This window comes from Pseudomonas sp. xss_4 (genome assembly GCF_043104125.1).
In the GTDB taxonomy this organism is placed as follows: domain Bacteria; phylum Pseudomonadota; class Gammaproteobacteria; order Pseudomonadales; family Pseudomonadaceae; genus Aquipseudomonas; species Aquipseudomonas parafulva_B.
Genome location: NZ_JBICKJ010000028.1, coordinates 1 through 56977, shown reverse-complemented (window position 1 = coordinate 56977; position 56977 = coordinate 1). Strand labels below are relative to the sequence as shown.

Annotated in this window: 52 protein-coding genes (1 of these 52 cut by a window edge); 24 read left to right on the top strand and 28 right to left on the bottom strand. The window is 60.6% G+C overall.

Translation table 11 applies throughout. The features are described 5' to 3' along the window. The 5 genes from ACF8GB_RS06545 to ACF8GB_RS06525 form a co-directional block, all read left to right on the top strand. A protein-coding gene (locus ACF8GB_RS06545; RefSeq protein WP_392526725.1) for a PA0069 family radical SAM protein crosses the window boundary here: on the top strand, nt 1–969 show its 3' portion. 90 nt of this gene lie to the left of the window's left edge; 969 of the gene's 1059 nt are visible here — the last part of the coding sequence; its start codon lies beyond the left edge, outside the window; the stop codon is at nt 967–969. A gap of 474 nt (nt 970–1443) precedes the next feature. Continuing rightward, entirely contained in the window at nt 1444–2100 is a 657-nt protein-coding gene (locus ACF8GB_RS06540; RefSeq protein WP_182138458.1) for a hypothetical protein, read from the top strand. Nucleotides 2101–2303: 203 nt separating this feature from the next. Continuing rightward, nucleotides 2304–2762 (top strand): hypothetical protein, encoded by a 459-nt coding sequence (locus tag ACF8GB_RS06535; protein WP_182138457.1) that lies wholly within the window; start codon nt 2304–2306, stop codon nt 2760–2762. A 393-nt stretch (nt 2763–3155) separates the two neighbouring features. Next, nucleotides 3156–3875 (top strand): carbonic anhydrase, encoded by a 720-nt coding sequence (locus tag ACF8GB_RS06530; protein ID WP_058603673.1) that lies wholly within the window; start codon nt 3156–3158, stop codon nt 3873–3875. Between the two features lie 190 nt (nt 3876–4065). Next, nucleotides 4066–5598 (top strand): SulP family inorganic anion transporter, encoded by a 1533-nt coding sequence (locus ACF8GB_RS06525; protein WP_392475040.1) that lies wholly within the window; start codon nt 4066–4068, stop codon nt 5596–5598. Between the two features lie 53 nt (nt 5599–5651). Here ACF8GB_RS06525 and ACF8GB_RS06520 read toward each other — a convergent pair whose 3' ends face one another. Beyond that, nucleotides 5652–6293 carry a hypothetical protein gene (locus ACF8GB_RS06520; RefSeq protein WP_058638719.1) on the bottom strand — a complete coding sequence of 214 codons (642 nt, stop codon included), beginning with the start codon at nt 6291–6293 and terminating at the stop codon, nt 5652–5654. Between the two features lie 355 nt (nt 6294–6648). Here ACF8GB_RS06520 and ACF8GB_RS06515 point away from each other — a divergent pair, with 355 nt between their 5' ends. Then, entirely contained in the window at nt 6649–7281 is a 633-nt protein-coding gene (locus tag ACF8GB_RS06515; RefSeq protein ID WP_058638718.1) for an SCO family protein, read from the top strand. Nucleotides 7282–7408: 127 nt separating this feature from the next. Here the strand turns inward: ACF8GB_RS06515 and ACF8GB_RS06510 are convergent, their stop codons facing one another. The 3 genes from ACF8GB_RS06510 to ACF8GB_RS06500 all read right to left on the bottom strand — a co-directional run bounded on the left by ACF8GB_RS06510 (nt 7409) and on the right by ACF8GB_RS06500 (nt 9922). After that, nucleotides 7409–8179 carry a MetQ/NlpA family ABC transporter substrate-binding protein gene (locus ACF8GB_RS06510; RefSeq protein WP_058638717.1) on the bottom strand — a complete coding sequence of 257 codons (771 nt, stop codon included), beginning with the start codon at nt 8177–8179 and terminating at the stop codon, nt 7409–7411. A 64-nt stretch (nt 8180–8243) separates the two neighbouring features. Beyond that, entirely contained in the window at nt 8244–8915 is a 672-nt protein-coding gene (locus tag ACF8GB_RS06505; protein ID WP_058603678.1) for a methionine ABC transporter permease, read from the bottom strand. Then, entirely contained in the window at nt 8915–9922 is a 1008-nt protein-coding gene (locus tag ACF8GB_RS06500) for a methionine ABC transporter ATP-binding protein (RefSeq protein ID WP_392526723.1), read from the bottom strand. Before ACF8GB_RS06500 ends, ACF8GB_RS06505 begins: the two co-directional genes overlap by 1 nt. Nucleotides 9923–10144: 222 nt before the next feature. Here ACF8GB_RS06500 and katE point away from each other — a divergent pair, with 222 nt between their 5' ends. After that, nucleotides 10145–12280: a catalase HPII gene (gene katE / locus ACF8GB_RS06495; protein WP_058638715.1), complete on the top strand. Its 2136-nt coding sequence runs from the start codon at nt 10145–10147 to the stop codon at nt 12278–12280. A gap of 44 nt (nt 12281–12324) precedes the next feature. Here katE and ACF8GB_RS06490 read toward each other — a convergent pair whose 3' ends face one another. The 4 genes from ACF8GB_RS06490 to zur all read right to left on the bottom strand — a co-directional run bounded on the left by ACF8GB_RS06490 (nt 12325) and on the right by zur (nt 15188). Beyond that, entirely contained in the window at nt 12325–13032 is a 708-nt protein-coding gene (locus tag ACF8GB_RS06490; RefSeq protein WP_392526722.1) for a PA5502 family lipoprotein, read from the bottom strand. Between the two features lie 125 nt (nt 13033–13157). Further along, nucleotides 13158–13940, bottom strand: a complete 783-nt coding sequence (gene znuB, locus ACF8GB_RS06485; protein WP_027913242.1) for a zinc ABC transporter permease subunit ZnuB — start codon at nt 13938–13940, stop codon at nt 13158–13160. Beyond that, on the bottom strand, nt 13933–14706 hold the full coding sequence (gene znuC, locus ACF8GB_RS06480; RefSeq protein ID WP_058603683.1) for a zinc ABC transporter ATP-binding protein ZnuC: 774 nt from the start codon (nt 14704–14706) through the stop codon (nt 13933–13935). Before znuC ends, znuB begins: the two co-directional genes overlap by 8 nt. Beyond that, nucleotides 14703–15188, bottom strand: coding sequence for a zinc uptake transcriptional repressor Zur (zur, locus tag ACF8GB_RS06475; protein WP_058603684.1), 486 nt, complete (start codon nt 15186–15188; stop codon nt 14703–14705). The genes znuC and zur overlap by 4 nt, the downstream gene beginning before the upstream one ends. Nucleotides 15189–15206: 18 nt before the next feature. Between zur and ACF8GB_RS06470 the strand changes: the two genes are divergently transcribed. Continuing rightward, the gene (locus tag ACF8GB_RS06470) at nt 15207–16160 is read left to right on the top strand and encodes a zinc ABC transporter substrate-binding protein (RefSeq protein ID WP_392526720.1); all 954 of its coding nucleotides are present in this window, start codon (nt 15207–15209) and stop codon (nt 16158–16160) included. Nucleotides 16161–16252: 92 nt separating this feature from the next. On the opposite strand, the gene ACF8GB_RS06465 is transcribed toward ACF8GB_RS06470, so the two are convergent. Together ACF8GB_RS06465 and ACF8GB_RS06460 are read right to left on the bottom strand one after the other, a co-directional pair. Further along, a complete protein-coding gene (locus ACF8GB_RS06465) occupies nt 16253–17203 on the bottom strand; it encodes a homoserine kinase (protein WP_196185291.1) in 951 nt (316 codons plus the stop codon). 68 nt (nt 17204–17271) lie between these two features. Next, nucleotides 17272–17559 carry a DUF2782 domain-containing protein gene (locus ACF8GB_RS06460; RefSeq protein ID WP_027913237.1) on the bottom strand — a complete coding sequence of 96 codons (288 nt, stop codon included), beginning with the start codon at nt 17557–17559 and terminating at the stop codon, nt 17272–17274. A 75-nt stretch (nt 17560–17634) separates the two neighbouring features. Here ACF8GB_RS06460 and polA point away from each other — a divergent pair, with 75 nt between their 5' ends. Continuing rightward, on the top strand, nt 17635–20382 hold the full coding sequence (gene polA / locus ACF8GB_RS06455; protein ID WP_078477784.1) for a DNA polymerase I: 2748 nt from the start codon (nt 17635–17637) through the stop codon (nt 20380–20382). A gap of 299 nt (nt 20383–20681) precedes the next feature. Here the strand turns inward: polA and yihA are convergent, their stop codons facing one another. Continuing rightward, a complete protein-coding gene (gene yihA, locus ACF8GB_RS06450; RefSeq protein ID WP_058638709.1) occupies nt 20682–21314 on the bottom strand; it encodes a ribosome biogenesis GTP-binding protein YihA/YsxC in 633 nt (210 codons plus the stop codon). 233 nt (nt 21315–21547) lie between these two features. Here yihA and ACF8GB_RS06445 point away from each other — a divergent pair, with 233 nt between their 5' ends. The 7 genes from ACF8GB_RS06445 to ACF8GB_RS06415 all read left to right on the top strand — a co-directional run bounded on the left by ACF8GB_RS06445 (nt 21548) and on the right by ACF8GB_RS06415 (nt 28657). After that, a complete protein-coding gene (locus ACF8GB_RS06445; protein WP_232105823.1) occupies nt 21548–21814 on the top strand; it encodes a cytochrome c5 family protein in 267 nt (88 codons plus the stop codon). Between the two features lie 31 nt (nt 21815–21845). Further along, complete coding sequence (locus tag ACF8GB_RS06440) at nt 21846–22463, top strand: cytochrome c (protein WP_023532830.1); 618 nt, start codon at nt 21846–21848, stop codon at nt 22461–22463. 151 nt (nt 22464–22614) lie between these two features. Next, nucleotides 22615–23247, top strand: a complete 633-nt coding sequence (gene dsbA, locus ACF8GB_RS06435; RefSeq protein WP_058638708.1) for a thiol:disulfide interchange protein DsbA — start codon at nt 22615–22617, stop codon at nt 23245–23247. A gap of 11 nt (nt 23248–23258) precedes the next feature. Then, a complete protein-coding gene (locus ACF8GB_RS06430; RefSeq protein ID WP_023532864.1) occupies nt 23259–24113 on the top strand; it encodes an endonuclease/exonuclease/phosphatase family protein in 855 nt (284 codons plus the stop codon). A gap of 95 nt (nt 24114–24208) precedes the next feature. Then, complete coding sequence (locus ACF8GB_RS06425) at nt 24209–26083, top strand: GGDEF domain-containing protein (RefSeq protein WP_058638707.1); 1875 nt, start codon at nt 24209–24211, stop codon at nt 26081–26083. Nucleotides 26084–26158: 75 nt separating this feature from the next. Further along, nucleotides 26159–26947 carry an N-acetylmuramoyl-L-alanine amidase gene (locus ACF8GB_RS06420; RefSeq protein ID WP_058638706.1) on the top strand — a complete coding sequence of 263 codons (789 nt, stop codon included), beginning with the start codon at nt 26159–26161 and terminating at the stop codon, nt 26945–26947. A 105-nt stretch (nt 26948–27052) separates the two neighbouring features. Then, a complete protein-coding gene (locus ACF8GB_RS06415; protein WP_058603692.1) occupies nt 27053–28657 on the top strand; it encodes an EAL domain-containing protein in 1605 nt (534 codons plus the stop codon). A 15-nt stretch (nt 28658–28672) separates the two neighbouring features. Here the strand turns inward: ACF8GB_RS06415 and ACF8GB_RS06410 are convergent, their stop codons facing one another. Both ACF8GB_RS06410 and algB read right to left on the bottom strand, forming a co-directional pair. Next, complete coding sequence (locus ACF8GB_RS06410) at nt 28673–30439, bottom strand: KinB sensor domain-containing domain (protein WP_058638795.1); 1767 nt, start codon at nt 30437–30439, stop codon at nt 28673–28675. 11 nt (nt 30440–30450) lie between these two features. Next, nucleotides 30451–31797, bottom strand: coding sequence for a sigma-54-dependent response regulator transcription factor AlgB (gene algB, locus ACF8GB_RS06405; protein ID WP_392526719.1), 1347 nt, complete (start codon nt 31795–31797; stop codon nt 30451–30453). Between the two features lie 211 nt (nt 31798–32008). Between algB and ACF8GB_RS06400 the strand changes: the two genes are divergently transcribed. The 6 genes from ACF8GB_RS06400 to ACF8GB_RS06375 all read left to right on the top strand — a co-directional run bounded on the left by ACF8GB_RS06400 (nt 32009) and on the right by ACF8GB_RS06375 (nt 37378). Beyond that, the gene (locus ACF8GB_RS06400) at nt 32009–32830 is read left to right on the top strand and encodes a BON domain-containing protein (RefSeq protein ID WP_392526718.1); all 822 of its coding nucleotides are present in this window, start codon (nt 32009–32011) and stop codon (nt 32828–32830) included. 173 nt (nt 32831–33003) lie between these two features. Then, complete coding sequence (locus ACF8GB_RS06395; protein ID WP_058603694.1) at nt 33004–33294, top strand: hypothetical protein; 291 nt, start codon at nt 33004–33006, stop codon at nt 33292–33294. A gap of 33 nt (nt 33295–33327) precedes the next feature. After that, nucleotides 33328–33489, top strand: a complete 162-nt coding sequence (locus ACF8GB_RS06390) for a DUF1328 domain-containing protein (protein ID WP_023532363.1) — start codon at nt 33328–33330, stop codon at nt 33487–33489. After that, nucleotides 33486–33956: an inhibitor of vertebrate lysozyme family protein gene (locus tag ACF8GB_RS06385; RefSeq protein ID WP_326384174.1), complete on the top strand. Its 471-nt coding sequence runs from the start codon at nt 33486–33488 to the stop codon at nt 33954–33956. Before ACF8GB_RS06390 ends, ACF8GB_RS06385 begins: the two co-directional genes overlap by 4 nt. Nucleotides 33957–34685: 729 nt before the next feature. Continuing rightward, the gene (gltP, locus tag ACF8GB_RS06380) at nt 34686–36014 is read left to right on the top strand and encodes a glutamate/aspartate:proton symporter GltP (protein WP_058603696.1); all 1329 of its coding nucleotides are present in this window, start codon (nt 34686–34688) and stop codon (nt 36012–36014) included. Between the two features lie 134 nt (nt 36015–36148). Then, nucleotides 36149–37378, top strand: a complete 1230-nt coding sequence (locus tag ACF8GB_RS06375; RefSeq protein ID WP_023532681.1) for a nucleoside recognition domain-containing protein — start codon at nt 36149–36151, stop codon at nt 37376–37378. Nucleotides 37379–37409: 31 nt separating this feature from the next. On the opposite strand, the gene ACF8GB_RS06370 is transcribed toward ACF8GB_RS06375, so the two are convergent. The 15 genes from ACF8GB_RS06370 to ACF8GB_RS06300 form a co-directional block, all read right to left on the bottom strand. Continuing rightward, a complete protein-coding gene (locus ACF8GB_RS06370; RefSeq protein ID WP_058638702.1) occupies nt 37410–38432 on the bottom strand; it encodes a DUF5924 family protein in 1023 nt (340 codons plus the stop codon). A gap of 76 nt (nt 38433–38508) precedes the next feature. Beyond that, the gene (locus ACF8GB_RS06365; protein ID WP_392526717.1) at nt 38509–39915 is read right to left on the bottom strand and encodes a M16 family metallopeptidase; all 1407 of its coding nucleotides are present in this window, start codon (nt 39913–39915) and stop codon (nt 38509–38511) included. 30 nt (nt 39916–39945) lie between these two features. Then, entirely contained in the window at nt 39946–41604 is a 1659-nt protein-coding gene (locus ACF8GB_RS06360; protein ID WP_058638700.1) for a Na/Pi cotransporter family protein, read from the bottom strand. 208 nt (nt 41605–41812) lie between these two features. After that, nucleotides 41813–42583 (bottom strand): TerC family protein, encoded by a 771-nt coding sequence (locus ACF8GB_RS06355; RefSeq protein ID WP_027913220.1) that lies wholly within the window; start codon nt 42581–42583, stop codon nt 41813–41815. Nucleotides 42584–42653: 70 nt separating this feature from the next. Then, nucleotides 42654–43961, bottom strand: a complete 1308-nt coding sequence (locus ACF8GB_RS06350; protein ID WP_197843937.1) for a CitMHS family transporter — start codon at nt 43959–43961, stop codon at nt 42654–42656. 290 nt (nt 43962–44251) lie between these two features. Further along, a complete protein-coding gene (locus ACF8GB_RS06345) occupies nt 44252–46198 on the bottom strand; it encodes a DUF4105 domain-containing protein (RefSeq protein WP_392526727.1) in 1947 nt (648 codons plus the stop codon). 5 nt (nt 46199–46203) lie between these two features. Beyond that, nucleotides 46204–46524 carry a DUF2388 domain-containing protein gene (locus tag ACF8GB_RS06340; RefSeq protein WP_058603703.1) on the bottom strand — a complete coding sequence of 107 codons (321 nt, stop codon included), beginning with the start codon at nt 46522–46524 and terminating at the stop codon, nt 46204–46206. Nucleotides 46525–46560: 36 nt separating this feature from the next. Further along, nucleotides 46561–46854 (bottom strand): DUF2388 domain-containing protein, encoded by a 294-nt coding sequence (locus ACF8GB_RS06335; protein ID WP_058638696.1) that lies wholly within the window; start codon nt 46852–46854, stop codon nt 46561–46563. Nucleotides 46855–46883: 29 nt separating this feature from the next. Then, nucleotides 46884–47201: a DUF2388 domain-containing protein gene (locus ACF8GB_RS06330; protein ID WP_058638695.1), complete on the bottom strand. Its 318-nt coding sequence runs from the start codon at nt 47199–47201 to the stop codon at nt 46884–46886. A gap of 284 nt (nt 47202–47485) precedes the next feature. Then, nucleotides 47486–47701 (bottom strand): DUF1127 domain-containing protein, encoded by a 216-nt coding sequence (locus ACF8GB_RS06325; RefSeq protein WP_027913215.1) that lies wholly within the window; start codon nt 47699–47701, stop codon nt 47486–47488. Nucleotides 47702–48038: 337 nt separating this feature from the next. Next, the gene (locus ACF8GB_RS06320) at nt 48039–49532 is read right to left on the bottom strand and encodes an acetyl-CoA hydrolase/transferase family protein (RefSeq protein WP_058603706.1); all 1494 of its coding nucleotides are present in this window, start codon (nt 49530–49532) and stop codon (nt 48039–48041) included. 184 nt (nt 49533–49716) lie between these two features. After that, nucleotides 49717–51153 carry an NAD(P)(+) transhydrogenase (Re/Si-specific) subunit beta gene (locus ACF8GB_RS06315; RefSeq protein ID WP_027913213.1) on the bottom strand — a complete coding sequence of 479 codons (1437 nt, stop codon included), beginning with the start codon at nt 51151–51153 and terminating at the stop codon, nt 49717–49719. Beyond that, complete coding sequence (locus ACF8GB_RS06310) at nt 51150–51470, bottom strand: NAD(P) transhydrogenase subunit alpha (RefSeq protein ID WP_023532697.1); 321 nt, start codon at nt 51468–51470, stop codon at nt 51150–51152. The genes ACF8GB_RS06315 and ACF8GB_RS06310 overlap by 4 nt, the downstream gene beginning before the upstream one ends. A 12-nt stretch (nt 51471–51482) precedes the next feature. Continuing rightward, nucleotides 51483–52604 (bottom strand): Re/Si-specific NAD(P)(+) transhydrogenase subunit alpha, encoded by a 1122-nt coding sequence (locus tag ACF8GB_RS06305; protein ID WP_392526715.1) that lies wholly within the window; start codon nt 52602–52604, stop codon nt 51483–51485. Between the two features lie 415 nt (nt 52605–53019). Beyond that, entirely contained in the window at nt 53020–53925 is a 906-nt protein-coding gene (locus ACF8GB_RS06300) for a LysR family transcriptional regulator (RefSeq protein ID WP_078477795.1), read from the bottom strand. 156 nt (nt 53926–54081) lie between these two features. Here ACF8GB_RS06300 and ACF8GB_RS06295 point away from each other — a divergent pair, with 156 nt between their 5' ends. Next, entirely contained in the window at nt 54082–55263 is a 1182-nt protein-coding gene (locus ACF8GB_RS06295; RefSeq protein WP_058603709.1) for an acyl-CoA dehydrogenase, read from the top strand. A gap of 13 nt (nt 55264–55276) precedes the next feature. Continuing rightward, nucleotides 55277–56497 carry a CaiB/BaiF CoA transferase family protein gene (locus ACF8GB_RS06290; protein ID WP_392526714.1) on the top strand — a complete coding sequence of 407 codons (1221 nt, stop codon included), beginning with the start codon at nt 55277–55279 and terminating at the stop codon, nt 56495–56497. Nucleotides 56498–56977: the final 480 nt, after the last annotated feature.

Sequence of the window (56977 nt, the reverse complement as noted above, 5' to 3'; positions counted from 1 at the left end):
GGCTGGTACCAAGATGTGCCGATCACGCAAGGGACCGAAGTGCGGATCGAGACGGCCAAGACCGTGATCAGCCGCAATACCTCGCCCGACCTGCCCTTCGACCGGTCGATAAACCCTTATCGCGGTTGCGAGCACGGATGCATCTATTGCTATGCGCGCCCTTCCCACGCCTATTGGGACCTGTCGCCGGGTCTGGATTTCGAAACCAAGCTGATCGCCAAGACCAATGCGGCCGATGTGCTGGCGCAGCAGCTGAGCAAACCTGGGTACGTGTGTGCGCCGATCAACCTGGGGGCCAACACCGACCCTTATCAGCCGATAGAACGCGAACACTTGCTGACTCGGCGTTTGCTGGAGGTGCTGCTGATGTTTCGACACCCAGTGACCATCGTCACCAAGGGCGCTTTGATTCTGCGTGACCTTGACCTGTTGACCGAAATGGCCAGCTTGCGCCTTGTGCGCGTGATGATCAGCCATACCACCCTTGATGCTGGCCTTAAGCGTGTGCTGGAGCCCCGTGCCGCTTCGCCTGCTGCGCGCTTGCGGGCCATACGCCTGCTGCGCGATGCGGGCGTACCCGTGGGCGTGCTGTGTTCGCCGATCATTCCCATGATCAACGACTGTGAACTGGAGCAGTTGCTGGAGTCGGCGCATGAGGCCGGGGCGCAAAGCGCGGCCTACATGATGCTTCGCTTACCGCTGGAGGTGGCCCCTCTGTTCGAGCAGTGGTTGCACGATCACTATCCGCAGCGCGCAGCCCATGTGATGAGCCTGATTCGGCAAAGCCGGGGCGGAGCGCTTTATGACAGCCGCTTCGGTGCTCGTATGCGGGGTGAAGGTGTTTTTGCCCAGTTGTTGGCGCAGCGTTTCGACAAGAGTGTCCGCAAATTAGGATTCCAGGAACGTGACGCCTTGCAACTGGACTGTTCGCAGTTTAATCCGCCTGGCGCCCAGCTTCAGTTGTTTTGAACCATGGAGCATGGCTCCTCAGATCCTGCGGTAGCGCTGTGCCTGCTTGGAGAAAATGCGCTGCCGCATTGAAACCCTAAAAGGCGCTCATCAGTGATTGTGAATGGACGTTGATTTATTGTTTGGAGCGAGCACGTCATTGAAGAGGATAACGCGTTCAGCGAAGTAACCCGGTAATCGACAAAGCCACGATTGGCGAGGCTTTGAGGCCGCATTATCTTTTTGGGCAGAATAACGCGGGTGTCACTTGTGTAAGAAAATGCTTACAGGTATGTAAGCATATTGCAATTCCGCGGTCATGTAGTGCTCAGTTAACCTCGGACCTCACTCTGAACAGCGCTGAGTACACGGTTGAAGTTGAAAAGCTAGCTCATCAAAAGAGCCCTTCAGAAATAAGCCGACCTCCAACGCTCTGCTGACCGCCACAACATTGGCGACGGAGATAACAAGGTTTGGCCAGCCAGCAGGCTTTACATGACCATCAGGGAAGATATGCATAATACCGACGATTTGGATGCAGCCACCGGACCTGCAGCGTTTCAGTCTCCCTACCTCTGCCGATCTCATTGGCGGCCTTGCTTACTGGCCCTGCTTGCCTATGGCGCATTTACCGTCGTGTCGGCCATGTCATCAACCGCTCAAGCTACGGAGCTTGCCATGCAAGATAATCCAAACCACTACCAATCCTATCAACCAGGTATGAAACTTCCGGAGGGTGTGTTCCCACCCATGCCGGGTTACACCCACGAGGACTTGATCGGCGCTGCTACAACGCGTGCCCAAGCAGTGTTGAGCAACAGGGGTATCGAGCCAGCGCTTGTCCGTGAATCGTTGATTGGTCTGGCCGACCAGCTTAACCGGGTGTTTGAAGCCCAAAATGTCGAGTATCAGATATCGACGTGGTACCAGAAGCCCTATGCGAACAGCGCGGACCGTGGCAAGAGCGTTGCCGACATGGCCGAGCATTTCGGTGCGCTTGCTGTTCGCGCTGCTACCGAGTCCCTTAGAGGCTCGCCGCTATTGGACAAAGACCGTGACCTACTCGGCGACTACATTGAAAGCGCAGGAAATGGTGTGCACGATCTGATAGCTGGATTGGAAAAGTCGGGCAGTGATTCAGTGGGCAAATGACCCAGTGCCTACTAGTGCTTCAAATAATCTCTGCCGCATGTCGTGCGAATAATGAAAGTCTGGCCAAGATGCGAATGCTACGACCTCGTCTTCGATCAAGGACACACCATAGGCACGCTTATTCCGGGCGCTTGGGCCTAGCCTTGGCTGCCAGCCTACTAGCGGTACTCGCCAACTCCCCTGTTTACGCCAAGGAGTCAAACATGGCTGACAAAAATTACACCTATCACTCGTACACGCCTGGTATGAAGCTCCCCGAAGGTGTTTTTCCACCCATGCAGGGATACACCCATGGTGCCTTGATAACGGCGGCTCAGGCGCGCGTTGAGACTTACCTGAAAGCCCATAACATCGACCCCGTCGTGATTCAAAGGTCACTGGATGCGCTGGCAACGAGCATGCGTGAAAAATTCGAGCGCGAGGGCGCTGAATACCAAGTATCCAGTTGGTATCAGAAGTCGTATGACGATCCGGCGGCGCGTGCCCGGAGTGTGGCAGCGATGAGTGAAGAGTACGGCTCGGCAACAGTTGAAGCGGCTGCTGAGTCCTTGGAAGGCTCCCCATTGCTGCACCAAGGCAGGGATTTCTACAAAGGCTACATCGCAGCTGCGGGCGAGGCCGTTCGTGATTTGATTCTGACATTGAACGACCGGAAGGCTTGATCGGGCATCGAGGCGTGGTCCCCTTCGAGCACCCAGTGCACTACAGCTGTGCGAAATGCAACCCGGAAGGCGCACTGCCTCCCGCCTCGACAGCCTACGTTTTGCCACGCGCTGGGGGACTACCCCCAGCCTCACTAATCCGAGCAAATAATTGCAGTCATGGTACTTGGCAATTGATGCTTTTTTGCTACTATTGAAGCACCCTCCTGATCATCTGGAACGCCCGTTCTAGAGCCTCCGAATTAAGTTTCAGTTAAGTTTTCCCGGCTAGCGTAGGAAATCAGTCCACACCGACTGTGATTTATGCTCAATGCCTGTCATCTAAATCCCAGCATTGCCAGAATCTTTCACCGGTAAAATGGATTTGCCTACTCACCGTCAAGAGGATGAATCATGCCCGTAAAGGACCCATCCAAGGTCGTGCCGCAGGTCCCTGCGGAAAGCGCCGACGCCGCCCTGAAGCACATTGTCGACGGCTTCCTGCGCTTTCATCATGACGTTTTTCCTGAGCAGCAAGAGCTGTTCAAGAAGCTCGCCACGGCGCAAACGCCGCGCGCCATGTTCATTACCTGCGCCGACTCGCGCATCGTGCCGGAGCTGATCACGCAAAGCTCGCCGGGCGATCTGTTCGTCACCCGCAACGTCGGTAACGTGGTCCCCCCTTATGGACAGATGAACGGCGGCGTTTCCAGCGCCATCGAGTACGCCGTCATGGCGTTGAAAGTGCATCACATCATTGTTTGTGGCCACTCCGACTGCGGCGCCATGCGCGCCGTGCTCAACCCGCAGTCGCTGGCCAAGATGCCGACCGTCAGCGCATGGCTGCGTCATGCCGAAGTCGCCCGCACCGTGGTAGAGAACAACTGCTCGTGCGAAACCGAGCATGAAAACATGCAGGTGCTGACCAAGGAAAACGTCATCGCCCAGTTGCATCACCTGCGTACGCACCCCTCCGTCGCCTCGCGTCTTGCCGCCGGCGAGCTGTATATCCATGGCTGGGTGTACGACATCGAGACCAGCAAGATTGAAGCCTACGACGCCTTGAGCGACAGCTTCCTGCCGTTGTCGGCAGACCAGCCAGTGCCCTGTGCCACGCCGAGAGGCCGCTACTAAGCGACCCGACCACCGCTGAACCTTGATGGCCGGCTACACCCTGCTGGGGTGTGGCGTGGCCGTCTGCTGCCCTGAATTCCCTGACTGGTGTGCCGGCTGCTGCGCTGGCGGCCTGCTGCTGCGCGCCTGTCGGGGCTAAACGTGCCCACGGCCAGAGGAATGGCCGTGCGATAGAGAAAGGAGTAATACGGTGAACATTACACAGCTGAAAGCGGCCCTGCCGCGTGAGTTGCTGGCCTCGGTAGTGGTCTTTCTGGTGGCCCTGCCCTTGTGCATGGGCATTGCGATCGCCTCCGGTATGCCGCCTGCCAAGGGGTTGATCACCGGTATCATCGGCGGCATTGTCGTCGGTTTCCTCGCCGGCTCCCCGTTGCAGGTCAGCGGACCGGCAGCTGGGCTGGCGGTGCTGGTCTTCGAACTGGTGCGCCAGCACGGCATGGCCATGCTCGGGCCGATTCTGCTTCTGGCAGGGTTGCTGCAGTTGCTGGCCGGGCGCCTGCGCCTGGGCTGCTGGTTCCGAGTGACGGCGCCGGCGGTGGTGTACGGCATGCTGGCGGGTATCGGGGTACTGATCGTGCTGTCGCAAGTCCATGTGATGTTCGACACCGCGCCTCAACCGTCGGGCATGCAGAACCTGCTGGCGTTCCCGGCAACCGTCGCTGGGGCGTTGCCGCTGGAAAGCGCAGGCATGGGTTGGCAGGCCGGTGCATTGGGGTTGGGCACCATGCTCATCATGTGGGGCTGGGAGCGATTGCGGCCACAACGCTTGCGCTTCATTCCGGGAGCATTGCTGGGCGTGACAGCCATGACTGCCATCAGCCTGTGGCTGGCGCTGCCGGTGAACCGCGTAGAGGTACCGGCGGACTTGTCCGAGGCCATCGACTGGATTCGCTTCGATGACCTGATGAAACTGACTGACCCTGGCCTGCTGGTGGCGGCCTTTGCACTGGCATTCATCGCCAGCGCCGAAACCTTGTTGTCTGCCGCAGCGGTGGACCGCATGCACAGTGGCCAGCGTTCGGATTACGACCGGGAACTGTCGGCCCAAGGCATCGGCAACATGCTGTGCGGGATACTGGGCGCGCTGCCCATGACCGGCGTGATCGTGCGTAGCTCGGCCAACGTCCAGGCCGGCGCACAAACCCGGGCTTCGGCGATTCTGCATGGCGTGTGGCTGCTGGCGTTCGTGGTGGTGCTCAGCAGCATTCTGCAGCAGATTCCGATTGCAAGCCTGGCCGGGGTGCTGGTGTTTACCGGGATAAAACTGGTCGACCTCAAAGCCTTCCGGGGCCTTGGGCGCTATGGCCGGATGCCGATGTTCACCTATGCGGCTACCGCCCTGGCGATCATCTTCACCGACCTGCTCACGGGCGTCTTGTTGGGCTTTGCCCTGACGTTGCTCAAGCTCGCCTTCAAGGCCGCACGCCTCAAGATCAACCTAGTGGACCTGCCCAAGGCCGGGCACATGGAACTTCGCCTGAGCGGCGCGGCAACCTTTCTCAAGGTGCCGGCGCTGACCAAGGTGCTCGACGGCGTACCCGCCGGCACCACGCTGCATGTGCCGCTGGGCAACCTCAGCTACATCGACCACGCCTGCCTGGAATTGCTCGAAGACTGGAGCCGCAGCAATGCGGCCAGTGGTTCCAAGCTTCGAGTCGAGCACAAGCGCTTGAAACGACGGGTGGAAGGACGGCTACGCACCACGTCCGGCGTGGGTGCCTGACCTCGGGCTGTGGCCCAGGCTGGCCATCGCAACGTCGGCCAGCCCAGCCATGCTCAAGCCGGCTGGCCGAGCTCCACGCCCAGCTGACGTGACAGGCAGGGCCAACGCTTCCAGGCAGCGCCGGTTTCGGGGCTGCTCAGTTTTTCACGGTAGGCTTCCACAGATTCTGCGGCGAAGCTCTCGTCGTCGAGCATTTCATCGACCGAGTGGTGCACCACTTCATCGAGCTGATTGGCAAACGCCTCGCCGATCAGCTGGTGAGCGATCAGGTTGGCAACGGTGGTATCGACGGGGATGAGTGGCTGCTGGAAGTGCCGGATATACAGGTCGTTGACCTCCTCCACCAGGCGATGGGCCAGGTAGGCCTCGTCCAGCAGGCAGTCCAGGCCGACATGCCCTTGCATAACGCTAGGCGGCTGCAGGAAGTAGGCCTCGGCAATCTTCAGTACGGGCTTGATCTGCGACTCGATACCGGCTTCACGCGCCACCTCGTGGGCCGCTTCAAGCAGTTCCGGCACTTGATCGATGTAGGCACCCACAAAGCGCGCCAACGTGTCCTGAGCACCCTGCTCCGGCAATTGGATGGAAGGGTGCAGGTGCGGCAGTTGCAGCGCGAGGCGTTTTTTCAGCTGGCCGGTCTGGCCTTCATGTTGGTGGGCTTGATTCACCTGCTCGCGTACAGCAGCGATGTTCATGACAACTCCAAGGACAAATCGTTTCAAACGGAAGACACTAACTTAGCTGGATATTCAATTAAGTTAAGATCCATTTGTTATAAACGGATCCGATGCCTGTCGTATCCAGCATATATGGCGCTTCCTGCGTGACTGTTCCCCTTCAATTACACCGATTTAGAGCCATTGGGCTGTTGATGAAGTTCATTTCATGAAAACCGGGTGCACTATGCTAATCGTCCCGCACAGCCCATTAAGACCAATGCAAACCGTGGCGCCGCGCCGCATGCGTAGCACGCCGGCATGGCGTACCCTAGCGCCTACCTTGTGCGCTGTTCATTGCAGTTATCGTCGACCTCAACCTGTTATCGAGCCCATGACCCGAACCCAGAAAGCCGTCTTCCTCATCGCTGCCCTGATCGTCGTGATCATGGGCCTGATCCTCAACAATGTGCTCAACGCCAAGCGCCCACCGAGCGCTACCGAGCTCATCGATGCCGGCATCATCCTGCTGCCGCAAAGCCGGACGGTGGCTGACGTGACCATGACCAACCAGAACGGCCAGCCGGTGCAGCTGGATGAGTTGAAAGGCAAGTGGTCGCTGTTGTTCTTTGGCTATACCTACTGCCCAGATATCTGCCCCACCACGTTGGCGCAGCTGCGACAGGTAAAGAGTGAACTGCCCAAGCAGGCGCTGGACCGCTTGCAGGTGGTATTGGTGAGCGTGGACCCCAACCGCGACACGCCGAACCAGCTCAAGCAATACCTGGGTTACTTCGACAAGGACTTCGTGGGGTTGGCCGGTTCCGTGGAAGATACCCAGAAGCTGGCCAATGCGCTTAGCATCCCCTTCATCCCTGCCGACACCAGCAAGCCCGGTTACACCGTGGACCACAGTGGCAACCTGGCAATCGTCGGCCCGGACGGCCGTCAGCGTGGCTTCATTCGTGCGCCGTTCGACAGCAAGAAGTTGGTGGCCCGCCTGCCCGGTCTGGTCCGGGGCGACTGAGCATCTGTCAGGGCCCTGCGCGGGACCTGGCCTCTGGAGCGACAGCACAGGCGCATGACCACCGTGCTTGCGTCACGCTCCAAATGGCAACCTCACCCTGGGCCGCTTGGCGACCCAGGGTGCAGGCTCAGAACGCGGGTACTACAGCGCCTTTGTATTTCTCGGTGATGAACTGCTTCACCTCGGGCGAATGCAGGGCGGCTGCCAGCTTCTTCATGTCTTCACTGTCCTTGTTGTCCGGACGCGCGACGAGGATATTCACGTAAGGCGAATCGCTGCCCTCAATGGCCAGCGCATCCTTTTCCGGGTTCAACTTGGCTTCCAGCGCATAGTTGGTGTTGATCAGGGCGGCATCGACCTGGGTCAGCACGCGCGGGATGGTGGCCGCTTCTAGTTCGCGGAACTTGATGTTCTTCGGGTTCTCGGCAACGTCTTTCACGGTGGAGAGGATGTTGCTGTTGTCCTTGAGCTTGATGACGCCAGCCTTGTCCAGCAGCAGCAGGGCACGGCCACCGTTGGTGGCATCGTTGGGGATGACCACGGTAGCGCCGGATGGGAGTTCGTCGAGCTTCTTGATCTTTGTGGAATAAACGCCCAGCGGTTCGATGTGCACGCCAGTCACGTTCACCAGATCGGTACCCTTGGCCTTGTTGAACTCATCGAGGTAAGGCTGGTGCTGGAAGAAGTTGGCGTCGAGGCGCTTTTCCGCCACCTGCACGTTTGGCTGGATGTAGTCGGTGAATTCCTTCACCTTCAGCTCTACCCCTTCCTTGGCCAGCAGCGGCTTGACCACGTTGAGGATCTCGGCGTGGGGTACCGGCGTAGCAGCGACGGTCAGGGTATCGGCCTGGGCCGAGAAGGCCGCGATGGCGGCAGCGACAGCAAGCAGCTTCTTCATTGATCACTCCTTGTGAGGGCCGCGACGGCCCCCGAACGGGTCGGCCGAGCCGACCCCATTGGGGTTACTTACGGGAAAAATGCACAACCAGCCGGTCGCCGACACTTTGCAGGACCTGCACCAGCACCAGCAACAGCACCACGGTCACGACCATGACGTCAGTCTGGAAACGCTGGTAGCCGAAACGAATCGCCAGGTCCCCCAGACCACCCGCACCCACGACACCGGCCATCGCGGTATAGGAAACCAGCGTGATGGCCGTGACGGTGATCGCGGCGAAGATCCCTGGCCGGGCCTCGGGCAACAGGGCGCTGGTGATGATCTGGCGCGTGGTGGCACCCATGGACTGTGTGGCTTCGATGATGCCGCGATCCACTTCGCGCAGAGCGGTTTCGACCAGGCGGGCGAAGAATGGCGTGGCACCCACTACCAAGGGCGGAATCGCACCCGCCACGCCCAGCGACGTGCCGGTGATCAGCACGGTGATGGGGATCATCACGATCAACAGGATGATGAACGGCAGCGAACGCAGCACGTTGACCACTAGCGACAGCAAGGCGTACACGCCCTTTTGTTCGAACATCTGGCGCGGACCGCACAGAAACAGCAGCACGCCCAGCGGTAGGCCCAGCAGCACGGTGAAGAACAGCGAGCCGAACAGCATGATCAGGGTATCGACGGTTGCCAGCCAGATTTCGGCCCAGTCGACGTTGGCAAAGAAACTCAAGGCGTCCATCAACGCAGTACCTCCATATGAACATCCGCGGCCTTGAAGCGGGCAAAGGCCGCTTGCATGTCGCCGCCAATCAGGGCGAGCGTGAGCTGACCGTAGGGGACGTCCTTGATGCGATCGATACGCCCGGCAAGGATGCTGTAGTCCACGCCGGTCTCACGGGCAACGGTACCCAGCAGCGGCGCGTAGGTGGCTTCGCCCTGGAAGGTCAGGCGTACGATGCGGCCTGGCACATGGGCGAAGTCGTCGCGCTGTTCGCCTTCATCGACGTGATCGTCTTCCTGCACGAAGCGCTTGGTGGTGGGGTGCTGCGGGTGCAGGAACACATCCGCCACCGAGCCTTGCTCGACGATCTGACCGGCGTCCATCACTGCTACCCGGTCGCAGACGCGGCGGATCACGTCCATTTCGTGGGTAATCAGCACGATGGTGAGTTTCAGCTCCCGGTTGATCTCGGCCAGTAGCTGCAGTACCGAGGCGGTGGTCTGCGGGTCCAGGGCGCTGGTCGCCTCATCACACAACAGGATCTTCGGGTTGGTCGACAAGGCACGGGCAATGCCGACGCGCTGCTTCTGACCGCCCGACAACTGTGCAGGGTACTTGCGAGCATGCTCCGACAGACCGACCCGGGCCAGAAGCTCGACCACGCGTTTGTCAATCTCGGCGCGCGACAATTGGCCAGCAAGGGTGAGCGGCAGAGCGACGTTGTCTGCAACGGTCTTGGAAGCCAGCAGGTTGAAATGCTGGAAAATCATGCCGACCTGTTGGCGAAAGCCGCGCAATTGGGTGGCATTGAATGCGGTCACTTCTTCACCGTCGACAATGATCTTGCCGCCGGAAGGCTCTTCCAGGCGATTGATCAGGCGCAGCATGGTGCTCTTGCCGGCCCCGGAATGGCCGATCAGGCCGAACACCTGGCCATCCTCGATCGTCAGGGTCGTGGGATTCAGTGCGGGAATTTCTCTACCGGCAACGCGGTAAGTCTTGTGTACCTGTTGGAACTCGATCACGTAGCGAACCTTGTGGGGCGCATGGAAATTGATTCAGCGGTGGGCTGGGGGCCGCATTTTAGCCTTTTATAACCGCTGTTCTTAGCATTTATTTTGCCTCTGACCAATCTGAACGCTATATGGCGACAGCTGGTCATCCCGATGGAACGCTCGCGCCTCTGGCCGAGTCACTAGCTGGACAAGCCCGATCGGGCACCTTAAGACTGATGAGGAAAGCCAACCATGCCCAGCAAGAACAAGGATGCGCCGAAGCACAGCGAGGCCGCAGGTACCCAGACCCCGGATCGGGCCAATACCAATGCCAAGCTGCAGAGCCTGGAAGCAGACCGCAGCGATGCCACCGGGCAGGCGCTGCGCACCAACCAGGGTGTGCGCATCTCGGACAACCAGAACACCTTGAAGGCCGGCGACCGCGGCCCCTCGCTGCTTGAAGACTTCATCATGCGCGAGAAGATCACCCATTTTGACCATGAGCGCATCCCGGAGCGTATCGTCCACGCACGAGGCACCGGTGCCCACGGTTATTTCCAGAGCTATGGCTGCCACGCCGAACTGACCAAGGCCGGGTTCCTGCAAGACCCGGAAAAGATCACCCCGGTATTCGTACGCTTCTCCACCGTACAGGGGCCGCGTGGCTCCGGTGACACGGTACGTGACGTGCGCGGCTTTGCCGTGAAGTTCTACACCGATGAAGGCAACTTCGACCTGGTCGGCAACAACATGCCGGTGTTCTTCATCCAGGACGCGATCAAGTTCCCGGACTTCGTACACGCCGTCAAGCCCGAGCCGCACAATGAGATCCCTACCGGCGGTTCGGCTCACGACACCTTCTGGGACTTCGTCTCGCTGGTGCCTGAATCGGCGCACATGGTCGTCTGGGCCATGTCCGACCGTGCCATTCCGCGCAGCCTGCGCATGATGGAAGGCTTCGGCGTGCACACCTTCCGCCTGGTCAACGCCGAAGGCGTGGCCCACTTCGTCAAGTTCCACTGGAAGCCCAGCGAGGGCGTGCACTCCGTACTGTGGGACGAGGCGCAGAAACTGGCGGGCAAGGACACCGACTATCACCGCCGTGACCTATGGGAAGCCATCGAAACCGGCGACTACCCGGAATGGGAGCTGGGCGTGCAGATCGTGCCTGAGGCCGACGAGCACAAGTTCGACTTCGACCTGCTGGACCCGACCAAGATCATCCCCGAAGAGCTGGTACCGGTCACGCCACTGGGCAAGATGGTGCTCAACCGCAACCCGGACAACTTCTTCTCCGAGGTCGAGCAGATTGCATTCTGCCCAGGCCACATCGTGCCGGGCATCGACTTTACCAATGACCCGTTGCTGCAAGGTCGCCTGTTCTCCTATACCGATACCCAGATCAGCCGCCTGGGTGGCCCGAACTTCCACCAGATCCCGATCAATCGCCCGGTTGCACCGAACCACAACAACCAGCGCGACGCGATGCACCAGCATATCGTGCACAAGGGCCGCGCCGCCTACGAGCCCAACTCCATCGATGGTGGCTGGCCGAAGGAAACCCCGCCCGGCCCCCGCGATGGTGGTTTCGAGACCTATCAGGAACGCGTCGATGCGCACAAGATTCGCCAGCGCAGCGATTCGTTCGGTGACCACTTCTCCCAGGCGCGCCTGTTCTTCCAGAGCATGAGCCCGACCGAACAGCAGCACATCATCAAGGCCTACAGCTTCGAATTGGGCAAGGTCGAGCGTGAGCACATCCGCGCCCGCCAGGTGAATGAAATTCTCGCCAACATCGACCTGAAGCTGGCAGCCGCCGTGGCCGAAAACCTAGGCCTGCCAGCCCCTAAAGCCGGTACCGTCAAGGTCAAGGGCAGCCAGCTGGCCAAATCGCCAGCCTTAAGCCAGATGAACCACCCGGGCAAGGTTGGGATCAAGGGTCGCAAGATCGCTGTACTGATCGCCAACGGCGTAGATGCTGCCAGTGTCGACAAGATGGTCAAGGCTCTGGAAGCGCAGAGTGCTCGCCCCATGCTGCTGGGCCCGACCTCCGCGCCTGTGAAGGCCGCCGACGGTACGCAACTGCCGGTGGATGCATCGATGGAAGGTATGCCGTCGATCATGTTCGATGGCATCGTCGTACCCGCTGGCAAGGCATCCACCGATGCCATGGCGGCCAGTGGCCTGGCCAAGCACTTCCTGCTTGAGGGCTACAAGCACCTCAAGGCGATGGTGCTGACTCAGGAACTGCTGGCAACGTTGGGTCTGAAGGAAGACAAAGGTCTGCTGACCGGCGACGACCAGAAGGCCATGGACGCGTTCGTCAAGGCAGTGGAAGGGCATCGCGTGTGGGAGCGTGAAGCGGCTGCCGAAGCGGTTCCTGCTTAAATCCTGGTGTATCAGGGGCTGCCTCGCAGCCCCTGTTCACTGGCTTAGCGCTGGTGGGGAACCAGCACCACCTGAGCAGGCAGCGCGCGCTGGATATCGTGCTTCTGTTTCAGCTCGAAGGTGCTGTCGATCTTGCGAACACGCTTGGCCAATAATGTCTTCAGCCACGGCGCATCCGCGCTGCGTGGTACCTGGAACACCACATCGCAACCATAGTTGACCACGTCGGCGGCAATGTCATCGAGTTGCTGGCGCATGGCTTGGATGTTGGTGGTTTCCAACGCAATGACCGTGCTGGGCGCACTGGGGTCGATCACCCGAGCCCTGGGCTTGGCTTCGGCAGCCTTGAGTGCGGCTTCGGCCTTGGCCAGCTCGGCCTTGCGCGCTTGTGAAACGGCATCACCGCCAGTAACCGCCGGAGCCTGTGGCATGAGTGCGCGCGCGCGCGCCAAGGCTGTGACCGCCGCGTTCACGTCACCCTTCTGCAGCATGATCTGACTGCGTTGCAGGTAAGCTTCGGCCAGCTCGCGCCGGTATTGTTCGATGCGGCCGTCGCCAGGCGACTGCGCTTGCAGGGAGACCAGTTGGTCCTCTGCGGTGGCCAGCTCGTTGCTGGCGATATTTTGTTGCAATTGCTGCCATGCATCAGGCTGGGCAGGCGTGCTGGCCTGTTCGACCGGTGCTTGGGAGCACGCGGCGAGGAACAGGGAAAATACGCCAACAAGCAGACAACGGGAGGCAAACGGCTTCATTCCTGCGGCTCTCTATTTGCGCAAAAAGCGAGCAAGTCTACACCCAGGTGCGCACGCTCGAAAACTGGTCTTACAGACCCTTAACGGCGCCGAAGGTTGCAAGGCAGGCCTTGTAAGCCTTTCGCTCACCGTTTGGGCAGGGCCAGACTCAGCAAGAATAGCACCGCAGCGCACACCACAATGGATGGGCCGGCAGGGGTGTCCTTGAACCATGACAAGGCCAGCCCGCCGCAGACCGCGACTACGCCTATGACGCTGGCGCCTACAGCCATCTGCTCCGGAGAGCGCGCATGCCGTTGTGCAGCTGCCGCCGGAATGATCAATAAAGAAGTGATCAGCAAGACGCCGACGATCTTCATGGCCACCGCAATGACCACGGCAATGAGCAGCATCAGCGCCATGCGCAAGGCCGCAACCGGTAGCCCTTCGACCGTTGCCAGTTCTTCGTGGACGGTGACGGCGAGCAAAGGGCGCCACAAGACGGCGATCAGTACGAGTACCAGGGCGCTGCCGCCCAAGATCCAGGCAAGATCGGTCGGGCTGATGGCCAGCAGATCCCCGAACAGGTAAGCCATCAGGTCGATGCGCACGTCGTGCATGAAGCTCAGCACCACCAGGCCCAGGGACAAGGTACTGGGTGCCAGGATACCCAGCAGTGTGTCGGATGCCAGAGGCTGACGTTGCTGCAAGGTCACCAGCAAAATCGCCAGCAACAGGCAGCCCACGGTGACGGCCAACGTGGGGCTGACATCCAGCACGAAGCCCAGGGCCACGCCCAGCAAGGCGGCATGGGACAGGGTGTCGCCAAAATAGGCCATGCGCCGCCAGACGACGAACGAGCCAAGAGGGCCAGCTACCAGCGCGAGGGACAGACCAGCGAGCAGGGCGTAGAGAAGAAAATCAGCCATGCTTGCAGTGCGCTCCGTGAACATGGGGGGCTGGGGCGACCACCGAACCGTGCAGGTCGTGGCTGTGGTCATGATGATGGTGATAAATGGCCAGGCTCGGTGCGGTCTGGCCGAACAGTTCGACGAATGCCGGGTCACCGCTGACCTGCTCGGGATGACCGGAGCAGCACACATGGCGGTTCAGGCACACCACCTGGTCGGTCGCACTCATGACCAGGTGCAGGTCGTGGGAAACCATCAACACGCCGCAACCCAGGCGGTCACGCAGTCGGGTGATGAGGTTGTACAGCTCGGTCTGCCCTACCACGTCAACGCCTTGGACCGGCTCGTCCAGCACCAGCAACTGCGGCTCTCGCAGCAGTGCACGGGCCAGCAGCACGCGCTGCATTTCACCTCCAGACACAGTCTGGATCGGGCTGTCGATCACGTGCTCGGCGCCGACCTGCTGAAGCGCTGACAAGGCCGCCACGCGATCTACGCCGGGCACCAGGCGCAGAAAGCGCAGCACCGACAATGGCAGCGTGGCGTCGACCTGGATTTTTTGCGGCATGTAGCCAATGCGCAGCCGGGGTTTGCGCCATACCGAGCCGCGGTGTGGCTTGAGCAGCCCCAGCACGGCGCGGACCAACGTGGTCTTGCCCGCCCCATTGGGCCCGATCAGGGTGACGATCTGGCCGGGCGCGACTGCCAGGTCAATGCTGTCGAGCACGGCCTCGCCGCCATAGGTGACGCCGACCTGCTCCAGGCGGATCAGCGCGTCGCTCATGCCGCATCCTTGCAGTTGCTGCACACGCCCACGACTTCGACGGTCTGGTTCTCGACCGTGAAACCCACATGCCTGGCGCTGCCGACGATGGCATCGCTGATACTCGCCTGCTCCAGTTCAATGGCGATGTGGCACAGTCGGCAAATCAGAAACTGCCCCTGGTGCGAATGCTCGGGATGGCTACAACCGATGAAGGCGTTCAGCGAGGCGATGCGGTGCACGAGGCCGTTTTCCAGAAGGAAGTCCAGCGCGCGGTACACCGTGGGCGGCGCCGCGCGACGACCATCCTGTTCGCTGAGCACCGCCAGGATGTCGTAGGCGCCCAGCGGTTTGTGGCTCTGCCACACCAACTCCAGTACCCGGCGACGCAGCGCCGTCAGGCGCAGCCCCTGACGGGCGCACAGGGCGTCGGCTTCAGCCAGGGCGCTGTGCACGCAATGGGAATGGTCATGGGGACGGTTGGCCAGCGGCGTAATGGACATGGGCAGCGACGATTCTGGATGGAGACGTTATTATGTTACCTGTTTCTGACGATTCGAGTACCTACCGTGGCCCGATTCCTTACCCTGTTTGTCGCTTTCATCGCATTTTCCGCCCACGCCGACGTGCGTGTGCTGACCAGCATCAAGCCACTGCAACAGATCGCCGCTGCTGTGCAGGACGGTGTCGGCAGCCCTGAAGTGCTGTTGCCGCCAGGCGCCTCGCCTCACCATTACGCATTGCGTCCCTCGGACGTGCGCAGGGTCGCGGATGCGGATTTGCTGTACTGGATCGGCCCGGACATGGAAGGCTTCCTGCCAAGGGTGCTGGGTAACCGCAGCAAGCCGACCATCGCGGTACAGTCGCTGCCGGGCCTGAAGCTGCGTCACTTCGGCGAAGACAGCCATTCCCATGACGAAGACCATGACGACCATGACCATGATCACCGCCCGGGCAGCCTCGATGCGCACTTGTGGTTGTCTTCGGTGAACGCCCGGGTGATCGCTGGAAAGATGGCCGCCGATCTCGCCAGCGCGGACCCTGCCAATGCCGACCGCTACAAGCGTAACCTGGCGGCGTTCACCCAACGCCTGGACGCGCTCGACGCCCGTATCAAGGCACGGGTAGCGGGCGTGGCCGGCAAGCCGTACTTCGTGTTCCACGAGGCCTTTGATTATTTCGAAGCTGAATATGGCCTCAAGCACACCGGCGTGTTCAGTGTGGCTTCTGAAGTGCAGCCCGGCGCTCAACACGTGGCCGCCATGCGCAAGCGGCTGCAGGAAGTGGGCAAGACGTGCGTCTTCAGCGAGCCGCCCTTGCGCCCTCGACTGGCCGAAACCCTGACAGCCGGTTTGCCGGTGCGCCTGGCCGAGCTCGATGCGCTTGGCGGCACCGATCCGGTAAATGCGCAAGGCTACGAGCGCTTGCTCGACAAGCTAGGAAGCGACCTGGCGAGCTGCCTGGAGCAGTTGTAATGGTATGAGGTGGCGGCATGCCTGGGTTGAGCGCCGCCTGGGCAGCGCCTGATTCCCATGGGCAGACGCAGGGCCTGCCGACAGGGTTCGGGTCAGAGGGCGAACGGCAGCTTCACGGCCACCTGCTGGCGCTGCGCCAGGCGCACTTCGAATTCGCTTGGGTCGTGGATCATCACGTCCATGCCGGCGAAGGACTCTGCCGCGATCAGGCGAGACAGCCAGAACCGCACGCAGGCAACGCGCAACATCTGCGGCCAGAGTTCAGCTTCGGCTGCCGTGAATGGCCGCAATGCGGCGTAGGCGGCAAGCAAAGCCTGGGCGCGGGGTACATCGATGCCGGCCTGTGCATCCAGGCACCAGTCGTTCAGGGTAATGGCAATGTCGTACAGCATCGGCCCCGAGCAGGCATTGTAGAAGTCGATGACCCCAGACAAGTGGGTGCCTTCGAACATCACGTTGTCGCGGAACAGGTCGGCATGCAGGTTGGCCCGGGGCAATGCCAGGATCTGCGCCTGGTAGGCGGCGATTTCATCCAGCGCCGGTTGCAGCAGGCTGGCCTGCTCGGCGTTCAGGCGCGGCAGCAGTTCGGCCCCGGCGGCCAGCATCCACTCAAGGCCTCGGTCCGTGCGGCGCTCGATGATGTGTTCGTGGGTGGCCAGGTGAATGTGTGCCAGCAGTTCACCGACCTGGGCACAATGCTGGGCATTGGGCGCCTTGATATGTTTGCCCGAGAGCCTGGGTTGCAGCAGCGCCGGCTTGCCGCACAGTTCGCGCAGGCCATGGCCGTTACGGTCACGAATGGCGTAGGGCACTGGCATCCGGGCCGTGTGCAGGGTATCGAGCAACTCGATGAAGAACGGCATGTCCTCGCTGGGCCCACGCTCGATCAGCGTCAGCACGAACTCCCCCTGTTCGAGGCTGACGAAGAAATTGCTGTTCTCGGTGCCGGCGGCGATACCCTGGAAATCGAGCAGACGACCCAGCTCGTAAGGTGCCAGAAAGGTTTCCAGCTCAGGCCGGGTCACGGGGGTGAAGACTGACATGATGAAAGATTGCCCATGCGGGCACTTCTGGCCGAAGTGCCGGGTTGATGTGAACGGTGCGCGTCAGATTACCACTCGAAGATCTTCCAGGACGGAATCAGCATGTCCGGCTGGTCGGAACGAATGAAATTGCCATCGGAGCCATCGGCGCGTACCAGAAAGTAAGGCTTGCCATGTTTGGGCGTGATCTTGATCGCATACAGGAAGCCGTTTTGGCGATATTCCTGGATGGTCTTGTCGCCTTCCGTGCGAATGGTCACCTCGGGATCGGCCGAGGGCGCGTCATCCGCCGCCAAGGTGACGACGGGCAGACCTGCCATTAGGCAGAGCAGTAACAGGCGATTGAGTGTACGCATGATAACCTAGTCCCTTTGTCGTCAATGATTCTGGCTATTCTAGCGCCGGACCCGTCGAAAAGGTTGATTCTGCTCATGAGCCAAGCGCCCCTCGTCCTCGTGGACGGTTCCTCCTACCTTTATCGCGCCTTCCATGCCCTGCCCCCGCTGACCACGTCCAAGGGTATGCCGACCGGTGCGGTGAAGGGTGTGCTCAACATGCTCAAGAGCCTGCGCAGGCAGTACCCGGACAGCTTGTTCGCCGTGGTGTTCGACGCCAAGGGCGGCACGTTCCGCGACACCCTGTTCGCCGACTACAAGGCCAACCGCCCCAGCATGCCGGACGATCTGCGGGTGCAGATCGAGCCGCTGCATGCCAGCGTCAAGGCCATGGGCTACCCACTGTTGTGCGTCGAAGGCGTCGAGGCTGACGATGTCATCGGTACCTTGGCCCGTAGCAGCGCGGCGCTGAACCGCCCGGTCATCATTTCTACCGGCGACAAGGACATGGCGCAGCTGGTCGACGGGCACATTACCCTGGTCAATACCATGACCGGTAGCGTGCTGGACGTGGCTGGCGTGCACGAGAAATTTGGGGTCGGCCCCGAGCACATCATCGACTTCCTGGCGCTGATGGGCGACAAGGTCGATAACATCCCAGGTGTGCCAGGCGTGGGCGAAAAGACTGCCGTCGGGCTGTTGACCGGGATCGGCGGGGGGCTCAGCGACCTGTACGCGAACCTGGACAAGGTGCCTGCGCTGCCTATCCGTGGCGCCAAGAGCCTGCCCGCCAAGCTTGAAGAGCACCGGGATGCGGCTTTCATGTCCTACGAGCTGGCTACCATCAAGATCGACGTGCCGCTGGACATCGAAGTCGATGCACTGGTGTGCGGCGAACCGGACCGCGAGGCGCTGCTGGCGCTGTACACCGAAATGGAGTTCAAGAGCTGGATTGCCGACCTGCAGCGCGATGCGGCTCGGGAGGGGGACCAACTGCCCCCGGTGGAGGCCCCGGCGGCCATGGTCGAAGCCCGCTATGAAACCATCCTTGATCAAGAACGCTTCGACGCCTGGCTCGAGAAGCTGCGCCAGGCACCGCTGTTCGCGTTCGATACCGAAACCACCGGCCTTGATGCCCAGCGCGCCCAGCTGGTAGGGATTTCCTTTGCCGTCGAGCCCCATGAAGCGGCCTACGTCCCTTTGATGCACGACTACGAAGGCGCCCCTGTCCAGTTGGATCGTGAGGCCGTCCTGCTTGCGCTCAAGCCCCTGCTGGAGGATCCGGCAAAAGCCAAGGTGGGCCAGAACGCCAAGTACGACATCAACATCCTTGCCAACGGTTCGCCCGCGATCCAGGTGCGGGGTGTGGCCTATGACACCATGCTCGAATCGTACGTGTTCAACTCGACGGGCACGCGGCACGACATGGACAGCCTGGCGCAAAAGTACCTTGGGCACACCACCATCGCTTTCGAGGACATTGCGGGCAAAGGTGCCAAGCAGCTGACCTTCAACCAGATTCATCTGGACAAGGCCGGCCCCTATGCGGCCGAAGATGCCGACATCACCCTGCGCTTGCACCAGGCGTTGCAGGCGCATATGGCCAAGACGCCCAGTGTGCAGCCGGTGCTAATGGACATCGAAATGCCGCTGGTACCGGTGCTGGCCAAGATCGAGCGCCAGGGCGCGTTGGTCGATGCGGCGCTGTTGCACGTCCAGAGCGGCGAGCTGGGTGTGAAGATGGCCGAGCTGGAGCAGCGGGCCTTCGAACTGGCGGGGGAGGAATTCAACCTGGGTTCGCCCAAGCAGCTGGGCGCGATCCTGTACGACAAGCTGGGCATGCCGGTGATCAGTAAGACGGCCAAGGGTCAACCATCGACGGCAGAAGCCGTGCTGGACGAGCTGGCCGAACAAGGGTATCCACTGCCTGAAGTGCTGATGCAGTACCGCAGCCTGAGCAAGCTCAAGAGCACCTACACCGACAAGTTGCCGGGGCAGATCAACCCGCGCACGGGTCGAATCCACACGTCGTACCAGCAGGCGGTGGCGGCCACGGGCCGTCTTTCGTCCAGTGACCCGAACCTGCAGAACATTCCGATCCGTACGGCCGAAGGCCGGCGAATCCGCCAGGCCTTCATCGCAAGCCCTGGCTACAAGCTGCTGGCCGCCGACTACTCCCAGATCGAGCTGCGCATCATGGCGCACCTGGCCAAGGACGAAGGCTTGCTGCACGCCTTCCAAAACGATCTGGACGTGCACCGTGCGACGGCAGCGGAAGTATTCGGCGTCGCGCTCGAACAGGTTACCCATGACCAGCGGCGCAGCGCCAAGGCGATCAACTTCGGGCTTATCTACGGCATGAGCGCTTTTGGCCTGGCCAAGCAGATCGGGGTGGACCGCAAGCAGTCCCAGGACTACATCGATCGTTACTTCACCCGCTATCCAGGGGTGCTGGCCTACATGGAGCGTACCCGTGCCCAGGCCGCAGAGCAGGGGTTCGTGGAAACCTTGTTCGGTCGCAGGCTCTACCTGCCTGATATCAACGCCAAGAACCCAGCCTTGCGCCGGGGAGCCGAGCGCACGGCGATCAACGCGCCGATGCAAGGCACGGCCGCCGATATCATCAAGCGCGCCATGGTCAACGTGGACAACTGGCTGACCGAAAGCGCACTGGATGCGCGGGTGATCCTGCAGGTGCACGACGAACTTGTTCTCGAGGTGCGCGAAGACCTCGTGGACCTGGTGAAAGATGAAATTCGAAAGCATATGAGCCAGGCGGCGCAGCTGGATGTGCCGCTGCTGGTCGAGGCCGGTGTAGGCGCGAACTGGGACGAAGCCCACTGATTGCACGGGGCAAAGGGGCGTTGTGTGGCGATTTGTCGTTACAGGCGCCCCGGCCTGTGTCCAGCTGTTTCATGAAACTGCGGCAAATAGTTCCAGGCCCCAGGAACTAAAGCAGTGAACTGCAACTCAGAGTACCTGAATGGCTGGTGAAGCCGTTCGATGCTCCTATGTTGTGTTAAGTGTTGGCAGATATCCGGACCCCGCCCTAGCGGTCCGGGCTTGGACCCCGAACTTCCCCCTCCCCATACGAAGTCCGGGGTTTTTTTTGCCTGAAATTTGCCTAATGCGGGCCTTCGCCCTCAGGCGGCAGGCTTGTCTTCGAGCTCCATCCAGTCGGCCAGCACGCGGTAGGCGTCTTCAAGGCCCAGGCGCTTGGGGGCCGAGAACAGTTGGATGGTCACGCCTTCGCCCCAGCCTTTCCTGATCTCCGATTGCACCTTGAGCAAGGTGTTCTTGGCGGCGCCGTGGGTGAGCTTGTCGGCCTTGGTCAGCAGGATGTGCATGGGCATGCCGCTGGCCTTGGCCCAATCGAGCATCATTTTGTCGAAGTCCGTCATCGGGTGGCGGACATCCATCATCAAGATCACGCCACGCAGGCATTCGCGGCTACCCAGGTAAGCTTCCAGGTGGCGCTGCCAGTGCTGCTTGAGGGGGATGGGCACCTTGGCGTAGCCGTAGCCTGGCAGGTCGACCAGGCGGCGTTCGTCATCCAGGCTGAAGAAGTTCAGCAACTGGGTACGGCCGGGTGTTTTCGAGGTACGGGCCAGGCTGGCATGGGTCAGCGTGTTCAGTGCGCTGGATTTGCCGGCGTTGGAGCGGCCGGCGAAGGCCACCTCGTAACCCTGATCGTCCGGGCATTGTTCGACCTTGGCAGCGCTGAGGGCGAATTTGGCTTTCTGGCACAGACCGAGGATGGGGTTCTTGACTTGCATGGGATATCCGATGTGGTGATGCCAGCCCCTGTCGAGCGGGGCCTGGCAAGCGGTGTCGTTTCCGTTTGGGTGGCGGAAGTATATAATGCCCCAGTTTTTGTGTGCTCATTCTCCCGGCTTTGGGGGGCGAGCATGGGGCGTCGAACATGAGCTTGCGCATTAGAACGCAGCGCGGCCCCCAACCCTGAACGTCATGGCGCAATACGCAATGGCCGCTTGCTGTCGGTCTGTTCCTGCCGGTTTTCAGCGCACAGGCTACACAGGATTCCGAGGTGTTGTACAACCGCGTGTGTGCGGGGGGTACATCGAACGCCTGCTCCATGAGCCCAGATGGGCGATCGGGCAACCCGAATCCTGATCTGGCGCAATGCATGAATAGCTCGGCACGGCACAATGCTCAGGGTTTCAAGGCTATGCCGCCGCGTGGATTGTGCATGGACTGCAGTGCCGAGGACTACCGTCTGGTCATCCTTTGGATGAATGGCAGTCCCGATACATAACATTTCACCCCTAGCCGTGTTGGATTAGCTGATGAACAAACTAGTCGTGAGTCTGCTGTTGAGCCTGGGTGTCGCAGGTGCGGCCACTGCTGCGCAGCCCGTCAAAGGCGATGCCGCCGCAGGTCAGGCCAAGACGGCCGTCTGCGGGGCCTGCCACAACCCAGATGGCAATAGCCTGGCACCGAACTTCCCCAAACTGGCAGGTCAAGGCCAGCGCTACCTCGAAAAACAAATGCACGACATCAAGTCTGGCAAACGCGTCGTGCTGGAGATGACCGGCATGCTGGCCGGCTTCAACGACCAGGACCTGGCCGACATCGCGGCGTATTTCGCCAGCCAGAAAGGCAGCGTGGGTGCAGCCGACCCTGCGCTGGTCGAGCGTGGGCGTGCGCTGTTCAACGGTGGCGACCTGGACAAGGGCATGCCGGCCTGCACGGGCTGCCACTCGCCTGACGGGGCAGGTATCGCACTGGCCGGGTTCCCTCACCTGAGTGGGCAGCATGCCCAGTACGTGAGCAAGCAGCTCACCGACTTCCGTGAAGGCAACCGCACCAATGATGGGGATGCCATGACCATGCGCACCATCGCCGGGAAGCTCAGTAACCATGACATCGAGGCCTTGGCCAGCTACATCCAGGGCCTGCATTAATGCCGGGTTAATGTTGCAAGCCAAAGATGAAAGGGCGGCGCGGCTGCCCTTTTTTTTGCCCGCAGCCGTTACACTACAGAACTAGAGCCCTCCCCGGCCTGTCTCAATCCAGGTCGTGCCGTGGCGACCCATGACTGCTCAGGAGTAAAGCATGCGTAAACTGATTCTCAGCGCTGCGCTGGTCGCTGCCAGCGTACTTGGTATGACTTCCGTCCAGGCCGCAGAGCCTGTAGCCGGCAAGGAATATGTCGAGCTGAGCAACCCGGTTCCGGTTTCCGTGCCTGGCAAGATCGAAGTGGTCGAGTTGTTCTGGTATGGCTGCCCGCATTGCTATCACTTCGAGCCTGTCATCAACCCTTGGGTCGACAAGCTGCCCAAGGATGTCAACTTCAAGCGTGTGCCGGCCATGTTCGGTGGCCCTTGGGATGCCCATGGCCAGATGTTCCTGACCCTGGAAGCGATGGGCGTCGAGCACAAGGTGCACGCGGCGGTATTCGACGCCATTCAAAACCAGCGCAAGCGTCTGACAAGCCCAAAAGACATGGCCGATTTCCTGGCAACGCAAGGTGTGGACAAGGCCAAGTTCCTGGCTACCTACAACTCCTTCGCCATCAAGGGACAGGTCAACCAGGCGAAAGAACTGGCCAAGAAATATGAAATCACTGGCGTTCCCAGCATGGTGGTTAACGGTAAGTACCGCTTCGACCTGGGCACCGCTGGTGGGCCAGAGGGTGTCCTCAACGTGGCCGACCAGTTGATCGACAAGGAGCGCGCTGCCAAGTAGGCAGCGCACCCATGCCTCGCCTACGGGCCACGCGCGGCGTTGCCCTGCCCCAGCCGCAGGTCAACGAGCATCACCTGCAAGCCCCCGGTTTGCCGGAAGATGGTCGTCTGCGGCTGCTTAGCTTCAATATCCAGGTAGGCATCAGTACCGAGCGTTATCGGCATTACCTGACGCGCAGCTGGCAGCACCTGTTGCCGCACACTGGCCGAGCCAGCAACTTGCAGAAAATCGGTAAGTTGCTTGGGGACTTCGACCTAGTGGCCCTGCAAGAGGCGGATGGGGGCAGCATGCGCTCGGGCTATGTCAACCAGGTCGAGCATCTGGCCCAACTGGGTGCCTTCCCCTACTGGTACCAACAGCTCAATCGCAACCTTGGGCGCTTCGCCCAGCACAGCAATGGCGTACTTAGCCGTCTGAAGCCTCATCAGCTCGAAGATCACCCACTGCCTGGCCCAGCAGGGCGCGGGGCTATCCTGGTGCGCTTCGGCGAGGGTGAGGACGCGCTGATCGTGGTCATGATGCACCTGGCATTGGGCGCCAAGACCCGCGCACTGCAGCTGGCCTACATACGCGAACTGATCGGCGGGTACCGCCATCAGGTGTTGATGGGGGACATGAACACCCATGCCACCGACCTGCTCGAGCACTCACCCTTGCGCGACCTTGGCCTGATCGCGCCCCAGGTGGAGGCCACCTTCCCCAGTTGGCGACCACAGCGCTGCCTGGACCACATCCTGCTCAGCCCGAGCCTTACCCTGGAAAGGGTCGAGGTGCTGGCCCAGCCGATTTCCGATCATCTTCCCGTGGCCGTCGAGATCCGATTGCCTGATGCATTGACTGTGGATACGCTGCCGGCCTTGAGCTGAATCAACTGACGCCTCGCTTGCCTTCAAGTGTCCCGGGCGCGCGCCGACAGTGTGTATCAGACAGCCCCAGTTGTATCACCCGTGCGGACACAGGCATGACCGAAGAAGCCGAGCGCTGGAAAGAAAAATACCTGATAAGCATTGAGCAACAGGAGAAGCTCGAACGTCGCTGGGAAGCGCGCCTGGACTTGCTGCGTCGAGGCCTGGTTCGCAGTACGTTGGCCGCCGAGGGCAGCGACAAGGTCGTCGACCAGTGCATGAAGGAAATGCGCGAGGTCATTCGCAGTGACAATATGGATGCCGGGCTTGCCGGCCTGATCCCCCGTCTTGAAAAAGCCGTACTGGAGTCTGAGCAGCGCCGCGAAACCCGCATGCACCAAGTGGGCGATGCGCTGACGGCGCTCGTCGATCAGTTGCAAGGCCTGCCGTTGAGCAGCGATGTCTCAAGGCCCTTGAAGAAGCTTGCCAAGCGGCTGGAGGCCGGCGTTACCCAGTCTCGTGATCTGCCGCCACTGCTGGGGGAACTCAGTGGTCTGCAAGGGCGTGCGCTGGCCGCGCTGGACAGGCCCGAAGGCGGATCGCGGGGCGGCTTTCTGCAGCGATTGTTCAAAGGCCGCGATGAACCGGCGCCTGTCGAGGCCGCCAGCGAGCAGGTGACGGGCCCCGCCCCTGTTGCCGCGCAACCCCTGGTACAGGAAGTATCTCTTCTGTCTCACCACGATGGGCATGAAGGCAACGATGCGTCCCCGTCGCTGATCGAGTCTGAACACGTGCCGGGTGTCGAGCCGCCACCCATTCCCCCGGCACCTCCCATGGCAATGGATACGCCATTGCGAACTGAAGCGGATGATGGCCCGCCCCCTCTGACTGATGTGCCGCTGTCTGATCAAGACGCCTATGCGCTGCCCTACGCAGTCGAGCCGCCCTACAGTCAGGTTGCCGCCCATATCGAGCAGACGCTGCTCGGTCTATTGGATGACCTGAGCCTGCCAGATCGCCACAAGGCGCAGGCGCAGGCGATGCGCGAACGGGTGGCGCGCGGTATGAACTGGTACGAGTTGATTCCTGTACTGGATGATCTTGCCGTGTTGCTGCTGGCGATCACCGACAGTGGCCAGCATGAGTTCGAAACCTATCTGCAATTGCTCAATGAACGGCTCGAAGGTTTCCACGGCCACTTGCAGGCCGCCAGTGCCGGTCACGCCGACAACAGCAGTGCAGCACGCCAGCTGGACACGCAATTGCGTGAACAGGTGGACGGGCTGCAAACCGACATGCAGGGCGCCGCAGACGTATCGAGCTTGAAGCACCTGCTCGAAAGCCGGCTCGAGGGCTTGCTGATGACAATGGACCAGCACCAGCACGAGCGCGACCGCCGCGAGCAGGCGCTGGCTGGGCGCCTGCAGGGCCTGTCCGAGCGCGTGGCCAGCATGGAGCAGGAAGCGTTGGGTTATCGTGAGCACCTGGAGGAGCAGCGGCAAAAGGCATTGCTCGACCCACTGACCGGCCTGCCCAATCGCGCGGCCTGGAGCGAGCAGGTAGAGCGCGAAATGCAGCGCTGGCAGGAAAACGGCGGCGACCTGGCCATGGCGATTCTGGACCTGGATCATTTCAAGCAGATCAACGATGGCTACGGGCATCTGGCCGGCGACAAGGTATTGAAGATCGTGGCCGATCAGTTGCGCAAACGGCTGCGGGGCCAGGATTTCATTGCCCGCTTCGGGGGCGAGGAGTTCGTGTTGCTGCTGCCCGACACCTCGCCGGCGGACGCATTACAGGTCGTCGAAACAATGCGCCTTGCCGTAGAGGCCTGCCCGTTTCACTTCAAGGGAGAGCGGGTGGTAGTGTCCACGTCCATCGGCCTGAGCGCCTTCAGGCCCGGCGAGGTGGCCGATCAGGTGCTCAAGCGTGCCGACGCAGCGCTTTACCGTGCCAAGCAACGGGGGCGCAATTGCGTGGAGCAGAACTGACCGGGGCCTGGCAAGGGCGAGCGCAGATGCGGGGAGACCGTTATACTGTAGCGCTCATTCGCTGAGGCCACTGCCGTGCTTTCCACGCTGAAAAAAACACTGATCACCTTACTGCTGCTGACTGTCGCTGGTTGTTCGACGGGCTTGCGCATTGACCGCAGCCACCCGTCAGCCAACCACGACAACCGCATTCAGTTCGTGGTGCTGCACTATACCAATGCTTCGCTGGAGCGCTCGTTGGCGTTGCTGACCCACGGCGAGGTCAGCAGCCACTACCTGATCGGTGATGGCCCCGCCACTGTCTACCAGTTGGTGGATGAAAGCAGGCGAGCCTGGCACGCTGGCGATAGCCAGTGGCAGGGCAGAACCTGGTTGAACTCATCGTCCATCGGCATCGAGATCGTCAATGCTGGCTTTACCGATACGCCTGCCGGGCGGGTATGGCACCCCTACAGCGAAGCGCAGATCCAGTCGCTGATCGCGCTGCTCAAGGACATCGTCAAGCGTAACGGCATCGAACCACGGCACATTATTGGCCACAGCGACATCGCGCCACTGCGCAAGCAGGACCCCGGCCCGCTGTTCCCGTGGAAACGCCTGGCCGACGCCGGCCTGGGCGTTTGGCCTGACGCCTCTGCCGTGGCTCGCCAGCAGGCCTATTTTGAGGTCAATCCCCCTACTATTGGGTGGTACCAGCAGGCCCTCGCCCGGTTTGGCTATGCCGTCGAGCAGACGGGCGTGCCCGATGTCCAGACGCGGCACGTGATCGCGGCGTTCCAGATGCGCTTTCGACCTCAACGCTTCGACGGCCAGCCCGATGCGCAGACGGCCGCCATGCTCGAGGTGCTCAACCGCATGCCGTAAAGCGTTGACGGCTGGCAGTTTGGTCCTCGCCCAAGCGAAGCGCTAAACGGCAAAGGTAATTGTCCATTGAGTTGCTATACCTTGGTAATCAACTGGATGCCTTCGATGCCTGATCGCCTGACGGCCTTGCGCCAATTTTTCTACCGTCCCTGGATGCTTGCCGCTTTGGCGGCAATCGCCAGTGCCGCCTTGTTGCTGACCGCCAGCATCGCCATTGCGTTGCAGCAGATGAAACAAAGTGAAAGCGAACAGATGAATGCTCAGGGCGAGCGTTTTCTGGAGCGACTCGAGCAGGTGTTCGGGCAGTTGCGCGAAGGCGTGGACTTGTTGGAGACGCAGCCTTTGCGTGGCTGCGGCCCCGCCATGCTGACGGCCTTGCAGCAGATCGGGTTGAGTTCACGGTTCATCTACGAGGCGGCCTATGTCGACGGTGATGTCGCGTGTTCGAACCGAGGTGACGAGCGGGCTTTCGTGCCGCTCCGCCCGCCAGATATCAAGGGGCCGGTCTACAGCTATTGGCTCAATACCACCACCGAGCCCGACGAAAACCTTGCCGCGCTGATGCTGGGGCGTGGCCGGTTTCTGGTGTCAACCTCCCGCGGGCACCTGACCGATGTGGTGGATTTGCCCCCGGGCGGCAGCTTGTTGGTCGTGCTGGATAACGGTGCCCGGGCGATCCCGGTACTGGGCCCGCCCCAAGTGTGGCCACCGCCTTCTGTGTGGTCGACCAGCCACAAAACGCTGCTGGAGTTCAGCGACCGTCTGATCTATCGCATGCCCACCAAGTCTCCTGATTACCAGTTGGTTCTGATCGCACCACGCGCAAGTCTCCCCCTGCGCATGAATGGCGCCCTGTGGCTGCTGTTTCCAGGCAGCGTACTGGGTGCTTGTTGCATCGGCTGGCTGGTCTTGCAGTTGGCGCAACAGCGACGCTCCATGAGCTCGGAGCTACAGCAGGCGCTGAGTCGTGGCCAGTTGCAAGTGCTTTACCAGCCGATTTTCGAGCTCGACAGCAGGCGCTGTGTGGGTGCCGAGGCATTGGTGCGTTGGCGTCGGCCCGATGGCAGCTTGACCAGCCCTGAGCTGTTCATCCCGCTGGCCGAAAATACCGGGCAGATCCGTGAGATCACCGACTTCGTCCTGCGACGCGTCCTCGAACAACTCGGCCCGCTGTTGCGCTCACGGCCCATGCTGTACATCTCGGTGAACCTGGCGGCGTGCGACGTGATGGTTCCGCGTGTTGGGGAAGTGGCGGCGCGCTTGCTGGCGCTGCACCGGGTGGCCCCTAGGCAGATCGCCTTCGAGGTGACCGAGCGCGGCCTGATCGATGTGGTGGTGGCGCGCGAAAACCTGCAAGCACTGCGCGCCCAGGGCCATCAGGTGCTGATCGACGATTTCGGTACGGGCTACTGCAGCCTGGCCTATCTCCAGACCTTGCCCGTGGATTGCCTGAAAATCGACAAGGCATTCATCGATGCGCTGGGCCACGATGCCGCCAGCAGCGGCGTGGCACCGCATATCATCCGCATGGCCCACGACCTGCATCTGCGGGTGATCGCCGAAGGTATCGAGCGTGAAGACCAGGCACTGCTGCTGCTTGGGGAGGGCGTGAAGTACGGCCAGGGCTGGCTGTTCGCCAAGGCCCTGACGGCCCGTCAGTTCGCCGAGCTGGTCACGCGGGATAAATTGCCACGGGGCAGACAGGCCTGACGCGCTTTGCGAGCATCAGACCGGCAGGGCCAGGTAGAACTGGGTACCTTCACCCGGTCGCGAGAAGACGCCCATGCGCCCACCGTGCAACTGCACGATTTCCTTGCACAAGGCCAGTCCCAGGCCGGCTCCACCTTTCTTGCGCCCTACTTGCACGAACGGCTCGAAGATACGGGCCTGCTGGCCATAGGCGATACCCTCGCCCGTGTCCTCGACACTGATGATCACGCGTTCGGCATGGCGCCGCGCATGCAGGCGGATGCGCCCGCCCTGTGGGGTATGCCTGACCGCGTTGTGCAGCAGGTTGTCCAACACACGGTCGAGCTGGGCAACGTCAGCCTGAATGCGTGGCAATGGCGGTTCCAGGGCCAGGACCAGTTCGATCTGCTTCTGGCCCGCCTGGTCGGCGAAGCGTAATTGCGCCCGCTCCAGCAGTTCATCGACGGCGCAGGGCGCCAGGTCGAGCTTTTGCAGGCCGCTTTGATAGCGGCTGAAGTTGAGCAGGTCATTGATCAACTGGGTCAGGCGCTGCATTTCTTCGCCGATGGTTTCCAGCAGATCGTACTCACGCGCTTCTTCGGGAAACTTGACCCGTTCGCGCAGCAGGCCGAACGCCATGTGCATACCGGTGACAGGCGTGCGCAGCTCGTGGGAGGCGCGGAGCACGAACTCGCTGCGCACCCGCTCGAAGGCACGCTGTTCTGTCACGTCGTGAAGCACCATCACAGCGCCCAGGATCGGGCCCTGGGGATGGCTGACGGGCGTCAGGCTATAGGTCAGCAGACGCGTTTCCTCGTCAACATCAATGTGAAGGTCGTCCGGTTGCCGGTCCAGACTGCCGCCGCGCAGCACCTGGCACAGTTGCTGTTCCAGCTCAGGTCGTTCCAGGGCTTCGGCCAGGCTGCTGCCAACACGGCTGTCGTTCCAGCCCAGTTGGCGTTGAGCAACCGGGTTCAAGTGCTCAAGCAAGCCCTGTCGATCGATGATCAGCAGGCCATCATCGATACTGTCGAGCACGGCTTGCAGCCGCTGCTGCCCGGCGAGCAATTCGTCGACATTGGTGGCCTGGTGCTTGCGCAGGGCGTCGGCCATGATCCCGAAGCGACGCGTGAGCTGGTTCAGCTCGCTAGCTTGAGTGATCGGGAGCGTGACATCGAAATTGCCCTTGCCGAGCTGATCGGCTGCCTTGGCCAGGGCCTCGATGGGCTGCCCGAATCGGCGGGCAATGTTGTGGGCAGTGATAAAGCCCAGAACCAGGACCACCAGGCCCATCAGGCCCAGCACGCCGCCGACCAGCAAGGCGCGGGCACGGCTTTGTTCTTCGCTGCGAGCGATGTTGGCCAGCGCTTGTTTGTGGGAATCGATCAGGTCGGTGCGCACTTGATTGAATGCGGCGCCCAGTGGCTGGTCCACGGCGAGGCTGCGCGAAGGCGCCGGGGTTGCGTGGTAAGCCTCCAGAAATGCCTGGTAGTGGTCGCGGGCTTCGCTGAACCCAGGCCGCTGGCCACCGTCGGCCAGGCTTTGGTCGAGCAGGTGTTGGAAATTGTCTTGCAGTGCTTGCAACTGATCTGGAGCCGTGTCCGTATCCAGCAGCAGAATGAGCTGCTCACCGAGGTTCTGGCGTAGCTTCAACCCCACGTCCAGCGAGTGATTGGTGTCGCGAACCAGCGCCTGTTGAGCCGAAGCCATTTGCAGGACGCTTACCAAGCCAAGCAGCAGCCCCAAAAGGGCGACCGTGACCAGCGCCGAGATGCTGAGAAAGAGCCGCGTGCGCAGCTTCATGGTCGGCCACTTCACAGGTTGTACTGCTTACGCTTGCGATACAGAGTTGACGCGTCGATCCCGAGGGTCTTGGCAGCTTGGTCGAGCGTGTCGCTGGCAGCCAGCACGGCGCCGATATGCGCGCGCTCAAGCTCATCCAGGCTCAAGGCGGCCCCTATACGCGGCGCGTTGCTTGCCGGTTGCTCGCCCATGCCCAGATGGCTGATCTCGACCTTTTCCTGGGGACAGATGATGCTGGCCCGCTCGATCACGTTACGCAATTCGCGAATGTTGCCCGGCCAGCGGTAATTGAGCAGCGCTGCGCGTGCCTCGTCGCTGAAGCCGCGTGCTGGCCTTGAGTATTCCTTGACGAAGCGGGCCAGGAAGCGGTCGGCGAGCGTGAGGATGTCTTCACTGCGCTCGCGCAGGGGCGGCAGGTGCAAGGTGATGACGTTCAGGCGGTAGAGCAAGTCTTCGCGGAAACGGCCCTCGCGCACCATTTCCTCAAGGTTGAGGTTGGTGGCGGCGAGGATGCGCACATCGGCCCGGCGGGTGACGGGGTCGCCAACACGCTCATATTCCTTGTCCTGGATGAAGCGCAGCAACTTGGGTTGCAGGGTCAGGGGGAAGTCACCGATTTCATCGAGGAACAACGTACCGCCGTCCGCCTGGTTGACGCGGCCAAGGGTGCTCTCGCTGGCGCCGGTAAAGGCCCCTCGCGTGTGGCCGAACAGTTCGCTTTCCATCAGCTCGGCATTGAGCGACGGGCAGTTGATGGTCACGCAGGCCTTGCGCGCACGCTTGCTCCAGCCGTGGATGGCGCGGGCCAGCTCACCTTTACCGGTCCCGGACTCGCCCAGGATCAGGATGTTGGCATCTGTGGTTGCTACCTGGCGGGCTGTTTCCAGCACGACCATCATGGCCGGGCTGTGGGAGTCCAGGCCATCCTTGGGCTTGCGCACTTCGCCTTCCAGGGCTTCCAGGCGGGCGGAAAGCTGGCGTACCTCCAGTTGCTTGGCTGTGGCCAGGCGCAACTGGTCAGGACTGCAAGGCTTGACCAGGTAGTCGGCGGCACCGGCTTGAATGGCATCGACCGCCGTGTCGATAGCGGAGTGGGCGGTCACGATGACCACGCGCATCCACGGTGCCTGAACACGCATCTGGGCCAGCACGTCCAGGCCATTGTCCTCGCCCAGACGCAGGTCGAGGAAGCACAGGTCGAACACCTGGCGCTGCAGCAGGCTCTCCGCCTGGGTGGCGCTGTTGGCGGTCGCCACGCTGTAGCCCTCGTCTTCCAGGCAGTAGCGGAAGGTGCGCAGGATCGCGGACTCGTCATCCACCAGCAGAATGCGGCCTTGCTTGTCCTGGGCTGATTCCATGTACCTGCGCTCCTTTGGGAAATATCTTTGTTTAGTGTGGGAAAAATCGGGCAAGTTGCATGGTCAATTCTGAAGGATTCTGCCCTTTGCACGCCAGCGGGTCGACCAAGAAGCTTGAATGCCCCGCGGGGCCGGCAATTTGCTTAGAGAGAGTGGTTGGCACATTGGTTGCGAAGAGTTTCAGATTTTGCCTACAGAAGGAGACTACGACATGCCTTTCGCCTTTCGCGCGCTTGCGCTAGCGGTCAGTTTGCTGCCCTTCGTCGCTATGGCCAGTGACGATCCTGTCCACGATGCTCGCCTGGAAGGTTCGCTGCAGACGGCGGTGTCCTTGAATCGGCTCCTCAATCCTTATCGAATCACCGTTAAGGTCGATGGGGCGTCGGCGCGTTTGGCTGGGGAGGTCGAGAATGAGGTTGAGCGACGTTTGGTCGAGGAAGTGGCTTTGGCGACTTCTGGTATCGAGAAGGTCGACAATCAGGTGCAGGTCAATCCTGAGCTGGTCGAGCGTCCACTGGCGTTGCGCGCTTATGCCCAGCGCACGAAAGACGTGACGCTTACGGCAGTCATACGGTCACGGCTGTTGTGGAGCCGCCTGACTGAGAAGGCACCCATACAGGTACAAAGTGACAGCGGTGTCGTCACGCTCCGGGGGCGGGTAGACAACCCCGAGGCAAAGGAGCTTGCGGGCGTCGTGGCGCGTACGACCGAGGGGGTGTACCTGGTCAACAACCTGATCAGCCTGGACACCGCAGCCATGATCAAAGCTAAAGACCAGCCTGTGGATGCCCCGACCGGACCGCAGCCAAGCGATGCCTGGATCGTCGATAAGGTCCAAAGCAGTTACAGCTTCAGCCGCAACCTTGACGGGCTGAATCTGAAGGTGGTGAGCCAGGATGGCCTGGTCAGACTCTCCGGCGAAGTCGTCAGCCCGGAGCAGAAGAATATCGCGACGGACATCGCCAGACAGATCATTGGTGTGCGTGGGGTCGATGCCGACATGCTCAAGGTGGCAACCAAGGTTGAAGGGTGATCGTGCATTTCGCACGGCCCCCCAGGGGGCATCGTGCAGGATACGTGGTAGGTCCTAATGGTTCAATCTTTTAACTCTTTGAAAAATAAGGATATTTTCTAATTTCAAAGCTGGCACGCAGGCTGCAATTACTTGTTCAAGTCTGGACAAAAATCACAGCAGGAGAAGCCGGTATGAACCGCCCATCTGTCAACCGTTTGCACGTTACCGCCCTGCCACTGCGTCAGATCATGTCGCTTGGCATCGCGGTCATGCTGACTTTGGCAGCAGGGCTGTTCTACTACAGTGTGCAAACCGCCCGCCTGGCCGACCAAGTGGCGGCGCAAACCGCCCTGCTGTCGCAGATCCAGAACACCCGCGCCAGTAACCTCGTGCAAGCAGCCGAGCCGCTGCCATCGAAGGGCAAGGCCGAGTCCCCTGCAACCGTTGAACATGTCGTACCACAGGACCGTTGGGTGTTCTGATCACCCTGCTTTCGAAAACAAAGGAGAATCATCATGCTGAGCTGGGCTATCACTTTCCTCATCATCGCCATCGTCGCTGCAGTTCTGGGCTTTGGTGGTATCGCTGGCGCTGCAACGGGTATCGCCAAGATCCTGTTCATCGTCTTCCTGGTTCTTTTCGTTGCTTCGTTCTTCTTTGGACGCGGTCGCAGATGAGCAGGCTGTTACGCAATGCCGTAGCTGGCGTTCTGATGATGAGCGCCACTGCAGCAGCGCTGGCGGCCAATGATGGCCAGCTACGCGTCGATCAATTGCTGGGTAGCGACGCCGAGTACCGGGAATCCTGGCAGGACGCCGTAAAAGGCGAGGAACGCCTGCCCGATTGGGTGTTGAACCTGACGGGAAGTTCGCCTCAGCAGATGTCGGCGGTCACGGAAGACGGTGATAAATACCTCGTAGGCCCGCTCTGCGAAGCCGCGGACAAATGCACTTACAAGCGTTTGATCGTCGCATTCAGCTGGGACAAGGATGACGCCTACGGGATGCTGGTGGAGGTACCGGAAGGCCTGCCCAGCGACAAGTCGCCTACCCGCCATGCGCAGTATCGGTGGCTTGGCAAACCTGACGAGGGCATGAAAACCATGCTTCAGGAGCAACTCAAGCGGGACCCGAACTGGTACTGAGTCGCAAGACCGGTGTGGTTCAGGTTTGGCACTGTCATGAAATAGAAGCTGAACGGCCGTAGGCTTGCAGCCTTCTATGATGCGCCGCTCCGAGGAGGAGCAGCACATGACCAAGGGGCCGGGCTGTTTTGATCGCTACAGGATCGGAGTGGCCTAGGGGTACAGGGAGTGCCTCCACCTGTTGGGCCGGGTCAGGCAAGGCAGAATCGGAAGTTCCAGGTCAGTAGAGCCCTGAACGATCTTCAGGGTGGACCTGGCTTCCGAGGAGCCATCCAGATGGCAGTGCACGATGCACGAAATCCATCTGGGGACACATTTTGTCTCAACCGCGCGTCTTTTTTTTCGTGAGCTGTGCTATCTATATCAGCTGCGTTTGAAGCATTCGGATTGTCGAACAACCAAGCTTCTTTTACTTTCCCCTGCGACTATTTCAGCCGTCATATGGCGTTTATGTCTTGTTCGGGATTCCGAACAGCGCTTCGCAGGACGCCTATTCCCTTCTAGATACCCCACTTTCCCATGCTCAATCGGTATGGGGTATGCGTTTCCGGCATTAGATTTCCCTTCTTCCCATCGCAATAGTTGCGGCCTTTTTCGCCGACCGAGCCCTGCGCTCGTCTGCGCTGTCCTTACAACACGTCGCTAATCGGCGAATTCACTCCGGGCTTGTGTCCATCTGCTGTCCGGTTGCCGTTAGTCGACATGACCACTACAACAAAGGGTAAAGACATGAAGAAGGCAAAACTGAGCCTCGCCTGGCAGATCGTCATAGGTCTGGTACTGGGCGTTGCAATCGGCGCGCTCCTGAACCACTTCAGTGCAGAAAAGGCCTGGTGGATCAGCAACGTCCTTCAGCCTGCTGGTGATATCTTCATTCGCCTGATCAAGATGATCGTGGTCCCGATCGTGATCTCGTCGCTGATCGTGGGTATCGCTGGGGTTGGCGATGCCAAGAAGCTTGGCAGTATTGGCCTGAAGACCATTCTCTACTTCGAAGTCGTCACGACCATCGCTATTGTTGTGGGCCTGGTGCTTGCCAACCTGTTCCATCCGGGCGCGGGTATCGACATGAGCACCCTCGGTACTGTGGACATCTCCAAGTACCAGGCGACCGCCGCCGAGGTGCAGCATGAGCATGCCTTCATCGAGACCCTGCTCAATCTGATCCCGTCGAATATCTTCGCGGCGCTGATGCGCGGTGAAATGTTGCCGATCATCTTCTTCTCGGTCATGTTCGGCCTTGGCCTTTCGAGCCTGCAAGCCGAGCTGCGCGATCCTCTGGTACGCACCTTCCAGGCCGTATCGGAGACCATGTTCAAAGTCACCCACATGATCATGAAGTACGCGCCGATCGGTGTGTTCGCGCTGATCGCGGTGACCGTTGCCAACTTTGGCTTCAGCTCGTTGCTGCCACTGGCCAAGCTGGTGCTGCTGGTGTATTTCGCCATCGCCTTCTTCGCCTTCATGGTGTTAGGGCTGGTAGCGCGCCTGTTCGGTTTCTCGGTGATCAAGATCATGCGCATCATGAAAGATGAGCTGATCCTGGCCTACTCCACCTCAAGCTCGGAAACCGTCCTGCCACGGGTTATCGAAAAGATGGAGAAGTACGGCGCGCCCAAATCGATTTGCTCGTTCGTGGTACCCACCGGCTACTCGTTCAACCTCGACGGCTCCACCCTGTACCAGAGCATCGCGGCCATCTTCATCGCCCAGCTCTACGGTATCGACCTGTCGTGGAGCCAGCAGTTGCTGCTGGTGCTGACCTTGATGGTGACCTCCAAAGGCATCGCCGGGGTACCAGGCGTTTCGTTCGTGGTGCTGCTGGCCACCCTGGGTAGCGTGGGTATCCCACTGGAAGGCCTGGCGTTCATTGCCGGTGTCGACCGCATCATGGACATGGCGCGCACGGCGCTCAACGTGATCGGCAATGCCCTGGCGGCGCTGGTCATCTCCCGCTGGGAAGGCATGTACGACGCGGCCAAGGGCGAGCTGTACTACGCTTCGCTGATCGCCGAGAAGCCTGAAACTGCCATGGTGGGTGAAGCAGCCAAACGCTGAGGCCAAACCTGTTGGACCCAAAGCCCCGACCCGTCGGGGCTTTTTGTCGTCTGTGGCATCCATACTCACGGCGAGCCGCAGCCAGGGCAGTGTTCGATACGTTATGATTCGGGCATTTTCGGGGAGGTACGTGGATGCTCAACGGCTTATGGCTCGGCTTTTTCCTGGTAGCGGCCATATCTGCCATGGCTCAATGGCTGGTGGGTGGCAACGCCGGCATCTTCGCGGCCATGGTCGAAAGCATCTTCGCCATGGCGAAGCTGTCGGTCGAGGTCATGGTATTGCTGTTCGGCACCCTGACCCTATGGCTGGGCTTTCTGAAGATCGCCGAGCAGGCGGGTATCGTCGAGTGGCTGGCCAAGGTACTGGGCCCCTTGTTCGCACGGCTGATGCCCGAAGTGCCGCCTGGGCACCCTGCGCTAGGGCTGATCACCATGAACTTTGCGGCCAATGGCCTGGGCCTGGACAATGCTGCTACCCCTATCGGCCTGAAGGCCATGCGTGCCCTGCAGACGCTCAACCCCAGCAGCACCACGGCCAGCAACGCGCAGATCCTGTTCCTGGTGCTCAACGCGTCTTCCTTGACCCTGCTCCCTGTAACCGTGTTCATGTACCGCGCCCAGCAAGGCGCGCCCGACCCAACCATGGTGTTCCTGCCTATCCTGCTGGCCACCAGTGTGTCGACGCTGGTCGGGCTGCTGTCGGTCGCGGTGATGCAGCGTTTACGGCTATGGGACCCTGTGGTGCTGGCGTACCTGGTACCCGGCGCGTTGCTGCTGGGGGGCTTCATGGCCTTTCTCGGCACGCTGTCGGCAGCCGCGCTGGCCAGCTTGTCCTCGATCCTGGGCAACCTCACGCTGTTCGGGGTGATCATCGTCTTTTTGATCATCGGCGCGCTCAAGCGGGTCCAGGTCTACGAAGCATTCGTCGAAGGGGCGAAGGAAGGCTTCGACGTTGCCAAGAGCCTGCTGCCCTACCTGGTGGCGATGCTGGTGGCGGTCGGTGTACTGCGCGCATCCGGGGCGCTTGAGGTGGCGTTGGACGGTATCCGCCATGCGGTGAACTGGATGGGCCTGGATACGCGCTTTGTCGAAGGGCTGCCAACTGCCCTGGTCAAGCCGTTTTCCGGCAGTGCTGCACGGGCAATGCTGATCGAGACCATGCAGGCCCAGGGTGTTGACAGCTTCCCTGCCTTGGTCGCAGCGACCATTCAGGGCAGTACCGAAACCACGTTCTACGTCCTGGCCGTGTACTTCGGCGCCGTGGGCATTCAACGGGTGCGCCATGCCGTGGGGTGTGCACTGTTGGCCGAGTTTTCCGGTGTGGTGGCAGCGATCTGCGTTTGCTACTGGTTCTTCGGCTGACCGGCGTTTCTGGCGGTACACGATGCGCCGCTCATGAAGCGGCGGCATCCTCGACTACCTTGAAGCGCAGTACACCGATCACCTGGCCATCCTCAGTCAGTACCCTCACCTGCCAACGCCCTACCGGGTTGGGCGGGAAGTTCTGCTTGTGGGTCCAGGCTCGATAGCCTTCCTTGCGCCCACCGTGAATGTCTAGGGCGATACGGTCCACTTCCTGCCCGTCTTTCTGCCATACATGGTAGATCCGCTCATTCAGGCCGCGCGGTGCGTTGATGGCGGTGTAGGCGTACAGGCCGCTGCTGCGGATACGGCTGGCAGCGATTTTATCCAGTGAATCTCCCGGCTCACGGTTAATGACCTCGGTGCTCACGGCGACTTCGGTCATCCACAAGGTGGCCGGCGGCACCCAGGAGCGCAACAACCAACCCCCGCCACCGACGGCCAGCGTGATTACCACCAGGGCGACACCGCGTCGCCAGTTGCTGACCGGAAAACTGCTGACCAGGCTCGGGAAGGACAAGGCCATGGCGATGATCAGGGCCAGCTTGAAGCTTTGCGCGGTGGTGAGGTGAAGGATGATCGGCAGGGCGGTCAGCAAGGCGGCGAACAGGGTCAGGGTGTGAAGCGCCATGAACAGCCAGCGCCGCGGCGCGAGCCAGCGGTAGTACAACGGGTCGATGATCGAGACCAGTCCGGCGGCGCCCAGCAAGCCTGTAAAGATCGACTGGCCGCTGTTCCAGGTGGTGGTGATGAAGAAAAACGGCAGTACGAAGAACAGGGACTCCTGATGGATCATCTGCGTGGCATAGCGCAACAGCGGCTGGGGTATTTCACGCTTGAAGGTACGCGTGAACAGGCGGGTGAGCGTGCTTTCGAGCATCAGCCAGACCCAGCTGACCAGCAGCAGGACGGCGATCCAGCTGGCGAGGCCCGCCTGCCGGTCGACCAGGATGAAACTGCCTACACCTGATAGAAAACCACCCAAGGCAATGACGCCCGGATAGCGTTTGAGCAGTTCGATGATGCGCTGGGCGATCTTAGGTATTGGGGGCATGGGGCTGCAATGCTTGGGAGTGGCTAGGAGGCGGCCCTTGCATGCACGACGCGGGCATTGAAAGGATACCGCCGTTTCACATGTGCCGAGTAGCACCGCCTGGCTTGTCAGGGGCCTGTCGACGCCAGCGCAGAAGGCATGCGGCGAGCAGCACCCCTGCCAGCAGGAACGACAGGCCGTAGAGCTCGTCGTACCCGAGCAGCGGTTTTTCGATACGAATGTAGCCTTCATGGGCGAGCAATTGCTTGAGCGCCTGGTTGGCTTGCTCCAGGGTCACGCGCTGCAACTGACGCACAGGGCTGGCGAAGCGGCCGTCGGTGTAGTCGTTCAGTGCGCCCCAGTAGTAATCGGCAAGGGCACTGTTGCCCTGGGTTGCCCAACTTTCCTTGGCGATGCTCGCTTGCTTGATGCGGGCAAAGGTGTCCGGGTCCAGGCCCTGCTCGCGCAAGTGATCGAACAAGCGCCGCATGACCTCGATCGCCCTTCCTATATCATCGCGCTCAAGGTCGGCGTTGAGGCTGAGCAGGCCGGTATCACCGAAGCTCTCGCGCTGGACCGAGGGCCCATAGGACAGGCCATTGCGCAGGCGCAGCTGGTCATATACTGCCCAGTCCAGGTAACGGGAGAGCAGATCCAGGGTGGCCTGGTGGTCGTTGTCCAGCACCGGCTCGATGAACAGCCAGTGGAGTTTGGCCGTGTCGCCCAGCCAGCCGTGCATCAGGTCGCGCCGTTGCTTGGCTTCTTGGCTGATCGATTCCAGGTCGCGGCGGTCTTCCGGCTCGGTGGCCGGGAGTTCGCCGAAGGTTCTTTCCAGGTAGGCGGGCAACAGGCGGTCCAGCCCTCCCACCATGATCAGTGTCATGTTGTTGGCCGCGTACCAACGCTCGCGCAGGCCCTGGACCTGTTCGAGGGTCATGTCGTCGAGATTGGAACGCTCGGGGCATTTCAAGCCCAATTCCGTTGCCAATTGCTGCCCGGCGGGGTGACCGATGTCTTGCCGGTCCAGCCAGCGCTGTAGATGCCCGTAGTGGCCACCGTCCTCACGCTCAATGATGCGCTTGGCAGTCGCCAGGGCCTTGGCGTCGATCTGGGTGTCGCGAATGATCGACAGCAACAGGTCGAGTACCTTGCGCTGATTGCGTGCGGGCGCTTCGATCACGAACGTGGTGTCGGCATTGCCCGTGAACGCATTCCATTCGCCACCCAGTGCCTGCAGGCGCTCTTCGAGGCCTCCTTCACCCGTGTCGTCCACCCCACTGAACAGCAAGTGCTCCAACAGGTGCGGCAGTTCTTTCTGGTCACAGCCGAAGTCGTCCAGGCCCACGCCCACGACCAGGCGAATAGACACATGGTCGCGTTCGTAGCCGTCCTTGAGGATGACCTGCAGGCCGTTGGGCAGCAGGTAGCCCTCCACGCGAGCGCGGTCCAGGGCAAAGGAGCAGAGGCTAAACATCAGCAGGCAGATGAACATCAGGCAACGCATGGGCGAGCGGGGGTCCTCAGGTCGGCGACATCACGGCAGAGGGGCTTCGTCCGGCACGCTGTCGAGCATCAGCCCGCCCGTGTCCGAGCCGCCCAGTACCACATAGGCACTGCTGCAGAACAAAGAGTTCAACCGCTTCATGTCGGCGATGAGCTCCAGGTGGATGGAGCTGGTCTCGATGCTCTGTACCACTTTGCGCTGCAGGCGGCTGACATGGGCATGGGCCAGGCGCCGCTCCTGGGCGCGAAAACGACGCTTCTCGCGCAGCAGCAGACGCGCGCTTTCCGGGTCGGCGCTGAGGAATACCGAGAGGCCAAGGCGCAGATTGGCCAGCAATTGCTCTTGCAACCCGGTCAGTTCTTCCAGCCCCATTTGGGAAAAGGCGCGTCGTTGGCTGGTCTTCTGCTGCTGGACTTTGCGCAACATGCGTTCGATCAGGTCGCAGGCCAGCTTGAGGTTGATCGCCAGCTCGATGATCTCAGCCCAGCGACGGTTGTCGTGTTCGCTGAGATCCTCGCGGGTCATCTGCGCCAGGTATAACTTGATGGCGCTGTACAGGCCCTCGGCATCCTCCCCAAGTGCACGCACCTGCTGAGGCAGTGCAGCCTGGGTGCCGCGCAGTGCGCCAAGCATGGCTTCGAGCAAGTTGTCGACGATATCCCCCAGGCGCAACGTCTCCCGGGCAGCATTGGCCAGCGCCAGACTGGGCGTTTCCAAGGCCGAGGCGTCGAGATGGCGCGGGCGTATCTGCCCGTTGTCGCGCTCGCGCTCTGGCAACAGGCTGTTGCACAGCCGTCCCATGGGCTTGACCGTAGGTAGCATGATCAGGCAACGGGCAGTGTTGTAGAGCAAGTGGAAGCCGATGACCAGCTCCTGCGGGCTGAAACTCAGTGTGTCCATCCAGTCCACCAGCGGGTGGAGCACAGGGATGATCAACAGCAGGCCGATCAGCTTGTACAGCAGGCTGCCCAGCGCCACGCGGCGGCCAGCAGCGTTCTGCATGCTGGTGCTGATGAACGCCAGCAGGCCGCTACCAATATTGGCGCCGACCACCAGGCCTATGGCCACGGGCAGGCTGATCACCTCGGCCCCTGCCAGTGTGGCGGTGAGCAGGACGGCGGCCAGGCTCGAATACGACACCATGGCGAACAATGCACCGACCAGGGCATCGAGCAGAATGTCGCCGGTCAGGGAGGCGAAAAGCACCTTTACGCCCTGGGCATGGGTGATGGGGGCAGCTGCCTGGACGATCAGTTCCAGCGCCAGGATGATCAGGCCCAGGCCGATGCCGACGCGGCCAAGTTGGCCAGCACGGGTCTGCTTGCGTGAAAGGAAGAAGATCACCCCCAGGAAAATCAGCAGGGGCGAAAGCCAGGACAAGTCGAAGGTCAGTACACGGGCCATGAGCGCGGTGCCCACGTCAGCCCCTAACATGATGGCCAGCGCCGGGGTCATGGCCATGAGGCCCTGGCCCACGAATGAGGTGACCAGCATTGCGGTTGCGTTGCTGCTCTGCACCATTGCAGTGACGAGAATGCCCGCGATGAAGGCCAGCGGACGTTTGTCCATGTTCTGGCCGATGATGCGTCGCAGGTCCGAACCGAATACCCGCAAAATGCCGGTTCGCACGATGTGCGTGCCCCACACCAGCAAGGTGACTGCCGAAAGCAGGTTGAGTAGGGTCAGCATGACGAGAGCCCCCTGATTGCACCGGCCAAGCTGGCCAGTCGAAAAGACGTTGGCGCAGTGCTGTTTGCACAGGCTTGTTCAAGCTTTAGTTCTAATATGCCGCTGCCGCCAGCTTCGCATGGCTGTCATGATTTTGAAACATCCGGGGCCAGGGCTGGGGGGATGCGCAAAGGGCCCCGCAGGGCCCTTTCTCTCGAGACGTGCAGGATTATTGACCCGGCACATCCTTGCGCAGTTTCACGGCCTCGTGTTCCTTGCCGGCTTTGCGTGCCAACGACGTACGCATGCGGATATTGATGGCTTCGACCGCCAGGGAGAAGGCCATGGCGAAGTAAACGTAGCCTTTAGGGACATGCACATCGAATGCTTCGGCGATCAGCACGGTACCTACCACGATCAGGAACGACAGTGCGAGCATCTTCAACGAAGGGTGCTTGTCGATGAAGTCGGCAATGGTGCCGGCGCACGCCATCATGACCAGCACGGCGACGATGATTGCGGCGATCATCACCGGCACGTGCGACACCATCCCAACAGCGGTAATCACCGAGTCGAGCGAGAAAACAATGTCGATGATCGCGATCTGGATGATGGTGTAGAGGAACTTGCCGCCAGAGCCCTTGGGTTCATCGGCGTTTTCTTCTTCGCCTTCCAGGCCATGGTAGATCTCCTGCGAGCTTTTCCAGAGCAGGAACAGGCCGCCGAAGAACAGGATCAGGTCACGTCCGGATATGCCCTGCCCCAGGACCACGAACAGATCGTCGGTCAGGCGCATTACCCAGGTGATGGACAGCAGCAGCATGATGCGGGTCACCATGGCCAGGGCCAGGCCGAAGATCCGGGTGCGCGGCTGCATGTGCTTGGGCATGCGGCTGACCAGGATCGAGATCATGATGATGTTGTCGATGCCCAGAACGATTTCAAGCGCGGTCAGGGTGAAAAAGGCAACCCAGATTTCCGGGCTGGTCAGCCATTCCATGTGTTTTCCTTTGAGCGGTATAGGCAATGCGCCTGCATCGAGGCGCATTGCGGTGGAGAGAGGTCTGTTATCAGAGACTGCTGAACAGCGGGAAAATGCCCATGATCAGCGCGGCGAACATTATGCACAGGCACACCAGCACTGCCCACTTGAGCGTGAAGCGTTGGTGATCCCCGAATTCGATGCCGGCCAGGGCGACCAGCAGGTAAGTCGAGGGTACCAGCGGGCTCAGCAGGTGTACCGGCTGCCCGACGATGGATGCACGGGCCATTTCGACCGGGCTGATGCCATAGTGGCTTGCCGCTTCGGCCAGCACCGGCAGGACACCGTAGTAGAAGGCGTCGTTGGACATGAAGAAGGTAAACGGCATGCTCACGATCGCCGTGATCACCGCCAGGTACGGGCCCAGGGCTTCGGGAATGACGGCCAGCAGGCTTTTGGACATGGCATCGACCATGCCGGTGCCTGACAGGATGCCGGTGAAGATGCCTGCGGCGAAGATCAGACCGGTGACCGCCAGCACGCTGCCGGCGTGGGCTGCAATACGGTCTTTCTGTTGTTGCAGGCATGGGTAGTTGACGATTATGGCGATGCTGAAGGCGATCATGAACAGCACTGGCAACGGCAGCAGGCCGGCGATGAGGGCTGCCATCAATGCAGCGGTCAGTGCGCCATTGAAGTACAGCAGCTTAGGTCGGCGTGCCTCTGGATATTGCGAGACGCTGATGTCGCTGTGATCGACATCGTCGGTTGGCAGGTGCAGCTCGCCCAAGCGGGCACGTTCGCGTTTGCCGTACAGGTAGGCAATGGCCAGAATTGCCACTACGCCGAACAGCATCGCTGGGATCATGGGCACGAAGATATCGGAAGGGTCCACGTGCAAGGCGCTGGCCGCCCGCGCTGTGGGCCCGCCCCATGGCGTCATGTTCATGACCCCGCCGGCAAGAATGATGAGCCCCGCCATGATGCGCGGGCTCATGCCCAGGCGGCTGTACATGGGCAGCATGGCCGCACAGCAGATCATGTAGGTGGTGGCGCCGTCACCGTCCAGCGATACCACCAGGGCCAGCACGGCGGTACCTACCGACACTTTGAGCGGGTCGCCCTTGACCAGCTTGAGGATCTTTCGCACCGCAGGGTCGAAAAGGCCGGAGTCGATCATCAGGGCAAAGTAGAGAATGGCGAACATCAGCATGACGCCGGTGGGCGCCAGCTTGCTGATGCCCTCGAGCATCATGGGGCCGATCTTGCTGGCGAAACCGCCGAAGATGGCGAACAGAATGGGCACAAGGATCAGCGCGATCAAGGCCGACAGGCGCTTGGTCATGATCAGGTACATGAACGTGACGACCATGGCGAAGCCGAGGAAGGTCAGCATGGCAATACTCCAGGCGAGGCGCGACGAAAAAGAAGACGGTTCGGGCGGGTCAGCGTGCAGGACGCTGCGCGTGGAGTGGGTCGAACAAGACTGAGAGAAGTCGGGCACGGAAAGGCATCGGTATCACCATTGTTGTTGTTGGATGCGCCGGGCGGGGCACGTACCTCGCCCTGGCTGACCGGTCTGTGCCGGCAATGGGGCTATCCTATGCGCGCAAGCTTTCAGCCAGCTTTCGCTCGAACAAGGGTGACAAAAGGTAGGGAAGGCGCGTGAGTGGGCTGTGGTGGCCGCTACAGCTGCAGCCCACCCGCTGCCTTGTGCAATGCGCGAAGATGCTCTCCAATGTGCTTCACGTTGGCTTCGACTGCCGCTATCTGGCTCGCACGGGAAGGCTCCAGTAGCGCCCTCACCTCCTTGTCCAGGTTGGTACTCAAGCGCAGCAGCTGCGCCTGGCGTTCGCTGCTGACCTTTTCCAGGTGAACCCGCTCTGCTTGCTGCGGCAGCCCGTAGCCGGTGGTATCGAGCAGTTCAGCCGGGCGGCTCAGGAAACCGCTGTTGGCGAGCATCTGCTTGAGGGTGGCATCGGCCTTGTCGACGCTGCCATCCTTGAGCGCTGCGGCATTGAGGTAGCGTTGCTTGACCTCGTCCTGGGCCAATAGCAGTTGCCGTCGCAGGCCCGCCTGTTCCAGAAGCAGCAAGGCTGCACTGGTGCGCAGGTCAGCCTGGTCGAACCAGGGCTTGCGTTGTTCGGCGTCCAGGGCCAACCAATCCTCCATCTTGGTCTGCTTCACCGGCAGCTGCTTCTTCAGGACGTCGAACATGGCCTGATAACGGTCGCGGTACGAGTCGAAGCGGTAGCCCAGGCGCAGTGCCTCTCGCGGATCGTCCAGCACGCTGGTGTCAGCCAGCCCACGCCCGTCGAGCACGGCCAGCAGGCCATTGGGCATGATGCTGTCGAGGTCGTTGAGTTTTGGGTTGGCGGTACCGCTGCGCAGCAGCTTCAGCGATTCCACCGCGCAGTTATTGGACAGGAACCAGTAGTTGCCGTCGTAGCTCCAGTGCATCTCGGCGGCCTGGCGGACCAGGTTCTCGATCTCCTCTCGATTGAGCTTGAGCGGCACCGAGGCCAGGCTGCGCAGTTCGGTCTTGGTGTATTCATCGATCACCTGCCCCAGCGGCAGCACGAACAACCGCGAGGGGTAGACGCCGACCAGCCCATCCCAACTGGACAACTGGACGTCGTTGACGAAAGCGCGGTACGAGAGCACCAGGCTTTGATCGAGATCCAGGCGGCAGTCCGGGCCTCGCGGCCGGCCGGGTTTGCAGATGACCAGGCGCAGCATGCTGTGCCCCCAGCGGCTGACCAGGTTCTGGTTGGCCTCGGCCAGCAGGTAATCCACCTCGTACACCCGCTCGGGGTCGACTTCACCCAGGGGTTGGCGCGCGAAGTCGCTACCGGCATTGATGAACGGCAGGCCCTTGGCGCAGGCGTCCTGGGGTGGGCTCCAGCCAAAATGTTGTGTCAGGTACCGATTGAGCGCGGGGCGGCGACAGCCATAGCTAGAGTCGAGAAGGAAGTACTCCATATTGACCGCGACGTATTCCTTCGGGCTGCTCAGCTCGTAGCGGTCGGGGCTGCGCACGAACTGGCCATTATGCTGTTCGCGTTCGCCGCGCCGGCCTACGTACTGGGGCCAGCCGGCGAGGTCCAACAGACGTGGGTCATCGCTGAGCGTGAACCGTCGCCCCGCTTGGCCGCGACACTCTCCGGGCAGGCCGATGTTCCCGACAGTGCCTTGCAGGCGGTTGCATCGAGTGAGCACGGCATGCTGTTGCCCCGGCCATAACCGGGCGCGGTCGTAGATATGAGTGAGCTCGTGCACCACGGTCGCCAACAGTTCGTTGCGCACAGTGCCATGGGGCCGATGCGTCAGCTCAGTTGTCGCGGTACCGTCGGCAAGGCTGGGCAGCAAGCGCCGATTGAGCATCAAGCTGGATACCAGTGATGCCTGGCCGTAGGCGTCAGGCGGCATCTGGTCGCTCCAACTGACGCTGACGGTGCGATCAAGCCGCTGTTTGAACGAGGGTGGCAGGCTGGCCATCGCTTGGTCGAGCAGCGCCTGGCTGGCGCTGACCTGCTGCGGGGTCAGGTCGGCGGTTTGCAGGTCAAGGTGCAAGTCTGCGAGCGCGGGCGTGCCAAGCAGTGTCAGAAGGCAGCCGAACCACCCGGCACGCAGTGACTTCACAGCGCGAGAATAGCTTCGGCCAATACCTGGTCACTGGCATCGCGTGCCTGTGGTACACGCTCGCGCAACGTCGTGAACGCCGCTTCCAGTTGCGCGCCACGGATATCGCCGTTACTGGCTACGAAGCTGGCTGCATCGTCGTGAGCTTCACGTACCACTTTGGAATCGCGAATGGATGTCGTGGTATCTGACGTGAAGTCGATCGAACGGCCAAAGGCGCGCACGATGATGTTGCTGGTGGCCACCAAGGTCTGGGCCTGGGCCAGGTCGGCCAGCAGAAACATGCCGAGAGTAGCGGCAATCAGCGGTTTACGCATGGAGCATCTCCGAAAATACTGGGAGGAAAAGGATACTCATTCGACGAGGATTGCTCGCGCCAGTTCCAGGTCGCTGGCAGAGCGCGCGGGTTTATGCACGCGAATGGCTTCAAGGGCTGCCTCAAGCCGTGCGCCGCGCACACGACCGTCGGTGGCAACGAACACTGCCGCATCGTCGCGCGCTGCGCTTATGAGCTTGCGATCAAAAGGTGCAGTGGTGACCTGGGTCGTGACGTAACCCGAGATCACCAGGCCTTGGGTAGTGGTGTCCAGCGCGTGAGCCGTGGCTATGCCTGCGATCCAGAGCAGGGGTAATAGCAGAAAACGCATGAGCGATCAGCTGGGGGCGGCCTGCTGACTCAGAGAGCCAGGATGGCTTGAGCCAGCTGCTCGTCGCTGGCGTGCAAGGCAGGTGCCTGGGCACGGATGTGAACCAGCGCGCTTTCGAGTTTGGCGCCTCGGATGCTGCCCTGGCTGGCGACGAAGCTGGCGGCGTCGTCGCGGGCTGCTTGCACGATTTTGTTGTCGCGCAAAGATGAAGACGCATCGGAGGTGGCGTTGGTAGAGGCAGCGACGCCTCGTACCACGGTGTCGGTGGTGACGACGAAACTGCTGGCACTGGCTGTACCAGCCAGGCCAAGCATCAGCGCAGCGCCAATGAGGTAATTACGGGTCATGAACGTTAGCTCCTGGTGTAAGGAAATCCAGCTGGGAACGTGGGCAACGGCCCTTGCCTAGGGTATGACAGTCGGTTCTACCAGACAGTTAAGCGAAGCGTATCACGCTGTGCTGTATCAAGATGTTAATGATAGAGCGCCGCTCAACTGTTATGCCTGATAAATAAATTGAAGGAACTGTACCGTTCGTGCGAATTTTCTTTAAAGCAGAAGCAAAAAACCCGTCGCAGGGCCCTGCGACGGGTTTTTGAGATTAACGCTGCCAGTCAGGCTGGCCCAGGCGATTAGCGCCAGAAAGGCTTGCTCAACTCTTCGTAGCGCTGCGATTCGCTGATACCGGCGTCTGCCAGTAGGCGTGCATCCAGGCGAGCCAGTTGACGACGGCTGGCCATACGACGCTGCCAAAGCAGCAGAGTGGAAGCTACGCGCAGGGGGAACGAAGCGTTGGATTGCTTGGCGGTGCTTTCAAAAACCAGACCGGAACTGAGGGTACGTTCCATGATGATCATCCTTCCGCTTATGGCGGCATTAGATAGTGATTTAACTGATGCCAATGATCCTCCCCTCTTGTCCATAACAGTAGATACAGTTGCAGGTAAAGACGGCAAGCCAGTTAACTGTGTAACGCTACTGTTGCACTCGAAAGTGACTTAACTGTACTGGTGCGCACAAATATGGTGCAAGTTTATACAATTTGCTTGGCTCGTTGACAGGCTTGAGTGTAAAAACCAGTACAGTAGTACAGTTCTATAGAGTCTTGCTGGTATCTGTTTCGTTGAGCACGCAAAAAAGGGTCGCTAAGCGACCCTTTGAGGTTTGTGCGTACTTCAGAGCGTGTTACAGGGCAAGCATGCGACCTGTTTCTTCGAGGTTTTCATGCCATGCCAGCGCTTCACGCAAGATGTGCGGCGTGTGCCCGCCCCGCAGGCAAGCGCGCTCGAAGTAGTCGTTCAAGGCCGCGCGATAGTCAGGGTGCACGCAGTTGTCGATGATCGCCCTGGCACGTTCCCGAGGAGCCAGGCCGCGCAAGTCGGCCAGACCTTGCTCGGTGACCAGAATGTCCACGTCATGCTCGGTATGGTCCACATGGCTGACCATAGGGACCACACTCGAGATGGCGCCGCCCTTGGCAATCGACTTGGTCACGAATACGGCCAGGTGTGCATTACGGGCGAAGTCGCCGGAACCCCCAATGCCGTTCATCATTCGGGTGCCGCAGACATGCGTGGAGTTGACGTTGCCATAGAGGTCGAATTCCAGGGCAGTGTTGATACCAATGATGCCAAGGCGCCGAACCACTTCGGGGTGGTTGGAGATTTCCTGCGGGCGCAGCACCAGCTTGTCCTTGTACTTTTCCAGGTTGCCGAACACGTCGGCGTTGCGACGACTGGACAGGGTGATGGAGCTGCCGGAGGCGAAGCGCAGCTTGCCCGCATCGATCAAGTCGAAGGTGGAGTCCTGCAGCACCTCGGAGTACATGGTCAGGTCTTCGAACGGCGAGTCGATGAGCCCGCACATCACGGCGTTGGCAATGCTGCCGATCCCCGCCTGCAAGGGGCCCAACCGGTTGGTCATGCGCCCTGCTTCCACCTCTTTCTTCAGGAAGCTGATCAGGTGGTCGGCAATGCCTTGGGTTTCGTCATCGGGTGGCAGCACCGTCGAGGGCGAATCGGGCTGGTCACTGATGACGATGCCCACGATCTTGGCAGGGTCGATGGCAATGGCGGTACTGCCGATGCGGTCGTCTACCTTAACCAATGGGATGGGCGTACGAGTAGGACGATATGTAGGTATATAGATGTCGTGCAGCCCTTCCAGATTCGGGTTGTGCGACAAATTGATCTCGACGATCACTTTCTTGGCAAAGATCGCAAAGCTTGCCGAGTTGCCAACCGAGGTGGTCGGCACAATATGCCCCTGCTCGGTGATGGCCACCGCTTCGATCACGGCAATGTCGGGCAGCTTCAGTTGCTGGTTGCGCAGTTGCTCGACGGTCTCCGACAGGTGCTGGTCGATGAACATGACCTTGCCATCGTTGATGGCCTTGCGCAGCGTACTGTCCACCTGGAATGGCATGCGGCGGGCCAGTACACCGGCTTCGGTCAGCTGTTTGTCCAGGTCGTTGCCAAGGCTCGCGCCGGTCATCAGGCTGATTTGCAGTGGCGACTGCTTGGCGCGTTCGGCCAGCGCGTGGGGGACGGCCTTGGCTTCACCGGCGCGGGTGAAGCCGCTCATGCCGACGGTCATGCCGTCCTCGATCAGGCCAGCGGCGTCGGCCGCACTCATTACCTTGCTATGCAGGGAGGACAAGCGGATGCGATCACGGTACATGGATTGTTATCTCGGGCTACTAAGCTACTGCAGCGCAGTCTAGTGATTTAGACCGGTGCCGTCCCGCGACCATGGTCGTATTACCCTCGCCGCTACATGGCCGTTGATCCGGATCAATAAATGAAAAAGCCCTGGCCGTTACCGACCAAGGCTTCTCGTTCATAGGGTCAGAACCGAACCTGCCTCACTCCACGGCCTTGACCATGTCTTCGATGACCTTCTTGGCATCGCCGAATACCATCATGGTCTTGTCGAGGTAGAACAGCTCGTTGTCCAGGCCTGCGTAGCCGCTGGCCATGGAGCGCTTGTTGACGATGATGGTCTTGGCTTTGAAGGCTTCGAGAATCGGCATGCCGGCAATGGGTGACTTGGGGTCATTCTTGGCGGCCGGGTTGACCACGTCGTTTGCGCCCAATACCAGGACTACGTCGGCCTGGCCGAACTCGGCATTGATGTCTTCCATCTCGAACACTTGATCGTAGGGTACTTCGGCTTCTGCCAACAGCACGTTCATGTGCCCGGGCATGCGTCCTGCCACCGGGTGAATGGCGTATTTGACGGTGACGCCGTTGTGCGTGAGCTTCTCGGTCAGTTCCTTGAGTGCGTGCTGGGCGCGGGCTACGGCCAGGCCATAGCCGGGAACGATGATCACGCTGTCGGCGTTGCTGAGCAGGAAGGTCGCATCGTCGGCCGAACCGGATTTCACCGGGCGCTGCTCCGTGGACCCTTGGGCAGCGCCAGCTTCGGCATCACCACCAAAGCCGCCCAGGATGACATTGAAGAACGAGCGGTTCATGGCCTTGCACATGATGTAGGACAGAATCGCCCCGGACGAGCCTACCAGCGAACCGGCGATGATCAACATGGAGTTGTTCAGCGAGAAGCCGATCCCTGCCGCCGCCCAGCCCGAGTAGCTGTTGAGCATCGACACCACTACCGGCATGTCCGCCCCGCCGATCGGGATGATGATCAGCACGCCCATGATGAACGCCAGAACCAGCATGAGGGTGAAGGCGCTGTAGTGGCCGGTGAAGGTGAACAGCAGCCCCAGCGCAATGGTAGTCAGGCCGAGAATGAGGTTGAGCTTGTGCTGACCGGCAAACTGTACCGGCGCACCCTGGAACAGGCGGAACTTGTATTTGCCCGACAACTTGCCAAAGGCGATCACCGAGCCCGAGAAAGTAATGGCACCAATGGCTGCCCCCAGGAACAGCTCCAGGCGGTTGCCCGTAGGGATCGGATCGCTGATGGCGGCGACGATGCCCATCGACTGGGGCTCGAGCACCGCGGCAATGGCGATGAATACCGCAGCAAGGCCGATCATGCTGTGCATGAAGGCGACCAGCTCAGGCATCTTGGTCATCTCGACCCGTTTGGCCATCACTGAGCCCGCAGTGCCGCCCACCAACAACCCGACGATCACATAGCCGATACCGGCCGTGGCCAGCTCAGCGCCGAGCTTATAGATGAGGCCGACCGTGGTGAGGATCGCGATACCCATGCCGATCATGCCGAACAGGTTGCCGCGCCGGGATGTAGTGGGATGGGACAGGCCCTTGAGCGCCTGGATGAAACACACCGAAGCGACCAGATACAGAAGCGTTACCAGATTCATGCTCATGCTGACTTCTGCCCCTCGTTCTTGACCTTTTTCTTGAACATTTCAAGCATGCGGCGGGTGACCAGGAACCCGCCAAACACGTTGACTGCAGCCAGGGCCACGGCGAGCGTGCCCATCACCTTTCCGGCAGGTGTGACCGTCAGCGCAGCGGCGAGCATGGCACCAACGATAACGATGGCCGATATTGCGTTGGTGACTGCCATCAGCGGGGTGTGCAAGGCCGGTGTGACGTTCCAGACCACGTGATAACCCACATAAATGGCCAGCACGAAAATGATGAGGTTATAAATGCCATGGGAAATCAGCATGTCTTCCATTTGTCGTGCTCCTCAGCCGTTCTTGCGGACGATTTGACCGTCGCGGCACATCAGGCAGGCCGCGACAATGTCGTCTTCGAGGTTGATGGTCAGGGCGCCGTCCTTGTCGAACAGCAGTTTCATGAAGTCCAGCAGGTTGCGTGCGTAAAGGGCCGAAGCGTCCGCTGCGACCAGGGCTGGCAGGTTCGTTGGGCCCACGATGGTGACACCATGGGCATGTACGACCTCGTCGGCCACGGTCAATGGACAGTTGCCGCCTTGGGCCGCTGCCAGGTCGATGACCACCGAACCTGGTTTCATCTGGGCAACCGTGTCGGCGCTCAACAGGGTAGGCGCCTTGCGGCCCGGGATCAGTGCGGTGGTAATGACGATGTCTGCTTGCCGAGCGCGCTCGTGTACGGCCTGAGCCTGGCGCTGCATCCAGCTTGCCGGCATGGGCCTGGCGTAGCCGCCGACGCCTTGGGCGCAGTCGCGCTCCTCATCGGTCTCGTACGGTACATCGATGAACTTGGCGCCGAGCGATTCGATCTGCTCCTTCACCGCAGGGCGCACGTCCGATGCCTCGATGACGGCGCCAAGACGCTTGGCCGTCGCAATCGCTTGCAGCCCCGCCACCCCTGCCCCCAGGATCAAGACGCGCGCAGCCTTCACCGTGCCGGCGGCTGTCATCAGCATCGGCATGAAGCGCGGATAGTGATGCGCGGCCAGCAATACAGCCTTGTAGCCGGCGATGTTGGCTTGGGACGAAAGCACGTCAAGGCTTTGTGCCCGGGAAGTTCGGGGCGCGGCCTCTAGCGCAAAAGCCGTGAGGCCGCGCGCGGCCATTTTGGCGATAACGTCGTTGTTGAACGGGTTGAGCATGCCGACCAGAAGGCTGCCGCTGCTCATCAGCGCCAGTTCATCATCGGTTGGCGCGACTACCTTGAGCACCAACTGCGCGCCATAGGCTTCAGCCGCCGAGCCTAGGCGGGCACCGACAGCTTCATAGGCGCTGTCCGGAATGCTGGCATTGACCCCAGCGCCTTGCTGGACCGTAACCTGATGACCCTGACCTATCAGTTTCTTGATGGTTTCAGGCGTCGCGGCGACCCTTGTCTCGCCGGCCTGCGTCTCGAGCGGAACACCAATGTGCACGACTATTTCTCCTGCGATGACCTTTTTTATATTTTTGAGGCCAGCGCACTTCGTAGGGTGCGCCGGAGCGGCTAAGGGCCTTACCGCCCAATCCTGGGCGGGCACAGCATTTTGCAGACGAACCGAACGGGCTTCAATAGAATTTGGAGCGAAACCAAACAATAACTACAAGTCACCATGTGACCAGATGTCGCAGCTAATCTGTCACAAGCGCTCAAGCATCTTTATTCGCCAGGTTATGGCGATTTTCAGCGGAAAATCTGAATTTTTCGCGTGTAGGCAGGCGAATGTCGCAAACAGAGTCCTGATTAAAGAACGCGGGAGCACTTTATCACCGTCAGAAGCATTGCAATATGGTTATTTAAATGCGACAGATAATTATATCTGTAGGTGTAAATTATAATTGACTACGGGGTCAGCTTTCTTTGGTGTCCGCGAAGTTCGCCGCCTGCGCCACTAGCCATTCACGAAATGCATCCAGCGTGGTCGATTCGACCTTGCGCTCCGGAATCATCAGATAGTAGGCCCTGTCGCTACGTAGAACATGCCTGTTAGCGACCACCAACCTACCCTCGCCGAGCTCGCGTTGAATCAGAAAGGGTGGAATGAGCGCGACCCCCATTGCGTGCATGGCCGCTTGTGCGAGCATTGAAAAAAGCTCAAGGCGGGGGCCGGTCATGTCGGTTGCTACAGAAATGCCGACGCTACTGAACCACTGGCGCCACGCATAGGGCCGGGTGCTTTGCTGCAGCAGGGGGAGTTGTGCAATGTCGTGAGCCTGGAGGGTTTGCCTGCCACCGAGCAATGCGGGGCTGCAGACAGGGACAGGATTTTCACCCATCAGCCTGTGCGACCGAGTGCCTGACCAATCACCGTCACCAAAGTAGATGGCGGCATCGAAGCTGGTATCGGCAAATAGGAAAGGCCTTGTGCGATTGGTCAGGTTGACCGTGACATCGGGTTGGCGCTGCTGGAAATCCATCAAGCGCGGCAGCAACCATTGAGTGCCGAACGTGGGCACCACTGCAAGCTCGATCACGCTGGCGCCCTGCTGACGCATCACCGACAGCGTATCGCGCTCTACCGCATCGAGTTGCGCCGCCACTTGCCGGCTGTAGGACAGCCCTGCCTCGGTTAGCTTCACGCCCCGGTGTGAGCGGCGGAACAACTCGACGTTCAAAAAGCCCTCAAGGCTGCCGATCTGCCTGCACACAGCGCCTTGGGTCAGCGACAGTTCCTGGGCAGCCTTGGTGAAGCTTTCGTGGCGTGCGGCAGCCTCGAAGCAAACCAGGGCTGTAGTGCTGGGTATCTTCCGACGCATGCCTATCTCTCACTCGTGAATGATTGATTTTTGAGCTTTTACTTATTTATGAGTGAGAAAATAGCACTCCTGGGTGCACAAACGTCGTTTGTCCTCGCCGCAAGCCCGGCCTAGGATCACTGCATATGTCATCCACCGTCTGGGAGAAATGTACTCATGGCCGCCAAAGCAAGCTTCAGCTGGATCGACCCCCTCTTGCTGGATCAACAGCTCACTGAAGAGGAGCGCATGGTTCGAGACAGTGCCTATCAGTTCGCCCAGGACAAGCTGGCTCCGCGTGTGCTTGAAGCGTTCCGTCATGAGAAGACAGATACAGCGATCTTTCGTGAGATGGGTGAAGTGGGGCTGCTGGGCGCCACGATTCCGGAGCAGTACGGTGGGAGCGGTCTGAACTACGTGTGTTACGGGCTCATTGCTCGCGAGGTAGAGCGCATCGACTCGGGGTATCGCTCGATGATGAGCGTGCAGTCGTCGCTGGTGATGGTGCCGATCAATGAATTTGGCTCCGAAGCACAGAAGCAGAAGTACTTGCCCAAGCTGGCCAGTGGCGAGTGGATTGGTTGCTTTGGCCTTACTGAGCCCAACCATGGGTCGGACCCGGGGTCGATGGTCACGCGTGCCCGGAAAGTCGAGGGCGGCTATCGCTTGACCGGTAGCAAGATGTGGATCACCAACAGTCCTATCGCTGATGTGTTCGTGGTATGGGGCAAGGATGATGCAGGTGACATCCGCGGTTTCGTTTTGGAAAAGGGCTGGGAGGGCCTGAGTGCACCGGCCATTCATGGCAAGGTCGGGCTGCGCGCCTCCGTGACGGGTGAGATTGTGATGGACAACGTGTTTGTGCCCGAGGAGAACATGTTCCCTGAGGTGCGCGGGCTCAAGGGGCCTTTTACTTGCCTGAACTCTGCGCGCTACGGGATTTCCTGGGGAGCGCTAGGCGCTGCCGAGGCCTGCTGGCACACAGCGCGGCAGTACACCCTGGACCGGCAGCAGTTTGGCCGGCCGCTGGCGGCCAACCAGCTGATTCAGAAGAAGCTGGCCGACATGCAGACCGAGATCACCTTGGCGCTGCAAGGCTGCTTGCGCTTGGGGCGCATGAAGGATGAGGGCACGGCTGCTGTCGAGATCACGTCGATCATGAAGCGCAACTCATGTGGCAAGGCGCTGGACATCGCCCGCATGGCGCGTGACATGTTGGGCGGTAACGGCATCTCGGACGAATTCGGCGTGGCGCGTCATCTGGTGAACCTTGAGGTAGTGAATACCTACGAAGGCACCCATGACGTGCATGCTCTGATACTGGGGCGTGCGCAGACGGGTATCCAGGCTTTCTATTGATAAGGAGGCGGTCATGGGAGCGCTTTCGCATCTACGCGTGCTGGATCTGTCACGGGTACTGGCGGGGCCATGGGCTGGTCAGATCCTTGCGGACCTGGGTGCCGATGTAATCAAGGTCGAGCGCCCAGGTAAGGGGGATGACACGCGGGCGTGGGGGCCGCCTTATCTCAAGGACAGCGAGGGCGGCAGCACCGGCGAGGCGGCCTATTATCTGGCGGCCAACCGCAACAAGCGTTCGATCACGATCGACTTTACCCAGGCCGATGGCCAGCGACTGATTCGCGAGTTGGCTGCCAAGAGCGATATCGTCATTGAAAACTTCAAGGTAGGTGGCTTGGCGGGCTATGGGTTGGATTATCCCAGCCTGAAGGCTGTCAATCCGAAGCTCATCTACTGTTCGATCACCGGGTTCGGGCAGACAGGTCCCTACGCGCAGCGTGCGGGCTATGACTTCATGATTCAGGGGCTTGGGGGGCTCATGAGCCTGACAGGGCTGCCGGAGGGTGAGGTGGGTGCGGGGCCTGTGAAGGTTGGGGTGGCGCTGACGGACATTCTTACCGGGCTGTATTCGACGGTGGCGATTCTGGCGGCACTGTCTCATCGGGAGCAGCGTGGTGAAGGTCAGCACATCGACATGGCCCTGCTGGATGTCCAGGTGGCGTGCCTGGCCAATCAGGCGATGAATTACCTGACAACGGGCGCGCCGCCGCGGCGACTGGGCAATGCGCATCCGAATATCGTGCCTTATCAGGACTTTCCCACGGCCGATGGCGATTTCATTCTCACCGTGGGCAACGATGGCCAGTTTCGCAAGTTTGCAGAGGTGGCTGGAAATGCTCAGTGGGCGGATGATCCGCGGTTCGCTACTAATAAGGCGCGTGTGGCCAATAGAGGCGAACTAGTGCCTTTGATCCGCCAGGTGACGGTATTCAGAACGACGGCGCAGTGGGTGAGTGATCTGGAAGCAGTAGGTGTGCCGTGCGGGCCCGTCAACGACCTGGCGCAGGTGTTTAGTGATCCCCAGGTAATGGCGCGAGAACTGGCGGTGACCATGGCGCACCCGCTGGCGGGGACAGTGCCCCAGGTCGCTTCGCCGATTCGCTTGTCGCAGACGCCTGTTGAGTACAGGCATGCGCCACCGCTTCTGGGTGAGCATACGGAGAGCGTATTGAAGACGCTGCTAAATGTGCCGGATTCCGAAGTGGAGCGACTGCGGGTGGCCGGGGTGATCTAGCGGGTCATTGCATCTATAGATAAGCGGGGGGCGGCAGCCCCCCGCTTTGCTTTTGATTTATATGAAATTAAAGGTTGACGCGGTTTCGAATCCCCTTATAATGCGCCCCACTTCCAGCGACATCGGAACGCGAAACTCCTTGAGATTCAATGAGTTAGCTAGTTCGGGTGGTGCTGTAAGGGTTGCGATCGAACAGATCGGCAGCGGTTGAGAAGAAGGTTGACAGCGTGTTGAAACGCTGTAGAATTCGCCTCCCGCTACGAGAGATCGAAGCGAGTCAAGTGTTTGAAGTTGAACGAGTTTCTCGAAATAAACTTCAAAATAAACGCTTGACAGGCAATGAGGAAAGCGTAGAATGCGCGCCTCGGTTGAGACGAAGCACTCTCGGCCAAACGCTCTTTAACAAATCGAATCAAGCAATTCGTGTGGGTGCTTGTGAGTACGGACTGATAGTCAGAAAGATTATCAGCATCACAAGTG

Excerpts from the sequence above, each read along its gene's own strand:
- ACF8GB_RS06340 (WP_058603703.1), bottom strand. The coding sequence starts at position 46,524 with ATGCGTAAACCGCTGATTGCCGCTACTCTCGGCATGTTTCTGCTGGCC.
- ACF8GB_RS06360 (WP_058638700.1), bottom strand. The coding sequence starts at position 41,604 with ATGCTGACCCTACTCAACCTGCTTTCGGCAGTCACCTTGCTGGTGTGG.
- ACF8GB_RS06290 (WP_392526714.1), top strand. The coding sequence starts at position 55,277 with ATGGGAGCGCTTTCGCATCTACGCGTGCTGGATCTGTCACGGGTACTG.
- ACF8GB_RS06325 (WP_027913215.1), bottom strand. The coding sequence starts at position 47,701 with ATGGAACGTACCCTCAGTTCCGGTCTGGTTTTTGAAAGCACCGCCAAG.
- ACF8GB_RS06365 (WP_392526717.1), bottom strand. The coding sequence starts at position 39,915 with ATGCGTTGCCTGATGTTCATCTGCCTGCTGATGTTTAGCCTCTGCTCC.
- ACF8GB_RS06505 (WP_058603678.1), bottom strand. The coding sequence starts at position 8,915 with ATGGACGCCTTGAGTTTCTTTGCCAACGTCGACTGGGCCGAAATCTGG.
- ACF8GB_RS06460 (WP_027913237.1), bottom strand. The coding sequence starts at position 17,559 with ATGCGTACACTCAATCGCCTGTTACTGCTCTGCCTAATGGCAGGTCTG.
- katE (WP_058638715.1), top strand. The coding sequence starts at position 10,145 with ATGCCCAGCAAGAACAAGGATGCGCCGAAGCACAGCGAGGCCGCAGGT.
- ACF8GB_RS06490 (WP_392526722.1), bottom strand. The coding sequence starts at position 13,032 with ATGAAGCCGTTTGCCTCCCGTTGTCTGCTTGTTGGCGTATTTTCCCTG.
- ACF8GB_RS06520 (WP_058638719.1), bottom strand. The coding sequence starts at position 6,293 with ATGAACATCGCTGCTGTACGCGAGCAGGTGAATCAAGCCCACCAACAT.
- ACF8GB_RS06350 (WP_197843937.1), bottom strand. The coding sequence starts at position 43,961 with ATGCTGACCTTCCTCGGCTTCGCCATGGTCGTCACGTTCATGTACCTG.
- znuC (WP_058603683.1), bottom strand. The coding sequence starts at position 14,706 with ATGAGCGACGCGCTGATCCGCCTGGAGCAGGTCGGCGTCACCTATGGC.
- ACF8GB_RS06465 (WP_196185291.1), bottom strand. The coding sequence starts at position 17,203 with ATGTCAGTCTTCACCCCCGTGACCCGGCCTGAGCTGGAAACCTTTCTG.
- ACF8GB_RS06370 (WP_058638702.1), bottom strand. The coding sequence starts at position 38,432 with ATGCCCCCAATACCTAAGATCGCCCAGCGCATCATCGAACTGCTCAAA.
- ACF8GB_RS06310 (WP_023532697.1), bottom strand. The coding sequence starts at position 51,470 with ATGGAAGACATGCTGATTTCCCATGGCATTTATAACCTCATCATTTTC.
- ACF8GB_RS06385 (WP_326384174.1), top strand. The coding sequence starts at position 33,486 with ATGAGCAGGCTGTTACGCAATGCCGTAGCTGGCGTTCTGATGATGAGC.
- ACF8GB_RS06515 (WP_058638718.1), top strand. The coding sequence starts at position 6,649 with ATGACCCGAACCCAGAAAGCCGTCTTCCTCATCGCTGCCCTGATCGTC.
- ACF8GB_RS06530 (WP_058603673.1), top strand. The coding sequence starts at position 3,156 with ATGCCCGTAAAGGACCCATCCAAGGTCGTGCCGCAGGTCCCTGCGGAA.
- ACF8GB_RS06510 (WP_058638717.1), bottom strand. The coding sequence starts at position 8,179 with ATGAAGAAGCTGCTTGCTGTCGCTGCCGCCATCGCGGCCTTCTCGGCC.
- ACF8GB_RS06335 (WP_058638696.1), bottom strand. The coding sequence starts at position 46,854 with ATGCGTTTTCTGCTATTACCCCTGCTCTGGATCGCAGGCATAGCCACG.
- ACF8GB_RS06430 (WP_023532864.1), top strand. The coding sequence starts at position 23,259 with ATGCCTCGCCTACGGGCCACGCGCGGCGTTGCCCTGCCCCAGCCGCAG.
- ACF8GB_RS06415 (WP_058603692.1), top strand. The coding sequence starts at position 27,053 with ATGCCTGATCGCCTGACGGCCTTGCGCCAATTTTTCTACCGTCCCTGG.
- ACF8GB_RS06440 (WP_023532830.1), top strand. The coding sequence starts at position 21,846 with ATGAACAAACTAGTCGTGAGTCTGCTGTTGAGCCTGGGTGTCGCAGGT.
- ACF8GB_RS06395 (WP_058603694.1), top strand. The coding sequence starts at position 33,004 with ATGAACCGCCCATCTGTCAACCGTTTGCACGTTACCGCCCTGCCACTG.
- ACF8GB_RS06375 (WP_023532681.1), top strand. The coding sequence starts at position 36,149 with ATGCTCAACGGCTTATGGCTCGGCTTTTTCCTGGTAGCGGCCATATCT.
- ACF8GB_RS06470 (WP_392526720.1), top strand. The coding sequence starts at position 15,207 with ATGGAGACGTTATTATGTTACCTGTTTCTGACGATTCGAGTACCTACC.
- gltP (WP_058603696.1), top strand. The coding sequence starts at position 34,686 with ATGAAGAAGGCAAAACTGAGCCTCGCCTGGCAGATCGTCATAGGTCTG.
- ACF8GB_RS06320 (WP_058603706.1), bottom strand. The coding sequence starts at position 49,532 with ATGTACCGTGATCGCATCCGCTTGTCCTCCCTGCATAGCAAGGTAATG.
- ACF8GB_RS06400 (WP_392526718.1), top strand. The coding sequence starts at position 32,009 with ATGCCTTTCGCCTTTCGCGCGCTTGCGCTAGCGGTCAGTTTGCTGCCC.
- ACF8GB_RS06330 (WP_058638695.1), bottom strand. The coding sequence starts at position 47,201 with ATGACCCGTAATTACCTCATTGGCGCTGCGCTGATGCTTGGCCTGGCT.
- yihA (WP_058638709.1), bottom strand. The coding sequence starts at position 21,314 with ATGCAAGTCAAGAACCCCATCCTCGGTCTGTGCCAGAAAGCCAAATTC.
- dsbA (WP_058638708.1), top strand. The coding sequence starts at position 22,615 with ATGCGTAAACTGATTCTCAGCGCTGCGCTGGTCGCTGCCAGCGTACTT.
- ACF8GB_RS06535 (WP_182138457.1), top strand. The coding sequence starts at position 2,304 with ATGGCTGACAAAAATTACACCTATCACTCGTACACGCCTGGTATGAAG.
- ACF8GB_RS06390 (WP_023532363.1), top strand. The coding sequence starts at position 33,328 with ATGCTGAGCTGGGCTATCACTTTCCTCATCATCGCCATCGTCGCTGCA.
- znuB (WP_027913242.1), bottom strand. The coding sequence starts at position 13,940 with ATGGCTGATTTTCTTCTCTACGCCCTGCTCGCTGGTCTGTCCCTCGCG.
- ACF8GB_RS06295 (WP_058603709.1), top strand. The coding sequence starts at position 54,082 with ATGGCCGCCAAAGCAAGCTTCAGCTGGATCGACCCCCTCTTGCTGGAT.
- zur (WP_058603684.1), bottom strand. The coding sequence starts at position 15,188 with ATGTCCATTACGCCGCTGGCCAACCGTCCCCATGACCATTCCCATTGC.
- ACF8GB_RS06300 (WP_078477795.1), bottom strand. The coding sequence starts at position 53,925 with ATGCGTCGGAAGATACCCAGCACTACAGCCCTGGTTTGCTTCGAGGCT.
- ACF8GB_RS06315 (WP_027913213.1), bottom strand. The coding sequence starts at position 51,153 with ATGAGCATGAATCTGGTAACGCTTCTGTATCTGGTCGCTTCGGTGTGT.
- algB (WP_392526719.1), bottom strand. The coding sequence starts at position 31,797 with ATGGAATCAGCCCAGGACAAGCAAGGCCGCATTCTGCTGGTGGATGAC.
- ACF8GB_RS06410 (WP_058638795.1), bottom strand. The coding sequence starts at position 30,439 with ATGAAGCTGCGCACGCGGCTCTTTCTCAGCATCTCGGCGCTGGTCACG.
- ACF8GB_RS06355 (WP_027913220.1), bottom strand. The coding sequence starts at position 42,583 with ATGGAATGGCTGACCAGCCCGGAAATCTGGGTTGCCTTTTTCACCCTG.
- ACF8GB_RS06425 (WP_058638707.1), top strand. The coding sequence starts at position 24,209 with ATGACCGAAGAAGCCGAGCGCTGGAAAGAAAAATACCTGATAAGCATT.
- polA (WP_078477784.1), top strand. The coding sequence starts at position 17,635 with ATGAGCCAAGCGCCCCTCGTCCTCGTGGACGGTTCCTCCTACCTTTAT.
- ACF8GB_RS06540 (WP_182138458.1), top strand. The coding sequence starts at position 1,444 with ATGACCATCAGGGAAGATATGCATAATACCGACGATTTGGATGCAGCC.